This window comes from Mucilaginibacter ginsenosidivorax (assembly GCF_007971525.1).
Lineage (GTDB): Bacteria > Bacteroidota > Bacteroidia > Sphingobacteriales > Sphingobacteriaceae > Mucilaginibacter > Mucilaginibacter ginsenosidivorax.
The window spans coordinates 1,147,246-1,204,746 of the sequence record NZ_CP042437.1 but is presented as its reverse complement, the minus strand read 5'-3'; the positions used below and the strand labels follow the sequence as shown (position 1 = coordinate 1,204,746).

The 57,501-nt window shown below is 42.7% G+C and carries 59 protein-coding genes and 1 tRNA gene (2 of these 60 cut by a window edge); 29 read left to right on the top strand and 31 right to left on the bottom strand.

Features of this window, described 5'->3' with window-relative positions; all coding sequences use genetic code 11:
* A protein-coding gene (locus FSB76_RS04840; protein ID WP_147052452.1) for an arsenic transporter crosses the window boundary here: on the bottom strand, window positions 1–1,170 show its 5' portion. It extends 72 nt beyond the left edge of the window; the window shows 1,170 of its 1,242 coding nt (coding positions 1–1,170); it begins with the start codon at window positions 1,168–1,170; its stop codon lies beyond the left edge, outside the window.
* Between the two features lie 76 nt (window positions 1,171–1,246).
* Window positions 1,247–1,456, bottom strand: coding sequence for a DUF5808 domain-containing protein (locus FSB76_RS04835; protein WP_147052451.1), 210 nt, complete (start codon window positions 1,454–1,456; stop codon window positions 1,247–1,249).
* 278 nt (window positions 1,457–1,734) lie between these two features.
* Here FSB76_RS04835 and FSB76_RS04830 point away from each other — a divergent pair, with 278 nt between their 5' ends.
* From FSB76_RS04830 to FSB76_RS04810, 5 genes are all read left to right on the top strand, one after another.
* Window positions 1,735–4,563, top strand: a complete 2,829-nt coding sequence (locus FSB76_RS04830; protein WP_158642839.1) for a TonB-dependent receptor — start codon at window positions 1,735–1,737, stop codon at window positions 4,561–4,563.
* A 14-nt stretch (window positions 4,564–4,577) separates the two neighbouring features.
* Entirely contained in the window at window positions 4,578–6,008 is a 1,431-nt protein-coding gene (locus FSB76_RS04825) for a hypothetical protein (RefSeq protein WP_147052449.1), read from the top strand.
* A gap of 80 nt (window positions 6,009–6,088) precedes the next feature.
* A complete protein-coding gene (locus tag FSB76_RS04820; protein ID WP_147052448.1) occupies window positions 6,089–6,646 on the top strand; it encodes a histidine phosphatase family protein in 558 nt (185 codons plus the stop codon).
* 94 nt (window positions 6,647–6,740) lie between these two features.
* The gene (locus FSB76_RS04815) at window positions 6,741–7,133 is read left to right on the top strand and encodes a phosphatase PAP2 family protein (RefSeq protein WP_147052447.1); all 393 of its coding nucleotides are present in this window, start codon (window positions 6,741–6,743) and stop codon (window positions 7,131–7,133) included.
* A gap of 8 nt (window positions 7,134–7,141) precedes the next feature.
* On the top strand, window positions 7,142–7,339 hold the full coding sequence (locus FSB76_RS04810) for a phosphatase PAP2 family protein (protein ID WP_147052446.1): 198 nt from the start codon (window positions 7,142–7,144) through the stop codon (window positions 7,337–7,339).
* Window positions 7,340–7,360: 21 nt separating this feature from the next.
* Here the strand turns inward: FSB76_RS04810 and FSB76_RS04805 are convergent, their stop codons facing one another.
* From FSB76_RS04805 to FSB76_RS04795, 3 genes are all read right to left on the bottom strand, one after another.
* The gene (locus tag FSB76_RS04805) at window positions 7,361–7,993 is read right to left on the bottom strand and encodes an outer membrane beta-barrel protein (protein WP_147052445.1); all 633 of its coding nucleotides are present in this window, start codon (window positions 7,991–7,993) and stop codon (window positions 7,361–7,363) included.
* 27 nt (window positions 7,994–8,020) lie between these two features.
* Window positions 8,021–8,833, bottom strand: coding sequence for a sterol desaturase family protein (locus tag FSB76_RS04800; protein ID WP_147052444.1), 813 nt, complete (start codon window positions 8,831–8,833; stop codon window positions 8,021–8,023).
* A gap of 185 nt (window positions 8,834–9,018) precedes the next feature.
* The gene (locus tag FSB76_RS04795) at window positions 9,019–9,375 is read right to left on the bottom strand and encodes a hypothetical protein (protein ID WP_147052443.1); all 357 of its coding nucleotides are present in this window, start codon (window positions 9,373–9,375) and stop codon (window positions 9,019–9,021) included.
* Window positions 9,376–9,644: 269 nt separating this feature from the next.
* Between FSB76_RS04795 and FSB76_RS04790 the strand changes: the two genes are divergently transcribed.
* The 4 genes from FSB76_RS04790 to FSB76_RS04775 all read left to right on the top strand — a co-directional run bounded on the left by FSB76_RS04790 (window position 9,645) and on the right by FSB76_RS04775 (window position 12,400).
* On the top strand, window positions 9,645–9,962 hold the full coding sequence (locus FSB76_RS04790; protein ID WP_147052442.1) for a ferritin family protein: 318 nt from the start codon (window positions 9,645–9,647) through the stop codon (window positions 9,960–9,962).
* A gap of 11 nt (window positions 9,963–9,973) precedes the next feature.
* The gene (locus FSB76_RS04785) at window positions 9,974–10,492 is read left to right on the top strand and encodes an O-acetyl-ADP-ribose deacetylase (RefSeq protein ID WP_147052441.1); all 519 of its coding nucleotides are present in this window, start codon (window positions 9,974–9,976) and stop codon (window positions 10,490–10,492) included.
* Window positions 10,493–10,554: 62 nt separating this feature from the next.
* Entirely contained in the window at window positions 10,555–11,136 is a 582-nt protein-coding gene (locus FSB76_RS04780; protein WP_147052440.1) for a Crp/Fnr family transcriptional regulator, read from the top strand.
* 247 nt (window positions 11,137–11,383) lie between these two features.
* A complete protein-coding gene (locus FSB76_RS04775; protein WP_147052439.1) occupies window positions 11,384–12,400 on the top strand; it encodes an alpha/beta hydrolase family protein in 1,017 nt (338 codons plus the stop codon).
* 42 nt (window positions 12,401–12,442) lie between these two features.
* On the opposite strand, the gene FSB76_RS04770 is transcribed toward FSB76_RS04775, so the two are convergent.
* Window positions 12,443–13,042, bottom strand: a complete 600-nt coding sequence (locus FSB76_RS04770; RefSeq protein ID WP_147052438.1) for a hypothetical protein — start codon at window positions 13,040–13,042, stop codon at window positions 12,443–12,445.
* 183 nt (window positions 13,043–13,225) lie between these two features.
* Between FSB76_RS04770 and FSB76_RS04765 the strand changes: the two genes are divergently transcribed.
* From FSB76_RS04765 to FSB76_RS04720, 10 genes are all read left to right on the top strand, one after another.
* Window positions 13,226–15,643, top strand: a complete 2,418-nt coding sequence (locus FSB76_RS04765) for a glycoside hydrolase family 3 N-terminal domain-containing protein (protein ID WP_147052437.1) — start codon at window positions 13,226–13,228, stop codon at window positions 15,641–15,643.
* An 87-nt stretch (window positions 15,644–15,730) separates the two neighbouring features.
* Window positions 15,731–16,174, top strand: coding sequence for a DUF695 domain-containing protein (locus FSB76_RS04760; RefSeq protein ID WP_147052436.1), 444 nt, complete (start codon window positions 15,731–15,733; stop codon window positions 16,172–16,174).
* Window positions 16,175–16,192: 18 nt separating this feature from the next.
* Entirely contained in the window at window positions 16,193–16,915 is a 723-nt protein-coding gene (locus FSB76_RS04755; protein WP_147052435.1) for a DUF2071 domain-containing protein, read from the top strand.
* Window positions 16,916–16,917: 2 nt separating this feature from the next.
* On the top strand, window positions 16,918–17,292 hold the full coding sequence (locus FSB76_RS04750) for a hypothetical protein (protein WP_147052434.1): 375 nt from the start codon (window positions 16,918–16,920) through the stop codon (window positions 17,290–17,292).
* A gap of 10 nt (window positions 17,293–17,302) precedes the next feature.
* Window positions 17,303–17,734, top strand: coding sequence for a VOC family protein (locus FSB76_RS04745; RefSeq protein WP_147052433.1), 432 nt, complete (start codon window positions 17,303–17,305; stop codon window positions 17,732–17,734).
* Complete coding sequence (locus tag FSB76_RS04740) at window positions 17,731–18,423, top strand: DUF4288 domain-containing protein (RefSeq protein WP_147052432.1); 693 nt, start codon at window positions 17,731–17,733, stop codon at window positions 18,421–18,423. The genes FSB76_RS04745 and FSB76_RS04740 overlap by 4 nt, the downstream gene beginning before the upstream one ends.
* A 19-nt stretch (window positions 18,424–18,442) precedes the next feature.
* A complete protein-coding gene (locus FSB76_RS04735) occupies window positions 18,443–18,955 on the top strand; it encodes a hypothetical protein (RefSeq protein ID WP_147052431.1) in 513 nt (170 codons plus the stop codon).
* A gap of 97 nt (window positions 18,956–19,052) precedes the next feature.
* Window positions 19,053–19,583, top strand: coding sequence for a hypothetical protein (locus FSB76_RS04730; protein ID WP_147052430.1), 531 nt, complete (start codon window positions 19,053–19,055; stop codon window positions 19,581–19,583).
* Between the two features lie 51 nt (window positions 19,584–19,634).
* On the top strand, window positions 19,635–20,078 hold the full coding sequence (locus FSB76_RS04725; RefSeq protein ID WP_147052429.1) for a hypothetical protein: 444 nt from the start codon (window positions 19,635–19,637) through the stop codon (window positions 20,076–20,078).
* 152 nt (window positions 20,079–20,230) lie between these two features.
* Window positions 20,231–21,457 carry an ROK family protein gene (locus FSB76_RS04720; RefSeq protein ID WP_147052428.1) on the top strand — a complete coding sequence of 409 codons (1,227 nt, stop codon included), beginning with the start codon at window positions 20,231–20,233 and terminating at the stop codon, window positions 21,455–21,457.
* A 102-nt stretch (window positions 21,458–21,559) separates the two neighbouring features.
* Here the strand turns inward: FSB76_RS04720 and FSB76_RS04715 are convergent, their stop codons facing one another.
* The 7 genes from FSB76_RS04715 to FSB76_RS04685 form a co-directional block, all read right to left on the bottom strand.
* Entirely contained in the window at window positions 21,560–22,411 is an 852-nt protein-coding gene (locus tag FSB76_RS04715; RefSeq protein WP_147052427.1) for a hydroxymethylglutaryl-CoA lyase, read from the bottom strand.
* 198 nt (window positions 22,412–22,609) lie between these two features.
* Window positions 22,610–23,923 (bottom strand): NAD(P)/FAD-dependent oxidoreductase, encoded by a 1,314-nt coding sequence (locus FSB76_RS04710; RefSeq protein ID WP_147052426.1) that lies wholly within the window; start codon window positions 23,921–23,923, stop codon window positions 22,610–22,612.
* Window positions 23,924–24,186: 263 nt separating this feature from the next.
* Window positions 24,187–27,174, bottom strand: coding sequence for a protein translocase subunit SecDF (gene secDF / locus FSB76_RS04705; RefSeq protein WP_147052425.1), 2,988 nt, complete (start codon window positions 27,172–27,174; stop codon window positions 24,187–24,189).
* A gap of 116 nt (window positions 27,175–27,290) precedes the next feature.
* Window positions 27,291–27,773: a dihydrofolate reductase gene (locus FSB76_RS04700; RefSeq protein WP_147052424.1), complete on the bottom strand. Its 483-nt coding sequence runs from the start codon at window positions 27,771–27,773 to the stop codon at window positions 27,291–27,293.
* Window positions 27,770–28,153, bottom strand: a complete 384-nt coding sequence (locus FSB76_RS04695; RefSeq protein ID WP_147052423.1) for a type II toxin-antitoxin system death-on-curing family toxin — start codon at window positions 28,151–28,153, stop codon at window positions 27,770–27,772. Before FSB76_RS04695 ends, FSB76_RS04700 begins: the two co-directional genes overlap by 4 nt.
* Complete coding sequence (locus FSB76_RS04690) at window positions 28,150–28,338, bottom strand: hypothetical protein (protein ID WP_147052422.1); 189 nt, start codon at window positions 28,336–28,338, stop codon at window positions 28,150–28,152. Before FSB76_RS04690 ends, FSB76_RS04695 begins: the two co-directional genes overlap by 4 nt.
* A 125-nt stretch (window positions 28,339–28,463) precedes the next feature.
* Window positions 28,464–29,285, bottom strand: coding sequence for a thymidylate synthase (locus FSB76_RS04685; RefSeq protein WP_147052421.1), 822 nt, complete (start codon window positions 29,283–29,285; stop codon window positions 28,464–28,466).
* Window positions 29,286–29,720: 435 nt separating this feature from the next.
* Here FSB76_RS04685 and ispE point away from each other — a divergent pair, with 435 nt between their 5' ends.
* Window positions 29,721–30,521, top strand: coding sequence for a 4-(cytidine 5'-diphospho)-2-C-methyl-D-erythritol kinase (ispE, locus tag FSB76_RS04680; RefSeq protein WP_147052420.1), 801 nt, complete (start codon window positions 29,721–29,723; stop codon window positions 30,519–30,521).
* Between the two features lie 124 nt (window positions 30,522–30,645).
* Here ispE and FSB76_RS04675 read toward each other — a convergent pair whose 3' ends face one another.
* The 7 genes from FSB76_RS04675 to FSB76_RS04645 form a co-directional block, all read right to left on the bottom strand.
* Window positions 30,646–31,524, bottom strand: a complete 879-nt coding sequence (locus FSB76_RS04675; RefSeq protein WP_147052419.1) for a hypothetical protein — start codon at window positions 31,522–31,524, stop codon at window positions 30,646–30,648.
* A gap of 504 nt (window positions 31,525–32,028) precedes the next feature.
* Window positions 32,029–33,255, bottom strand: a complete 1,227-nt coding sequence (locus tag FSB76_RS04670; RefSeq protein ID WP_147052418.1) for a Gfo/Idh/MocA family protein — start codon at window positions 33,253–33,255, stop codon at window positions 32,029–32,031.
* A gap of 115 nt (window positions 33,256–33,370) precedes the next feature.
* On the bottom strand, window positions 33,371–34,393 hold the full coding sequence (ruvB, locus tag FSB76_RS04665; protein ID WP_147052417.1) for a Holliday junction branch migration DNA helicase RuvB: 1,023 nt from the start codon (window positions 34,391–34,393) through the stop codon (window positions 33,371–33,373).
* 274 nt (window positions 34,394–34,667) lie between these two features.
* Window positions 34,668–35,399, bottom strand: coding sequence for a polyprenol monophosphomannose synthase (locus FSB76_RS04660; protein WP_147052416.1), 732 nt, complete (start codon window positions 35,397–35,399; stop codon window positions 34,668–34,670).
* Between the two features lie 49 nt (window positions 35,400–35,448).
* Window positions 35,449–36,945 carry a POT-type proton-dependent oligopeptide transporter gene (locus FSB76_RS04655; RefSeq protein ID WP_147052415.1) on the bottom strand — a complete coding sequence of 499 codons (1,497 nt, stop codon included), beginning with the start codon at window positions 36,943–36,945 and terminating at the stop codon, window positions 35,449–35,451.
* A 129-nt stretch (window positions 36,946–37,074) separates the two neighbouring features.
* Window positions 37,075–38,001 carry a hypothetical protein gene (locus tag FSB76_RS04650; protein ID WP_147052414.1) on the bottom strand — a complete coding sequence of 309 codons (927 nt, stop codon included), beginning with the start codon at window positions 37,999–38,001 and terminating at the stop codon, window positions 37,075–37,077.
* 414 nt (window positions 38,002–38,415) lie between these two features.
* Window positions 38,416–39,594 (bottom strand): acetyl-CoA C-acyltransferase, encoded by a 1,179-nt coding sequence (locus FSB76_RS04645; protein WP_147052413.1) that lies wholly within the window; start codon window positions 39,592–39,594, stop codon window positions 38,416–38,418.
* A gap of 158 nt (window positions 39,595–39,752) precedes the next feature.
* On the opposite strand from FSB76_RS04645, the gene FSB76_RS04640 reads away from it, so the two are divergent.
* Together FSB76_RS04640 and FSB76_RS04635 are read left to right on the top strand one after the other, a co-directional pair.
* Complete coding sequence (locus FSB76_RS04640; RefSeq protein WP_147052412.1) at window positions 39,753–40,034, top strand: type II toxin-antitoxin system RelE/ParE family toxin; 282 nt, start codon at window positions 39,753–39,755, stop codon at window positions 40,032–40,034.
* 11 nt (window positions 40,035–40,045) lie between these two features.
* Window positions 40,046–40,354: a HigA family addiction module antitoxin gene (locus FSB76_RS04635; protein ID WP_147052411.1), complete on the top strand. Its 309-nt coding sequence runs from the start codon at window positions 40,046–40,048 to the stop codon at window positions 40,352–40,354.
* A 220-nt stretch (window positions 40,355–40,574) separates the two neighbouring features.
* Here FSB76_RS04635 and FSB76_RS04630 read toward each other — a convergent pair whose 3' ends face one another.
* Genes FSB76_RS04630 through FSB76_RS04615 form a run of 4 tightly spaced genes read right to left on the bottom strand, consistent with a single transcriptional unit; the run spans window position 40,575 to window position 42,657 of the window.
* Window positions 40,575–41,096, bottom strand: coding sequence for a hypothetical protein (locus FSB76_RS04630; RefSeq protein ID WP_147052410.1), 522 nt, complete (start codon window positions 41,094–41,096; stop codon window positions 40,575–40,577).
* Window positions 41,096–41,260 carry a ribbon-helix-helix domain-containing protein gene (locus FSB76_RS04625; protein ID WP_147052409.1) on the bottom strand — a complete coding sequence of 55 codons (165 nt, stop codon included), beginning with the start codon at window positions 41,258–41,260 and terminating at the stop codon, window positions 41,096–41,098. The genes FSB76_RS04630 and FSB76_RS04625 overlap by 1 nt, the downstream gene beginning before the upstream one ends.
* 1 nt (window position 41,261) lies before the next feature.
* On the bottom strand, window positions 41,262–41,795 hold the full coding sequence (locus FSB76_RS04620) for a hypothetical protein (RefSeq protein WP_147052408.1): 534 nt from the start codon (window positions 41,793–41,795) through the stop codon (window positions 41,262–41,264).
* A 4-nt stretch (window positions 41,796–41,799) separates the two neighbouring features.
* Window positions 41,800–42,657: an SPFH domain-containing protein gene (locus FSB76_RS04615; RefSeq protein ID WP_147052407.1), complete on the bottom strand. Its 858-nt coding sequence runs from the start codon at window positions 42,655–42,657 to the stop codon at window positions 41,800–41,802.
* Window positions 42,658–42,925: 268 nt separating this feature from the next.
* Here FSB76_RS04615 and FSB76_RS04610 point away from each other — a divergent pair, with 268 nt between their 5' ends.
* The 4 genes from FSB76_RS04610 (at window position 42,926) to FSB76_RS04595 (ending at window position 47,249) form a co-directional block, all read left to right on the top strand.
* On the top strand, window positions 42,926–44,995 hold the full coding sequence (locus FSB76_RS04610) for an HD family phosphohydrolase (protein ID WP_147052406.1): 2,070 nt from the start codon (window positions 42,926–42,928) through the stop codon (window positions 44,993–44,995).
* An 82-nt stretch (window positions 44,996–45,077) separates the two neighbouring features.
* Window positions 45,078–45,164 (top strand) — tRNA-Ser (locus FSB76_RS04605).
* A gap of 250 nt (window positions 45,165–45,414) precedes the next feature.
* On the top strand, window positions 45,415–46,668 hold the full coding sequence (locus FSB76_RS04600) for a site-specific integrase (RefSeq protein WP_147052405.1): 1,254 nt from the start codon (window positions 45,415–45,417) through the stop codon (window positions 46,666–46,668).
* A gap of 308 nt (window positions 46,669–46,976) precedes the next feature.
* Entirely contained in the window at window positions 46,977–47,249 is a 273-nt protein-coding gene (locus FSB76_RS04595) for a hypothetical protein (RefSeq protein WP_147052404.1), read from the top strand.
* 207 nt (window positions 47,250–47,456) lie between these two features.
* Here the strand turns inward: FSB76_RS04595 and FSB76_RS04590 are convergent, their stop codons facing one another.
* The 7 genes from FSB76_RS04590 to FSB76_RS04560 all read right to left on the bottom strand — a co-directional run bounded on the left by FSB76_RS04590 (window position 47,457) and on the right by FSB76_RS04560 (window position 54,535).
* Window positions 47,457–48,431, bottom strand: a complete 975-nt coding sequence (locus FSB76_RS04590) for a DUF5712 family protein (RefSeq protein WP_147052403.1) — start codon at window positions 48,429–48,431, stop codon at window positions 47,457–47,459.
* Window positions 48,432–48,473: 42 nt separating this feature from the next.
* Complete coding sequence (locus tag FSB76_RS04585) at window positions 48,474–49,025, bottom strand: BfmA/BtgA family mobilization protein (protein ID WP_147052402.1); 552 nt, start codon at window positions 49,023–49,025, stop codon at window positions 48,474–48,476.
* Between the two features lie 390 nt (window positions 49,026–49,415).
* Window positions 49,416–49,733 carry a P-loop NTPase family protein gene (locus FSB76_RS04580; RefSeq protein ID WP_147052401.1) on the bottom strand — a complete coding sequence of 106 codons (318 nt, stop codon included), beginning with the start codon at window positions 49,731–49,733 and terminating at the stop codon, window positions 49,416–49,418.
* The gene (locus tag FSB76_RS04575; protein ID WP_147052400.1) at window positions 49,733–49,996 is read right to left on the bottom strand and encodes a helix-turn-helix domain-containing protein; all 264 of its coding nucleotides are present in this window, start codon (window positions 49,994–49,996) and stop codon (window positions 49,733–49,735) included. Before FSB76_RS04575 ends, FSB76_RS04580 begins: the two co-directional genes overlap by 1 nt.
* Window positions 49,997–50,260: 264 nt before the next feature.
* Window positions 50,261–51,019, bottom strand: a complete 759-nt coding sequence (locus FSB76_RS04570) for a SlyX family protein (RefSeq protein ID WP_147052399.1) — start codon at window positions 51,017–51,019, stop codon at window positions 50,261–50,263.
* Window positions 51,020–51,730: 711 nt separating this feature from the next.
* Window positions 51,731–53,065, bottom strand: coding sequence for an IS5 family transposase (locus FSB76_RS04565; protein ID WP_394349422.1), 1,335 nt, complete (start codon window positions 53,063–53,065; stop codon window positions 51,731–51,733).
* A gap of 312 nt (window positions 53,066–53,377) precedes the next feature.
* Window positions 53,378–54,535 (bottom strand): hypothetical protein, encoded by a 1,158-nt coding sequence (locus FSB76_RS04560; protein WP_225976426.1) that lies wholly within the window; start codon window positions 54,533–54,535, stop codon window positions 53,378–53,380.
* 225 nt (window positions 54,536–54,760) lie between these two features.
* Here FSB76_RS04560 and FSB76_RS04555 point away from each other — a divergent pair, with 225 nt between their 5' ends.
* The 3 genes in view from FSB76_RS04555 to FSB76_RS04545 are tightly spaced (at most 12 nt apart) and all read left to right on the top strand, a layout consistent with a single transcriptional unit that may run on beyond the window.
* Entirely contained in the window at window positions 54,761–56,353 is a 1,593-nt protein-coding gene (locus FSB76_RS04555) for a carboxylesterase/lipase family protein (RefSeq protein ID WP_225976425.1), read from the top strand.
* Window positions 56,354–56,365: 12 nt separating this feature from the next.
* The gene (locus tag FSB76_RS04550; protein ID WP_147052397.1) at window positions 56,366–57,229 is read left to right on the top strand and encodes an alpha/beta hydrolase; all 864 of its coding nucleotides are present in this window, start codon (window positions 56,366–56,368) and stop codon (window positions 57,227–57,229) included.
* Window positions 57,230–57,232: 3 nt separating this feature from the next.
* On the top strand, window positions 57,233–57,501 hold the beginning of the coding sequence (locus FSB76_RS04545) for a CitMHS family transporter (RefSeq protein WP_147052396.1). Its footprint extends 1,030 nt past the window's final position; only the first 269 of its 1,299 coding nucleotides appear in the window; its start codon is at window positions 57,233–57,235; its stop codon lies off the right edge, out of view.

The following is a 57,501-nucleotide window of genomic DNA, read 5'->3' as shown; positions in this document are numbered from 1 at the left end:
CCAAAAGCTTACATCCAGTCCTTCGCGGCGTAGGGCAACCAGCCACAGGATAGTTGCCAACGAGCCCGTTACCGACAGGTTTGGCCCCAGGTCGATACCAATGAGTACCGAACTTTTAATGATTTCGGGCACATTACCTTGAACAACATTTCCGGCTATTAATCCGGCTGGCAGGTTATTCATCAGGTTGCAGGCAAAGGCGGTAATTATGCCGCTACCCCAGGCCGTTGCATTTACAGAATGTGCAGCATTTTCATGAAGCAGGGTTGTTAAACGTTCTATTATACCGGTTTTGCCCAATGCCTCCACAATTATAAATAACCCGGCAACAAGGGGCAGCACCGCCCATGAAACCCCTTTTACAACCATCCACGGATTTTTTTTAGCCCTGATCACTACAATGGCCGATGTTAAAATTCCTGTTATGGCAGTGGGCAAACCCAACTGAATATCAAGCGCCGATGCAATCAGTAAAATAATGGCTGTGGCGCCTACACCAATGATGGCTGTTTTGCCGCCCTGGGTCAAAACCGGGATAGTTATATCCGTTTCAATTTTTGCTTTTAAAGCCTCGCGCTGTGTAAAGCGCAACATAATATAGGTAACCGTTATGGCAAAAAAAGAGGGCAATAAATATTGCGGCAACCAATGTAACAGTGGCGGCATATGGCTGCCGTAAATTACCAGGTTGGCAGGGTTTGATATGGGCAACACAAACGAGGCGGCATTGGCTATAAACGCGCAAATTAAAAGGTAGGGCAAAGGTTTATCTACTTTAGCTGCCTTTACAGCGGCAGCCACTGCAGGGGTAAGCACAACCGCTGTGGCATCGTTTGATAGGAATACGGTAACTACAACGCCTACCAGGTATATGAGCAGGAAAAGCCTGTTTGCCGATCCTTTGGCCAATCGGGTGGCGTGGGCCGCCAGCCAGTCAAAAAGCTTTTCTTCGCGGGCCGTTTCTGCAAGCAGCATCATGCCTGTTAAAAACAGGTAAACATCCGTTCCTTTGGCTATGCCGGCTAAGCCATCCCTTAAGGTAATTAACCCCAGGGCAATCAACAATGCCGCGCCCATTGTTGCCCACCACGCTTCGGCTACTTTAAACGGCCGGGTAATAACCCCGGCAATGGCTAAAAATGAGATGATCCAGATGTAAATAGATGTCATATGATATCGTTCGAGGATGCGGCTGTAATAATCCGGCATTAACAAACCCAAATTCGCCCCCAATGTTTTGCCGCGGTTAAAACTTCAACAGGCCAGTGCTAACCAATCCAATAAATAACGGCGCTATCACCAGCAACACCATAATCAGGTACGATAAAGGATGAGCAAAATTTAACGTCCAGCCGAGGCCGGTGCGTTTGGATACCCAGATAGATGAGTCAGTAGGGTTGTTATAAAAAATGCCCCATTTCCAGTATTCATAGTTATTGCGGTCAAATTCGTTCATCACTAAATGTAAAGCTTTTACAGTAATAAAAATATGCAGCAAAAATATGGCATTAAACAACTAAAAAGGGAGTTTAGCACATTTATGTGTTCAGCATGTGTTAATTTATTAACTATTAATGTTCCCTTAATGTTAAGTAAAGATGTGTTTTTGATGAAGGCGTTACGCTTATGTTAAGTTTAAGAAACCATTGGGTTAATTAATGGAAAGTGGAACAAAAATTCAAAATTGCTACAGATTTGATGGGGTTTCTTTGCGAAAAATTAAACCCGTTCTTCATGAAATACAATTACTATGTTCATAGGCTTTTGTTGTTTTCGGCATTATGTCTGTTATTTTCAATTTCATCCATTGCACAAACCATTAAGGGTAAAGTAACCGACTCTAAAACCGGCGAACCGCTGGTTGGCGCTACCGTGAACTTAATCCAATCCGGCTTAAATAAAAGCACCGCGGTTGGCCTAAACGGTTCATACAGCTTTAAAAATGTAAAAACAGGATCATATCAACTACATATTAACTATGTAGGGTATAAAGCCGCTCAGAATTACGATGGTACAATTTCATCGGCCGATGAAATAAAAAATGTCAATATTAGCATGCAGGATGCAAGTCTGCAAATGGCCGAGGTTAAAGTATCCGGATTGGCAGGTAAAGAAAGTGACCGCGCCGTGCGTGGTATCGAAAAAAATGCCCCCATGGTATTAAATATACTTTCGGCCAATACCATCCAACTGCTTCCGGATGTAACAGTGGCCAATGCATTACAACGTGTTAGCGGTGTTACCATTCAACGTTCGGCATCGGGCGAGGGCCGTTATGCTATTATCCGTGGTATGGATCAGCGTTACAATTCAACCCTGGTGAATGGTATCAAAATCCCAAGCCCCGATCCACAATACCGCTTTGTGCCGATGGATATATTTCCATCAGAAATGTTGGAGCGCCTGGAAGTGATAAAGGCGTTAACCCCAAGCATGGAAGGCGATGCGATAGGTGGCGCCATGAACCTGGTAATGAAAAGCGCACCAAGCCATTTTGTGCTAAGTGCCAACGTTTCGGGAGGCTTTTCAACCTTGTTTTCGTCAAGCAGGCCATTTGTAGGATTTAGCGCATCGCCAAATAGTAAATCACCGGCTGCCTTAAATGGTAACAGCTATGCAGCCACCTACGCCGATTTTAATAACAAAGCGCTTACCAGCGATAAAAATATCTCGAGCCCCTTTAGCTCGACAGCGGGTATCACCATTGGCGACAGGTTTTTAAACAACAAACTGGGTATTATTGTAGCGGCCAGTTATCAAAACATTTACCGTGGCTCTGATTCAAAGCAACTTACGCCAAATGCACAGCCATCAGCTATCCCGCTGCCAAACTCGCCACAGTTTTCCGATGCTTATGACCGTACCTATTCAACTCAAACACAACGTGTAGGTATCCATAACAAAATTGACTATGTATTCAATGATAAGAATAGAATATCGCTATACAACTTGTACATCCACCAAAGTGAATTTGAATCAAGGATGACCTCAGATACGCTCGGTTTGGGTTTAAACTCAACCGGATTGAGTAAACAGATTACCATCTCAAACCGTAGCACTTTAACTCAGCAAAATATTTATAACTCTACACTGCATGGCGACCACTGGTTGAGCAACCAGGTGCGTTTTAACTGGGATGGAGTTTACTCGGTAGCTACCAGGCATATGCCGGACAGGACAGATTTTTCATACGATGCCAATAAAACGCTAAATAGCACAGGTGGCGTAACTGCCGAAGTTGATAACAACACCGCATTGACCCACCATTGGGAAAACAACCGTGACCGCGACCTGTCGGGTTTTGCTAACCTGATATATACACCAAAAATCGCCGGTAAAGACGTGGAGTTTTCTGCTGGTGGTTTATATCGTCATAAAGTAAGGGATGCAGATTATATCACTTATAATTTAACAGGAGGTAAATCAACCCTATATAATAATAACTTCAATACTATTCCATTTGCATTTAATTCGGCAGCCGATGGTATTGGAAGCAATAACCCCGATTTGCAAAACAATTACCATGTACTTGAAAACGATAATGCCGAATACGTACAGGTAAAATTTAACCTGTTTCCTAAACTACAGGTTTTGGGTGGCGTTAGGGTTGAAAATACCGACATGTCATATGCTACGCAATCGCCAGAAACTGTTACCCAACGCAACGGTAACATCAAATATACCAATGTATTGCCAAGCGTACATTTAAAGTACGAGCTTACAGATAACCAGAATATCCGCGCATCGTATTTCGCGTCTATCAGCCGCCCGGGTTTTGGCGAGTTGGTTCCTTACAAAGTAAGCGGCGAATATTATGACCAGGTTGGTAACCCTTTGTTAAAGCACATTACCGCCGATAACTATGATTTAAGGTATGAGTTTTTCCCGGGCGGTGCCGATCAGTTGTTGTTAGGTACATTTTATAAAAAGATCTATAACCCTATCGAGTATTTTGTGGTAAGGGACGGCGGCCCAAGTTCGCAGGTTATTAAACCACAAAACGACCCAAGCAATGCCACCAACTACGGCTTTGAGGCATTGGCTACCAAGTTTTTCGGTATTGTAGGTTTCTCATTAAACTATACTTATACCCACTCGCGCATTACAACCAACAAACTCCTTTACTCGCAGGATGCAACTTTGGGCCTGCAGCAAACAAACGTAAATGAAACGCGCCCTCTACAAGGCCAGGCAGATCATGTGGGCAATGCATCAATATTGTTAAAGAGCGCCAAACTGGGCCTTGATGTACAGCTATCATTCGTTTACACCGGCGAAAGGCTTGCACAGGTATCTCCTTACTATAACCTTGACTTTTACCAGCACGCTTACAACCAGTTAGATTTTTCGTTTGAGAAAACCCTGTTCAAAAAGCTGTCGTTTTATGGCAAAATCAACAACATTACTAATGCCGCAGCCAAAATTTACCTGAAATTTCCTCATGGCAGTCTTGATGCCAAGCAGCAGGAGTTTTTGGGTAAACAAGATATAGCCAGTCAAACCCTTGTGCAAAGTGATTATTACAAGACCCTGTTCCTGGGTGGTTTCAGGTATAAATTATAAATAAAAATACAACGATGAAAAAATATATAGTTCCTATCATTTGCATAATTGTTGCAGCATCTGTTTCTGGTTGCCAGAAATGGAAAGGCGAGCACACCGATATCTACAGCTACACACCACCTGCCGCCAGCCCGGTAAGCGATAAGGCCCCTCTTTCATGCTCGGCCAGCGGTACCTCGGTAGTTTCTGTAAAAGGCACCATGCTGTCGGGCAAAACCTATAGTGTAGAGGCTGGCTGCGACCTTGTTATCAATGCTACCGATACCCTGTTAATGCAATCGGGTGTTACGCTTAATATGGGTTTAGGCAGCAGTATTATTGCCCTTGGTACTTTTGTAAGTAATGGTTCAAAAAATGCCCCTAATTGGATTACAGTTGCGGGGATTACCAAAAATGATGCCCCAGGTGGTTTAGCCCCGGCAAATGACCCAGCTTATGCAGGTAAGTGGAAGGGTATTATTGGCGGGCCGACCTGTAATTTACTTGTTTTACGTTGGACACATGTTGAATATGGCGGTTTAACCGAAGGTAAAGCAACCTCAACAATTGCCGGCTCGGGTACAGGTAACCAGTACAGCATTTTGTTTGCCAATTATAAAGGGAACTTTATTATGGAAGATTCATGGCTTTATGGCGGTGTTGATGATCCTATCCGTATCTCGGCAGGTAAAATCGCTATCTTCCGTAACACCTTCGAAAAAAATGGTGTTAGTGGTGGCGATTGTTTAAATGCCAAAGGCGGTACTACCGGTACCATGGCTTATAACCTGTTTGTTGGTACTGCAACCAACGGCCAAAAAGCTTCAAATAAAGGGCAGGCAAGCGGAGCGCCGCAAACCAATATTGTAATGTACAACAATACATTTGTAAGTGGTGGTTACAGGCAGGTGCAAAGCGGCCGTGGCGGCTGTATCAATTTTGAAGAAGGCGCAGCCGGTAAGTATTACAATAATGTAGCCATAAACTGCCGTTTTGGGTTCCGTGTTGTTGGTAGTCCTATTGCCGATATTGCTCATCTTGCATACGGCAACAATTACCAATGGGCCGACTCGTTAAGCGTTGCCAACCAGTTTTATCCAACAGGCTATATTACCCAGCCACAAACTACTGATATCCCATCAATTACAACATCTGCTAACTATCTGCCATCCACCTACACAGTAGGGTCAATTTATGATGGCAGTGATGTTGTTCAAAAAAACAACCCGATGTTTCTTAATTTTCCATTACCTACCGTGGGAGGTCATGCTTTATCTCAGTATTCTGCAGTTGGTAATTACAATTTCCGCCTGTTGGCAAACTCTCCGCTTATTGGTAAAGGAAATACAACTATAGCGCCGCTAATCACGGTTCCGATTGACAAGATTTACGGTTTATCTGAAGCTACCTTACCTGGTTCCGATTTAGGTGCCTACCAATTAAACGGAACAGGAAATCAACATTAATACAAGATTGTAACCTTAATTTGTGATAACCGGGTTTTTATAAGCCCGGTTATCACGTTTTTTAACAGAATTTTATCATAATGAAAAAAATCATCAGCGCTTTTTTATTAGTCCTTACAGTTACGTGTTTTTCGTTACCTGGTGCGCATGCCCAGACTGCCAACCTTAAAATAGTTTTCATTCGCCATGCCGAGAAGCCGCTTAAAGGCGATAACTTAACCTGCGAGGGTTTAAACCGGTCATTAAAACTACCGGCTGTAATAACCGCAAAATTTGGTATCCCGGCGTTTGTATTTGTGCCCTCGCTTGGTTTAGGCGAGGCTACCAAACATGCACGTATGTTTCAAACTATTGTACCGCTTGCGGCCAAATACAATTTAACCATAAACAGCAGCCGAACCGAGAAAGACTCGTTGGGCATGGCCGCAGATCTTAAAAGCCGTAGCGGTGTTGTACTTGTTTCCTGGGAACACGGCGGGATTGCACCAATAGTAAGGGCGCTTGGTGTAAAAGAAAGTGATTTAAAATGGCCCGATGATGATTATGACAGCATTTGGTTAGTAACCTTTAAAAATGGTGAAGCTGTTTTAACTAAAGATAAAGAAGGTATTGTACCCGCAGTTGGTTGCGCTTTTTAATAAATACAGCAAAACATTATATTGCAAAGCTTTTTATTAAACCAAATACTTATTTAGTTTGAACGCGCGCCGAAAACAGATCCTTAACTATACCATGGCAGCCATCACCTTGGGTTTCGTGTTGCTTACCGTATTTGTTTATTTCGACCCCGCTTCGGTATTCGATCTTAATTTTTCAAAAGAGGTACAGGAACACCAGAACCCTCTTTTGGATAGTATCATGGTAGCTATAAGCTGGCCAGGGTATGTTCCGGCATCGCCCATCATCGTATTGTGTACTGCTCTTATATTTTTTGTATATAAATATAAAAAGGAAGCTTTGTTTGTGGTGTTAACCATGCTGTCGGGCCTCATTAGCACGGTTATTAAAGTGGCCGTAAACCGGCCCCGGCCAACGGAAGACCTGATTAGGGTTGCAGCAAAAAATCAGCAGCAAAGTTTCCCGAGCGGCCATGTGTTGTTTTATGTTATTTTTTCGGGTTCTTAATTATTCTCATGTTGCGGCTCGAAGCTATCCCGAAAGCTATAAAAATCGTCGTTTCGGCTATTTGCCTTTTTTTAATTTTTATGATACCTGTTTCAAGGGTGTATTTGGGTGCCCATTGGTTTACCGATGTATTAGGCGGATTTTTACTGGGCATCATCTGCCTGTATATACTAAGCTATCAATACCTTAAAACAGAGTCAAAATAAGCCGGGCCAATTTGCTTTTGCTTAAAATAAAACAGTAGTGAACCCAACGCTAAAATTTAAGCTTTGCGGGTTAAGTAAATGATAATTGCCGCGGGGAGACAGGTAAAAGTACGAAGGTTCAAATACCAGGGCAAAATGCTCGGCCAGGTAGTACTCGGCCCCAGCGCTAAGTTTAAAAGATAAATGGTGGCGACTTACCTGATCGACAGTGATGGTGCCTGTGTTAAAATGCACCCTGTCGTAACTGTTTATGCCAAGGCCAGGCTGAAATAGCCCAAATAACTTTAATGCGCCTGCTTTATGCCTGTACCCTACACCCAGCGAAAAAATGGACGAAGACAGTTTTCCGGTATTAACATTAGTAGGCGAGTTGGAGTATACCTCTTTATAATGGTTTGTTATTGCATCGTAATTAAACCTGTAAAACAACGCATTCCCTTCAACCGGCCTAAACTCAAGTGCGGTGGTAATCATAATCCCCGCCTGCATATCAAGATCTGTTTTGACATTGCCCAGCGGCTGACTTAAACCGATCTCACCCGGGAAATAGAATTTAGACATAATGCCATTACTTTGCCCATAGCCAATTTTACTACATCCAAAAGTTATCAGTAATAATAAAATACAGCCAGTTAATAATGGTGATAACTTCATAGTAGCGTTTAAATATAACTTATGGGATTATTTCCGTTCCAGCTTCTGAAACGGAATTTTCAGTATATTTAAAAATACACTGTTTTTTGAAGGTTCCAGGTGGGTGTCTACCCCAAATACAGTGTGCTCCTTTTCAAGCTCGGCAAAGGTGCCAAAAAGGCGGTCCCAGATGCTTAAAACATCACCATAGTTACAATCGGTATAAGGCAGCTGGTAATGGTGGTGCACATGGTGCAAATTAGGCGTAATAAAAACCAGGCCCACTATTTTGTTGATACGGTTGGGCAACCTGAGCGTGGTATGTGCAGCTATATTTGAAAACGTTTGCACCGTTTGTCTTAAAACAAGCACCATAGCCACAGGCCCCAGCAAGAAAACCCAAAGCATCTGGAAACTGGTGCGTACAAAAGTTTCGCCCGGATGCTCCCTTACAGTGGTTGAAACATCAACCTTTAAATCGCTGTGATGAACAAGGTGGAACTTCCATAGAAAATCGAACTTGTGCATAATAACATGATAAATATACTCGCAAAGGTCCATCAGTATAAATAAACTGGTATAGTATACCCATGGGTTTTTATGAAAAGGCAAATAATTAATAAGGCCCCAATGGTGTTGGTTTACCCAGGCAGATACAAGCAGTACAAGGCTTATCATACCCAACTGTACAGGAAGCGCCGTTAAAATAAAAAGCAGGTTTACACGCGTATGTTTAAACTTTTCAGTGGCAATACTATTTGTAAAAATCACTTCGCTGCACCATAACAACGTAATAATCACGGCAAAATAAGCCAGTTGTACTATATCCTGATTTTTGGCAATAAAGGACTGGGCCATCATTGAATATCGGTGTTGAATTATGAGTATTAAGAAAGTCAGTCAGCGCGCTGAAAATTAACGCTATGTAACAAACATATATACAAATTCTGAGTGAATGTTGAAGTATTGCCCCGGGTGTTAATAGAATTTTAAATTAATATTGATTTTTAGCCACGGTGAGTGGGGTACACTGAAATTACGTCTGGCTATTTATCTAATTTAAACCTTATGGAAACGGCATTTCGCCCCCTATAATATTTGCCGTTGATAAAGGCCGGTAGTTTATCATAAGAATCATGCATATTGGAGAGAACAAAATATTCAATTTTTTGGATATATCTTGATTGGAACATCAGATGATTACTTGCATCGGGGTGGCCACTGTTGGCGTAATAGGTCACGGAGCCCATTTGTATTTGGCTTGCCCCACTAAAACCGTTGGCAAGGTTAAGTTTAATTTGCTGGCCGCGAAAATTTGCGGTGTATGTGGCGGCACCCTGCTGGGCAGAACATAAAAAAGGCGATGCTATTAACAATAAAATAAGTAAAGTTTTAGACTGCATAAATTTGATTTTACAGGAGATAGTACGGGCAAGGCAAGGGGCGGGTTACAAATAAATTCAAAAGGCAAAATTCAAAAGTAAAAATAGACTGTCTTATTGGGGCCTTATTTAATACCCCAAAAAATCTATGCGTAAAATAGATAATAAATAAAACACATCGGCGAATAATAAGGTTTTTACTCACCACACTTTCTACCTTTCACCCCATATAAATAATTATCCATTCAAACAAAATTCGCATACAGTGTTTTATTGATAAAAAGAATATTATGTCATTTGATCAATACCACGAACCGGTAGATGAATTATCGGCCGAAACCCGCACATTTGCAAGGATGATTGTTTCGCTTACCGAGGAGGCCGAGGCCATTAACTGGTACGAGCAACGCATAGCTGTAGAAACAGACAAGGAGGCCAAAGCTATTATGCAAAATGCCCAACAAGAGGAGTTTAAACATTTTGGCATGGATTTGGAATTTTTGCTGCGTAAAAAGCCCGTTTGGCGCACCACCTTAAAAGCTATTTTATTTCAAAAGGGTGATATTGTTGAGTTGGGCAGCAAAGGTGAGGAGGCGGCCGAAGACTAAACTATTTTGTAATGAGTAATCAACGAATAAAACTGGTACAAGGCGACATCACCAAAATTAAAGCCGACGCTATTGTTAATGCTGCCAACACATCATTATTGGGCGGTGGCGGAGTTGATGGCGCCATCCACCGGGCAGGCGGTAAGGCTATACTTGAAGAATGTATCCAAATCCGTAACCGGCAAGGGGGCTGCAAAACCGGCGAAGCGGTAATTACCACCGGCGGTAATCTTCCCGCAAAATATGTGATACACACGGTTGGCCCGGTATATAATAACGGTGGTAAAGGCGAAAATGGATTACTGGCTTCCGCCTATTTAAACAGCCTTAAACTGGCTGCAGAAAACCATGTGGAAACCATTGCTTTTCCTAATATCAGTACGGGTATTTACCATTTTCCTAAAAAGAAAGCGGCAAGTATCGCTATAAAAATCGTACAGGATTTCCTGGCCGGGAACGAGAGTATTAAAGAGGTGGTTTTTGTTTGTTTTGATGACGAAAACTGCGGTATTTATAAGGGCTTACTGTAACCATGTACAATTTGCCTTGCTTATAATAAGGGCTTCTGCTTCAAATTTATTATGTTAGCTACATGCACCCGGTTTTAACACAATATTTTTCAGGCAAGATTAATCTTTCAGCCGGGCACGAGGCATTGATTGAGCGTTGTTTTAAGTTAAAATATGCCAGGCGTAACGAGATCCTGGTGCCAAAGGGCAGCGTAGCCAAAAATATATACTTTGTAATTAAAGGTTGCCTGAGGGTTTTCCTGGTTGACGACAATGGGAGCGAGTCGACCAGGTTTTTGATATTTGAAAACAATATGGGAACGGCTTTCCCGAGTTTTATAAATGGCACGCCGTCGTTGGCGGCTATTCAAAGTCTGGAGGCGTCAGAACTATTTGTACTTAGCCGGCACGACAGGGATCTCCTCCTAAAAGAGATTCCCGGCTGGGAAACCATGTACCGTATCGGGCTTGAGCAGGATTATATTGCATCCATTCAACGGATAGAGAGCCTGATTACCATGGATTCAAAAACCCGTTACCAGGTGCTGATGGATACCCGGCCTGATATCATCAGGCGATTGCCCAATAAAATAGTGGCCGATTACCTGGGCATCTCGCAGGAAACATTAAGCCGGTTGAAAGCCCCACGGCCTCCTAAAGCCTAAGCGCTAAGCTCCTGCGAGCCTTCAGCTCGTGGGCCACATGGTTTCAGCTTTCAGCTGAACTTAAGCCAGCGGCTTAAACCTGGTTAACCCACGGGTTGCGCTAAAGCTAACCCCGCGGGAGTTCACGCCTGGCCGCCAAACCAATGACTAATGACAACTGACTAATGACCGACCTGATTTATTGACAATTGTCAATTTTTTTGTTAATGATAAAGGCTTGCTTTGTAGCATTAAACCACAACAAATTATGTACAAGCAAATTATAACCTGCTTTATATTTTTACTATCAGGCAATATCGTTTTAGCACAGACCAATATTGGCCAGCGTACTTTTCAGTTTAAGGATCAAAAGCGTAACCGCCCGGTAACAACCGAGGTTTGGTACCCCACAACGGATTCCGTTAAACCTACCGATAAATACTTTTCGCCGTTTACCCGTGTACAAACTGTGCGCAATGGAAAACTGCCTGACGCTAAGTTGCCGGTTATTATGCTATCGCATGGTACCGGCGGTGGCCGTTTAACGCTGGAATGGCTGGCAGCTGCGTTGGCGCAAAATGGCTTTATTGTGGCCGCTGTAGATCATTGGGGCAACACTTACGACAACAAGATTAGGCTGGAGTTTTTAAAAGCCTGGGAGCGCCCGCAGGATATCAGTTTTGCATTAACCTCGCTGCTGAACGACCGGGATTTTAAGGCAATAATAGATCCCGACAGGATAGGGGCAGCAGGCTTTTCATTTGGCGGGTTTACAGTGATAGCCCTTGCAGGCGGCGAATTTGATTTTGATGTGCTGCGCAATTATTATAAAACAACAGGCCGCAAAGAAATCGAGATTCCCGAGTATCCGGGCCTGGTAAAATCACTGGATGATAGCACCCTGGTGGCCGAATCAAAACATTATCCTCCGCTGAAAGATAAACGTATCAAGGCATTTTTCTCTATTTCGCCGGCCCTGGGTCCCGGTTTTGTAAAAATGCAGCAGGTGAAAAATATCAGCAGCCCTGTTTATATAGTGGGGTCGCAAAGCGATAGTATAGCGCCCGTAAAAACTAATGCCATCCATTACCACCAATTGATAAAAGGATCGCAGCTATACATTAACCCCGGCAAAACCGGGCATTATGTGATGCTGTCAGAAGCTATAGAACCTGTAAAAAAAGAAGCCCCCATGTTATTTACCGATGATCCATCTGTTAACAGGCATGCCGTACACTTGAAAGTAGATAGTTTGGCTGTGGCGTTTTTTAGGAGAACACTGTAACGGCCTTAGATGGCGGATACGTAAGGCCAAATGATTGAAACTTTATTTAAGCAGAATTTCTGGCGTTGGGTAAACAGTGAGTTTACGTACCTGTTCATCTTTGTATTTTTTCAATGATCTTAAAAAAGGTGTAATATTGTCGCCATATGCCCTGTGACTGATACCAAGGAGCATTATGCCTTTGTGACCCGTTTTATCAGTATAAGGTTTATAATCGTAGGCACTCCATTCAACAAGGCTCAATGTATCGCTGTTACCTTCGCTCATAATAAAATTAAGGATGTATTCATTACCATCCTGGCTTTTAACAACCTCGAAATTACAAACTGCATCTGTTTTTTTTCGCTCGTAGATGGTGTTTATCTGGGCACGCACCGCATCCTTGGCCGGTAAATCGGTTATAATAAAATCTATCAGCAACATATCATTAAAGCCTTCAGCAGCATCACCTTTGGGTAAATATTCCTGCTTGTAATAAGTATTATTGGGATGCGAGCTCCATGATAATGTGAATTCTGTTTTGTCGAAAGAAATAACTGTGGGAATGCCATAATAATTTACAACTTCGTCGTGAACAGCACTTTTAAAGCCTGTAAGTATAACAAGTAAAGTAATTAAAGGAGTTGCATATTTTGGAGACATATGGTTGGTTTAGTTGTGCTAATTTACTAAATTTAATGGTAAGCACAACACATGGTCTTCTGCATGTATCGTTCCTTTTTGCCACTTAAGCCATTGTGCTCAGCCAATTGTAACAGCTTAGTGATTTGTTTCCGGCATTACTATATTCTCCTATATTTGAAGTACAAACCGCAATTCATCTACATGAGAAAAAAGTATTATCTGCCGCGTATTTGCATGGCAACGGCAGTGGTTGCCGGACTTTCCCTATCGGCATCGGCTCAACAAAAAAATATTTATCATAAAGGTTGGGTAGATTTTAATAAAAATGGTAAAATGGATGTGTTTGAAGACCCATCGCAGACTGTGGACAAACGCGTTGCCGATTTACTAAGCCAGATGACCGTTGATGAAAAAACGTGCCAGATGGCCACCTTGTACGGCTATAAACGGGTATTGAAAGATGAAATGCCTGTAGCCAACTGGAAAAACGAGATCTGGAAAGATGGCATAGCCAATATAGATGAGGAACTGAACAACCTTACGTCGCATACGGATGATGCGCCTACGCAGTATTCGTTCCCTTTTAGCAAACATGCATCGGCAATCAACACTATCCAAAAATGGTTTGTGGAAGAAACCCGCATGGGCATCCCGGTTGATTTTACCAACGAAGGCATCCACGGCCTGAACCATGACCGGGCCACACCTTTGCCGGCACCAATTGGCATTGGCAGTACTTTTGACAAACAACTCGTACGCCAGGCAGGCCAAACCGTAGGCCGCGAAGCCAAAGCTTTGGGCTATACCAACGTTTACGCCCCTATACTTGACCCGGCCCGCGACCAGCGCTGGGGCCGCGTGGTAGAATGCTACGGCGAAGACCCTTTTCATATTGCCGAAATGGGTAAGCAAATGGTTTTAGGTATGCAGGAGGAAGGGGTTGCATCAACCCTTAAACACTTCGCGGTATACAGCGTACCCAAAGGCGGCCGCGATGGCGCAGCGCGTACCGATCCGCATGTGGCACCACGGGAAATGCACCAGGTTTATTTATACCCTTTTCGCCGGGTTATCCAGGAAGCGCATCCTATGGGCGTAATGAGCAGTTATAACGATTGGGACGGTGTACCCGTTACAGGTAGTTATTACTTTTTAACACAATTGCTGCGGCAGCAATTTGGCTTTAATGGGTACGTAGTAAGCGATAGCGAAGCGGTTGAATACCTTTATTCCAAGCATCACGTAGCAGCCGATTATAAAGAAGCCGTAAGGCAGGCAGTTGAGGCTGGCCTTAATGTGCGCACCAATTTTACCATGCCGCAAACTTTTATTTTGCCGCTGCGCGAGTTGATTAAAGAAAATAAGATATCGATGAAGGTGATAGATTCGCGGGTTGGCGATGTATTGCGGGTAAAATTTCGCCTGGGTTTGTTTGATAGCCCGTATGTTAAAGATCCGAAGGCTGCTGATAAAGTTGTACATACGGCAGACGATGCCGCGATGTCGCTTAAAATGAACCGCGAATCGATGGTGTTGTTGAAAAACGAAGGCGGCTTACTGCCTTTGGATAAAAAGAAATATCCCAGGATATTGGTTACCGGCCCATTGGCTAAAGAAACCAATTATGCCATTAGCCGCTACGGCCCATCGCATAACCCGGTTACCAGTGTGTACGATGGCCTGGTGAATTATATGGGTAACGATGGCGTAATTGTTTATGCCAAAGGTTGCGATATGATAGATGCTACCTGGCCCGAGAGCGAGATTATTGAAACACCGCTAACCCACCAGGAACAAATAGAAATTGATAACGCCGTAAACCAGGCCAAAAATGTGGATGTGGTTATAGCCGTTGTGGGCGAGGATGTGGATAGGGTAGGCGAAAGCCTGTCGCGTACTGGCTTAAACCTCCCCGGCAGGCAATTAAAGCTGATCCAGGCATTGCAAGCCACCGGCAAGCCCGTGGTTATGGTAATGATAAACGGGCAGCCGCTTACCATCAACTGGGAAAATAAATATGTGCCTGCTATTTTAGAGGCCTGGTTCCCAAGTGTGCAAAGCGGGCAGGTAATAACCGAAACCTTATTTGGTGATAATAACCCGGGTGGTAAGCTACCTATCACTTTCCCAAAAACAACTGGGCAAATTGAGTTTAACTTTCCCTTTAAGCCCAATGCCCAGGCAGGGCAGGGCGGCCAAAACAGCTGGGGCAAAACCAGCGTAAATGGAGCTTTGTATCCTTTTGGCTATGGCTTAAGCTACACTAAATTTGAATACAGTAACCTGGTAGTATCGCCGGAGCAGGAGAACTCACAGGGCGATGTGCAGGTAAGCGTTGATGTAACCAACACTGGCGCCCGCGCAGGCGATGAGGTGGTGCAATTATACCTGAAGGACGAAGTAAGCAGTGTAACTACCTACGAGTATGACTTGCGCGGTTTTGAACGGGTAAACCTGAAGCCGGGCGAAAAGAAGACGGTACAGTTTACCCTTCATCCCGATGACCTGGCCCTGCTGGATAAAAATATGAACTGGACGGTTGAACCCGGTAAGTTTATGGTGATGATAGGCAGCTCATCGGAAGATATTAAGCTGAAAAAGGAGTTTGAGGTTCAATGATATAACACTAAAATAAACTGGCCAAAAAAATAAAATGAAAGGTTTGCGAAGTTTAATAATCGCAAACCTTTTTTGTAATATTGGTATATGATTGAAGAATTATACCTGGGCGACTCATGGATCTCCCTCGAGTTTTCGACAGACGGAGGATTGCCTGTTTTTGTGAAATTCAGGCCTTATATGCAAAATTTTATTGATACCGGTTTTTACAACCAACGGATGGATGTGATATGGTCATATAATTCGCCCAATGAAACTTTGCTGCCACATGAAACAGACCTTGATTTGATGGAACAGGTTGAGGAAGCGCTTATGGATGTTATGGAAGAGGATAACCAAACCATCCTGGCGTTTTCATTTACCGGCGAAAACGAACGATGGTGGGCATGGTATACTACCGATGTTGATATTGCAGGCGAACGCCTGAATGCCGCATTGGCAGGTTTTGAGGAATTGCCTATCAGTATTACCGCTAATACCGACCCGGATTGGGACGAGTATAACGGCGTGCTGGAAGATTTTGCCGAATAGTTTTTAATAACCTCTCACATGAAAATACCTACCATTACCGGCATTATAGACAGGCGTATATTGGTTAACTTTGCCGTTGATCCTGATATTGCCAAACTAATAGTTCCGGCTCCGTTTAGCCCTAAAATTGTTAATGGCAAAGCTATTGTGGGTATTTGTCTTATCAGGCTAAAAGATGTAAGGCCTAAAGGAATGCCGGCTTTTATTGGGATGGGTTCCGAAAACGGCGCACATCGCATTGCTGTTGAATGGCAGGAAGATGGTGAAATTAAAGAAGGTGTTTACATTCCCCGAAGGGATACTTCATCCCGTTTCAACACCATTGTTGGCGGCAGGATATTTCCGGGCAGGCATTACCACGCCAGGTTTGATGTTAATGAGCATAGCGGCAATTATCACGTAGCTTTTGAAAGCTCGGACGGTACTACCATTAGTATTGATGCTAAAATTACCGGTACTTTTAACAGGGATTCTGTTTTTAAGGATTTAGATACGGCTTCTGATTTTTTTAAGGCGGGGGCTACAGGCTATTCGCCGAATGGCGATAAATATGAAGGTTTGTTGCTGCATACAGAAAACTGGAAGGTAGAAGCCCTGGAAGTAAGCCAGGTTTCGTCGAGCTTTTTTGAGGACGAAGCTATTTTTCCAAAAGGAACTATCGTGTTTGATAATGCCCTATTGATGACTAATATACAGCACGATTGGTATTCAAAGCCCGATAAGGCGGTTGTAAATGACTAAGTATGCCTATAAGCATCTTCCGTAAGATAAAATTTGATGCGCTGGTTATTATCACATCATTGCTAATAAGTGGCACCTATATTTTAGATAGGGTAGTGCTGTTTTTTTTAAGGATCTATTTGCGTAACCACTATGATTCGCATTTCCTGACAAAAAACAAGGAGCAGGCAGATATAAAAGGAATTGCTTACTGGTCATTGTTTATAGAAAGTTACTACCTTATTGTGTTTCATTTATTGGTGTTAACAGCCGTATTGCTGGTCTTTTTTCATAAACAGTTACGATTATATAAACGCGAACTACTTTGGGCTTACCTTATCATTGTAGTTTGCGATATTGGGTATTTTGTCGTTGCAAGATTATTTGTTAAACATTAAACAGCACATTATGGGCACATCAAACCAACAAATTATACCTATGCTGGCCTATGAGGATGGCATAGCGGCAATGGAATGGCTTTGCAAGGTTTTTGGCTTTACCGAGGTAACCCGCATGACAGATGAGCAAGGCCGCTTGGGCCATGGTGAAATAGCCATGGGCGAAAGCCTGGTTATGCTGGCCGAACCCACGCCAGATTATCAAGGCCCAAAGCATCATGCGCAAAATTGTACTATAGCTGCCAAGGCTTATGAGGTGCCCTATGTTATCAACGGGGTTTTGGTTTATGTGGATGATGTAACCCTGCATTATGAACACGCTAAAAGCAACGGGGCTACCATATTATCAGTACTGGAAGAAGGCTACCCCGGCACCCGTTACCGCGCTGCCGATCTGGAAGGGCAGCGGTGGATGTTTATGCAGAAGGAAATTTTAAAATGAAAGAAATTTATGACCTGGAATATTGGCAATTAGACAAATCCGTTTCAAACACAAAACGTTTTGCAATAGTTAAAATCAATTTAGTTTATCCTAAAGTAAAGCAACTCACCGACCTTAAACCTAAAGAACGGGTTAAAAAAATTGACAGTATATATCGTGAGGATTTAACCCGTCTTATAGCACTAAATTTATTTGACACGTATGAAATTACGGGCAAAAAGAAACGCCCTACCGGGGTAACTGCAAAAGTGAAATTTAATGACCTGAAAAAGCTTAAAAAGGTAGATTTTGTTGCAAGTATTTGGGTAACATCGGTAGATCACGCGATATTTATAAAAGCGGAGGAGCCGCCAAAAGAGCAATATTACTGTGTTAAGATGACGGGGGTTATTGAAGTAGAAGGAGTGCGCTTAAAAAAACAAGACATCGAAAAAAGGTTTGTTTTGATAAAAGCCTGGTCATTTAACGATGCTTATGATAAAGTAAAAAAGCAGCAAGAGAATTATTGTGAACCTTACCTGAATCCCAACGGCCGTTTTGTGCGCTGGCGGATTGAAAGTTATGATGATTGTTTTGTAACTGATATAGGAAATCCTGCTGAATTAGATAATCCTGAAGGCGTTGAAGTTTTTTCGGCCCTTGGAAAAAGAAAGAATAAATTGAAAACTGTTTGGGACGGAAAGCCCTGATATAACTTTTACTAAACCTATGCCGGCTTTTACCAAAATTATAGCCATTTGCCTGCTAACCCTTTCTGCTTGTTCATCTTCACCGCGGAAAAATCCTGCAAAAAATCAACATAAAAAAGTGTTGGCTGCTCATGAATATATTAACACCAGGTTGTCCGGCACCGGCAAAATCCCGCGCGAAGTTTTCATAGTTGATTCTACCGCAGCCGTTTTCACAATTTTGGATACAACCGAAATTCAGAAACGCCACAAAGCATCAACCGACGAAGAGTTTTATGCCGGTGCCGACGACCAGGTGTTTTATACTTCCGAGGCAAGAACTTTTCTTAAAAAACAACCTGTCAAAATTATAGAGCTTGATCCTGCCTATAAATACCTTGAGTTTAAACAGGCCAACGGCGTAGTTCACAGGATTAAGTTAGATACTGTTGCTTTTATATCAAACCTTTACTTCTTCAATCCCCAAAAACAATCCCATAATGTAGATATGCTGGATGTGGAAGCGGAATACAAAAAATACTTTGGCAAATAAATAGAGTTCATGGGCAATTAGTTCAATAAAGTAAATTTTGTAATTTACTTTGTAATTAAAAGTACTTTTAATATTATTGTGTAAATATTCAAATGTTATGGCAGCAATGGGTCACTTTATTTTCGAGTTATTTAAAATAGCTATCCTGAGTTTTATTTACAGCGTTTTGCTGGGCATATTGCACTTAATATTTTTGACTGCAAAGGGAATAGAGCCGGTGTTTGATAAACGAACATTTAACCGGCTATTTAAGATTGTTTATGCGTCGCTGTTTGTGTTTTCATTTACCTATTATGGAAATCACGGCCTGGGCGATGAATATAATATTCCGCTCGGATATGGCGAAACTATGCAGGCAGGCGATTTACTGCCCTGTTTTTATCCGAAGGGAAAAAATCAGGTAGCCGTGAAAAATTACCTGGTGAGGGGCGATAAATTGTGCGCCACCATCGATAGCGGCGTAATGGTTTACAACCTTAACACCAAACGGTTAAAAGATTTTAATAGCGATGAGCAATACAACGCATATGCAGAAGATCATGACTTACCACCAACCAACCAATTTCTTGGATTTGAGCAACAATACCACGATTACTGGAGCGGATGGCGTTTTTGGGTATTGCCTTAAGCCTGGTATAAGGGTCACGATCTGATCAATTAATAAGTCAATAAATTCGGTATGCGTTTTAAACCACATTTTGAAAAAATACGATTCATTTTTGGGGCCATTGTAGTTGTAACCATATCAGGTTGTTTTCAGATTTTTGGATCGGGCCCGGCCACATTTATCAAAAAATCATTTAACCCTTCGAAAACTAAGCAGGCCATCTTGTTTTGGAAAGGTGGCAATGCCACATCTGGTAATTCGTTACAGGTATCAATCAAAGGTGCAGGGGATGATTTGGATAAGGCGGAAGTGGGCAATGTTTTTACTGTTGACGACGATCATGGTAAAGCCAGGCTTAATCCCAAAGCTATCAGGTTGATTTGGAAATCTGACAGACAGCTCAACATCGAATACGATGTAAACCTGCGAACTTTTATACAACTTAAACGTTTTAATGATGACACCATTGTTTACCGGACATTTAAGCCGGTAATCCCTGCAAATCACATGGATTAATTTATTTATTATCAATTCATTACTTTTACCCAATTAACAAGGCCGTTAAAAACCGTAATAAATACAGTTGTTATATTGTACTTTATTTATAATTTTATAAACTTTAATTACTTAGGCATAGCCTTTTAAAAACTTTAATTCTTAATTGTTGAATGGAACCCGAAAATAAAGGTGTGAAGGGCAGTCAGCTCAAAAATATGATTATCAAAAGGCTTTATTTTAATAAAGCGATGTCATGTGCGGGACTGAGCGACTTGTTTGATAAAAGCATTCCGTCAATAGCCAAGGCCATCAATGAACTAATGCATGAAGGCTTCGTGGTTGAGCACGGGTACGCCCCTTCAAGCGGTGGCCGCCGCCCGCTTATGTATTCTGTTAAGGCCAACGCCATGTATATACTGGCCGTGGCGCTCGATCAGCTTACCGCGCGCATTCAGTTGTTCGATTTGCAAAACAGCCCAGTGGCCGATATGCTTACGTTTGAGCTTAAATTGCTCAATAACCCCAATGCGCTAACTATACTTACTAACCAGATTAATAGCTACATCAAAACATCGGGTGTAGCCAAGGGTAAAATTGCCGGTATCGGTATCGGCATGCCAGGGTTTATCAATGTAACCCAGGGCATTAATTATACCTATCTTGACGCCAACGGCAGCCTTACTGCTTACCTCACCGAACATACCGGTATTACCACTTATATTGATAACGATTCGAGCCTGATAGCCCTTGCCGAGCAAAAGTTTGGTATTGCCAAGGCGCAAACCGAGGTAATGGTAATTAACCTGGGCTGGGGTATTGGTTTAGGGATGATTGTAAATGGGAAATTATTCCGCGGGCATAACGGTTTTGCCGGTGAGCTAAGCCATATCCCCTTATCAGAAGATGGTTCACTGTGCGAGTGTGGTAAAAGGGGTTGCCTGGAGGCTGAAGCATCAATGCTGGTAGTAGCCCGTAAAGCCATAGAGGGTATTCAGCAAGGCCGTATAACCAGTTTAAAACACAATACCAACGATCACTCCAAACTTATGGGTGATGCCCTGCTGGATGCCGCAAACAACGGCGACCAGTTTGCTATTGAATTACTATCAGATGCCGGCTACAAAATAGGCAAGGCGCTGGCCATCCTTATTCATATCATGAACCCGGCTATTATTGTGTTGAGCGGCCGTGGAGCAAAAGTTGCCAAAATATTGATGGCGCCCATACAACAGGCCCTGCACAAATACTGTATCCCGCGTTTATCTGCAGGTACCGAATTGTTAGTTTCTGAATTGGGTTTTGATGCCGAACTTGTTGGCGCCGCAGTGTTGGTAATGGAGAATTTTGATAAAACGGTGAAGGCAAAGGTGGCGAAAGCTGCGAAGACTATCGTTTGACCCAACCGTCATTGAGGTACGAAGCAATCCCGAACTATGTGGGACTTAGCATGTCGAGGATTGCTTCGTACCTCGCAATGACGGGAAACAGAAAAAATAATTCTACAAAAATACCCTCCCCGAATATTCCATCGCTTCCCGGAATTTGTCCATATAAAGCCCAGTGGGCTCTTTTTGACTTTCGAGGTATACAATTAGGTTTTCGGTGGCGATGTTGCCTGTAAGGTCATCTGCGGCCATGGGGCATCCGCCGTAGCCTTTAATGGCTGTATCAAATCTTTTGCAGCCGCTTTGGTAAGCAGCTTCTATTTTGGGTTGCCAGGTATCAGGTGTGCTGTGCAGGTGGATACCGAATTCGGTTTTTGGAAATGCCAGGCAGAGTTCTGGATATATGCTGCTGATCTGGTCCGGCTCCGAAATGCCGATAGTATCGGCAAGGGCTATGTTATCAATTCCTTGTTTTACCAGTTTGCCTGTCCAGTCATGAATAACGCCGGTGTTCCATTCATCGCCATACGGATTACCAAAGCCCATTGATAAGTAAACGAGTAGTTTTTTGTTATTGGCAATCGCTAATTCCTGCATCCGTTTTACATTCTCAAAAGCCTGGGATAGGGTAGTATTGGTATTGCGCAGCTGAAATGTTTCGGAAATTGAAAACGGATACCCCAGGTAGGTTATTTCGGGATGCTTCACGGCTTCTTCGGCGCCACGGTAATTGGCAATAATGGCCAATAGTTTTGACTGTGTATTGCTTAAATCTAATTTACTCAATACCTCTGCCGTATCCTGTAATTGTGGAATAGCCTTGGCCGATACAAAACTCCCGAAGTCAATCGTATCAAAACCCACCTGCAAAAGCAGGTTGATATAAGCGGCCTTTATATCCGTAGGAATAAAATGCACAATGCCCTGCATGGCATCGCGGGGGCACTCGGTTATTTTTATAGGCATCTGTTGTCTGTTTTGGGAGGTGTGAGGTCTGATACTTAAATACAAGGTTAAATATTAAATTAAAAATAACAAAGATCCACGATGTTGTCTGTTTTGGGAGGTGTGAGATATGGTACTTAAATAGAAGGATTAAATACTTCAAATGCTAATCTTCAACTTCCGGCCACTGATCTCAGTCCACCGACCTCAGATAACACCTCAATCCACCGTCTTCGGTAAATGCTCGTCCTCGGTTAGTCCTTCACGTTCAAACTTGCGGATAATGAGCCGGGTGCCGCCATTGTAGTTGATATAGCTGGATACCCAGTTGATGAAAACAATTACTTTGTTGCGGCCACCTAAAAGCGATATTAAGTGTACAAACATCCATACCAGCCACGCAAAAAATCCCTGGAACCTAATCTTACCTAAATCGGCGACGGCTTTGTTGCGGCCAATGGTAGCTAACGATCCTTTGTCGAAATATTTAAACGGAGTGGTAGGCTCGTGGTTAATTAGTTGCATAATCGTTTTACCTACGTGCGCGCCCATTTGTATTGCTACCTGAGCTACGCCCGGGTGTCCTTTAGGTGTTTCGTCAGTTATCATCGCTGCCACATCGCCAATGGCGAAGATGTTTTCGGTACCCACCATGCGGCAAATGTTATCAACCTTTATCCTGTTACCGCGTTCAATATTGCCTTTTTCAATACCTTCGGGTACTACGCCCATAACGCCGGCGCTCCATATCACGTTTTTGGTGCGGATGGTTTTGCCACCCTCAAATTTTATTTCTTTTCCATCATAGCTTTCTACCTTAACACCTAACAATACTTCCACACCCATTTTTGTAAGGAAATCTTTGGCGGCGTTTGATGCCTGGTCAGAGAAAGGCCCCAGTACCTTTGGTAAAAAATCTACCAGGTAAACCTTCATGTCCTCTTTTTTAAGTTCGGGATAATCTTTGGTCAGCACGTGATTGCGCAATTCGGCTAATGAGCCCGAAAGCTCAACGCCTGTTGGGCCGGCACCTACCAGCACAAACGTGAGCAGTGCTTCGCGCTCATCTTTAGATGTTTTAAGCAGGGCTTCTTCAATGTTCTGGAGTACAGAGTATCGTAAGTTTAATGCCTCCGGGATTGACTTCATCGGCATCGAAAACTTTTCGATATCGTGATTGCCAAAAAAGTTGGTGGTTGATCCGGTGGCAATTACCAGGTAATCATAAGCTATTGGGCCAATGGTGGTATCAATGGTATTATTAGCGGCGTCAACCTTTAATACCTCGGCTATTCTGAAGCGGAAATTTTTTTGACCCGAAAAATTTTTACGCAGGGAGAACGCGATCGATTCGGATTCGAGGCCTCCCATGGCCACCTGGTACAACAAAGGTTGAAAGGTGTGGTAATTATGCTTATCAAGCATCAGTACATCAACAGGCTTATCGGCCAGTTTTTTTGCTACCTGCAAGCCGCCAAAGCCACCACCAACTATTACTACTAAAGGGAATTTTGAACTATCTGATGTGTTCATGTGAAGGGTTATTTGTGTTCCTGTTTTAAAGTGCAAGTTTTACACTTCTGTCTGTTTTGGCAGACGCAAAGGGGCGTCTGTCTATTTCATAGCCAACAGCACAATACCCATGCCGATGGCAATGCTTGTTATTGTTTTATGATGCAATTATACTTCATTGTAACCAATCTGCAACCCCATCCGTCGGTCATTTTTGGTTGAGGTTGGGCTAAAAAAAAGGCCCCAAATGTTCTTTGGAGCCTTTTAAATAATATCAGATTATTTTATTTTAGGTCTTTTTTTCCAAAGTCAACTATCACCGGTGTTGCCACGCAGATAGACGAGTATGTTCCGAAAATAACCCCGATTAATAATGCGAACGAGAAGCCTTTGATAACATCGCCACCAAATATGAATAACACAATCAGTACGAAGATTACTGTTAACGCGGTAATAATGGTACGGCTTAATGTACTGTTGATAGCGCGGTTAATAACATCTTCCGTTTGTTCATCTTTTGATTTATGATCAAGAAACTCGCGGATCCTATCGAACACCACCACGGTATCGTTAATAGAGTAACCAATTACCGTTAAGATAGCGGCGATGAACGCCTGGTCGATATCCAGCGAGAATGGTAATATGCCGTTGAATAACGAGAAAAAGGACAATACCAGCAAGGCATCATGCGCGGTTGCAACCATCGCACCCAAGCTAAATTGCCATTTACGGAAACGGATAAAGATGTATGCCGAGATTACCAATATGGCGATTAATACCGTATAAACAGCCGATGTTTTTAATTCTTCGGCTATGGTAGCGCTTACCTTCGATTGGCCCTGGATATCGCTATCACTTATTTTAGTTTCTGGTTTGGTTGCCAGCGCTTCAATTAACGTTTTTCTTACCTGTACATCAACCGCAGGGGTGTTTTGCTGGATAAGGTAATTTGTAGTGATGCTGATTTTATCGGCATTTACAGTTTTAACCTCGGTACCGCGGCCTAACAAAGATGGGTCAACAACACTGTGAATTTGCTCTGTTGTTATGTTTTTGTTAGGGAACGTAATTATAAAGTTACGGCCACCCTCAAAATCAACACCGTAGCTAAAGCCACGCACAAATATCGAAATAATACCGGCAATGATAAACGTACCCGAGAAAATGTAAAACTTGAAACGGTTTTTAACAAACGCGTAGTTAGCATTTTTGAAGGTATGTGAACTCCATGGGTTGCTGAATTTAATATCCCAACCTTTTTCAAGCATCCACTCAAATATAACCCTTGAGATTAACAGCGAACAGAATAATGAGGTGATAATACCGATCATTAAGGTAGTTGCAAAACCCTGGATAGGGCCCGAACCGAAGATGAACAGGATTAAACCGGTAAGGAACGTACTGATCTGTGAATCGAGAATAGATGGCAGCGCGTGTTTGAAACCATCGGCTACAGCTATTTTTAATGATTTACCCAAAGCAAGCTCTTCACGTACCCGCTCATACACCAACACGTTGGCATCTACCGCTATACCTAAGGTAAGTACTATACCCGCTACACCCGGTACGGTTAACACAGCACCTAAGCTGGTTAATACACCCATCAGGAAAAATATGTTGATAATAACCGCAACCACCGCAACAGTACCTGCACGGTTATAGTACGCAATCATGAAAACAAGTACTACTACCAATCCCAGTACGCATGATAGCAAACTGGCGGCTATAGCTTGTTTACCTAACGACGGACCTACAACGTCCTCAGATACGATGTGCGCAGGAGCAGGTAAACGACCAGCTTTTAACACGTTGGCCAAATCCCGTGTATCTTCTTGTGTAAAGCTTCCTTCAATTGATGATACACCACCCGAAATTTCGTTTTGAACATTTGGGGCAGAGTATACGTTATCATCCAACACAATGGCAATAGCGCGCTTGTTGGTTGCAGCAGCAGCCTCGGCAGTAACGGCACGCCATTTTTGGGCACCTTCCGAGTTCATGATCATTACAACCTCAGGGCTGCCTTTTTGGTTAACATCGGCCCTTGCATCGGTAATTACAGAACCAGAAAGTACCGGGCCGTTTTCGGCGCCGCTTAACTTAATGGCGTATAAAGCAAATGCTTTTTGTTTGGCATCCTTCATGGGTTTTACATCCCAAAGGAATTTCATATTGCGTGGGATAGCCGATTGTGCAAGTTTGCTATGCAGGTAGCTATTAACCTTGGCGGTATCTTTTAACAAAGCATAACCAACAACAGGACCTGAACCTAATTGCTGCTGACCGTTTTGACCTGGATATAGGTTTAACGACATTACAGACAATAACGGATGTTGCGCAGCCAATTGCGATTTGCCTGCCAAAGCGCTTGCCGAAGTGTCTTTTTCGGCACTTTTTTGCACCTTGCTTAACAACGATCCTGCTTTTTTAGCGGTATCGGTTTTAGCGGCCGCGGTTGCAGTTGTCTTGGTAGTATCAGTTTTAGCAATGGTTTTGTTTTTTGCACCAAGCAGGTTGTCAATAGCTATAATGGTCTGGTAGGCTTCGCTGTTATCAAATGTTTGATAAAACTCCAGCTTTGCAGTTCCTGATAACAGTTTACGAACGCGGTCTGGTTCTTTAACACCAGGCAGCTCAATCAGGATGCGGTTTGAACTGGCCTCTAACTGAATGTTAGGCTGGGTTACGCCAAACTGGTTGATACGGGTATTTAAAACCGTGAACGATTGTTTTACAGCGGTGCTGGCCAAATCTCGCAGATAAGCTTCAACTTCGCTGTTGGTGGCGTTGAACTTTAAGTGATCCTGGTTATCTTTTGTTGAAAAGATAGCGGCCAGCTTGCCATCCGGATTCAATTTCTCATACTCGCTTACAAACAGCGCGATATAATCTTTCTGGCTGGTTTTAGCGTTAGCCTGCAGTTTATCGGCGTTTGCCAAAGCCTGGTTGAATGTTGCATCGGGGTTGTCGTTCGCAATTTTGCGTACCAGCTCATCAAGCTGTATCTGCATAGTAACGTTCATACCACCTTTAAGGTCCAAACCTAATGCAAGTTCCCTTTGCAATACGAAAGCGTAAGTGTGTTTGAATATCGGATATACCGGTTGTGTAGACATTGAGTCCAGGTAAGCCTTCTCTTTTTCAGCATTCCCCTTTGCGTATGCCTTGGCATCACTCTCAACTTTTTGGGCCACCCATGTAAAAGACAGCTGGTAGATACACACAACTGCCAACAGAATGGCGAAAAATTTAATAACCCCTTTACCTTGCATCGAATTTGTAATATGTAATTAATTAGTTTATAAGCTATTTTTTATTAAGACGGCAAATCTAATAAAATTTCGCAAGCAGAAAATTTTAAATTAAAACAAATTGATGACAAAAAATGTTAGCGACGCTCCAGTGTGATAAACGAATAGCTATACTTGTTTTTGTCATCGGGCTCAAAATTTTCCCTTTGCGTTTCTTGCCAATCCCCTGTGTTTAACTCAGGGAAAAAGGTGTCACCTTCAAATTCCTGGTCAATTATGGTGAGATATATGCGGTTCGTGAGCGGGATGGCCTGCCTGTAAATTTCGGCACCACCTACAATAAATATTTCATCCTCAGCGGCGCAAAGTACCAATGCCGCTTCAATTGATTTTACAACTTCGCAACCTTCAATGCTGATATCCTGGCGGGTAATCACAATATTCCTGCGCCTTGGCAATGGTTTACCTACTGAATCAAATGTTTTGCGTCCCATGATAACCGTATGCCCGCTGGTAACATCTTTAAAATGCTTTAAGTCATTGGGCAGGTACCAAAGTAATTTATTGTCTTTGCCGATAGCGTGGTTTTTGGCTATCGCTACTATTATACTTACGATCATTTGTTTTTTGTGATGGTTTTTTCTGAAAGCCACAATTTTATCTCGTCGAACTTTAACTTTCCGGTACTTGCGGCAATTGTCATGTCGTATTTTTCGTCCTCCGATGCTTCGATGTCCCAACCAAAACCTAATAACATTAGTCTCAATAGGGTGTAGGCAGTTCTTTTATTGCCGTCGATAAAAGGATGGTTAATAATTAGGCTCTCGAAAATGGCGGCAGCTTTGTCAATGGGTTCGGGGTACAAGTCAATGCCGTCAAAAGTAGCATATGGCCGGGCGATGGCGGCTTCCAGGCCACCCTGATCTCTCACACCTTCGCCACCTCCAAAATTTTTAATTAATTGGGAATGAATATATAAAACAGATTGTATAGAGATCATTTGGCTAAGCGCTCCAATAAACCTTTATCCTCGCTCATGATCTTTTTTAAATTATTATCGAGGGTTGATTGATCAAACGGATGTGTTTGAAATTGTTTTACAAAATTCAAAACATCTGCCAATGCCGTTTCGGGCATATCATTCAATGCTTTTTGTATTTCTTCTTTTATCTGAACCGCAGTCATAGTCAAATCTACAAATTTTTAATTTCCCAATCTATCCTAACAATCCCACACCTAAAAAATTCTCACCAATGACCAATGACCAATGACCAATGACCAATGACGCGCAGCAAATGACATAATGACTATTATACAGCCACCACACCCTTAATATGCGGATGCGGGTCATAATTCTCCAAAGTAAAATCTTCAAACTTAAAGCCGAAAATATCCTTCACCTCCGGGTTTATCTTCATGGTTGGCAGCGGCCTTGGCTCGCGGCTTAATTGGAGGTTAACCTGTTCCAGGTGATTGTTATATAGGTGGGCATCGCCCAGCGTATGGATGAAATCGCCATAATCCAGGTCGCAAACCTGTGCCATCATCATGGTGAGCAGGGCGTATGATGCGATGTTGAAGGGCACACCCAAAAATATATCGGCGCTTCGTTGATACAACTGGCACGACAACTTGCCCTTTGATTCTCCCTTCAAGGGATTAGCGGGCTCCACGTAAAACTGGAACAGGCTATGGCAAGGTGGTAACGCCATCTGGTTTACTTCTGCCACGTTCCAGGCAGACACGATCATGCGGCGCGAATCGGGGTTGTTTTTAATCTGGTTTACTACCTGGGCTATCTGGTCAATATGGCCGCCATCAGGCGTAGGCCAGCTGCGCCATTGCACACCATATACGGGGCCAAGGTTTCCGTCGGCATCGGCCCACTCGTCCCAAATGCGTACGCCATTTTCTTTCAGGTAACGAATATTGCTATCACCACTTAAAAACCAGATTAATTCATGGATAATTGATTTTAAGTGCAGCTTTTTGGTGGTCACCATCGGGAAACCATCTTTAAGGTTGAAACGCATCTGGTAGCCAAACACACTTACTGTACCGGTACCCGTCCTGTCGTGCTTTTGCGCGCCGGTTTCCAATACATGTTTCATCAAATCGAGATACTGTTTCATTTTTTAGTTCATTAGTTCAGTGGTTCATTAGTTCATTGGTCTTGTCTGTTGGTTTAATATTCGCTGGGATATTGCTTTTGCCTGGCCAATTTTTAGAGACGACCATGCAATTAAACGATATGCAACCAATGAACTAATGAACCAGTAAACCAATGAACCAACTACAAAGAAAAATAATCTGTGTTAACTATCCTAAATATGTGCAAAAATACAAGTTTGTTAATGATTCCTAATCAATCGGAAGATGATAACTTTGCTGCGGATGGTTAATTAAGTTGATTGGGTGAGTGGTTGATTAGGTTAGAATTGGGGTGAAAAAAACTTTGAAAACTACAAAACGAGACAGGGGTTAATTGTCTTGCCAACTTAATCAACTTAATCAACTTAATCAACTTAATCAACTTAATCAACCCAATCAACCACTCAACAAAACGCATGATCCTTTTTCCCAACGCAAAAATTAACATAGGCCTGAATATTACAGAACGCCGCCCGGATGGTTATCATAACCTGGAAACCATTTTTTATCCCGTTAACATTAAAGATGCGCTGGAAGTGGTTGAGAGTGATGAGCTTACTTTTACTTCGTCGGGGCTTGATATTCCCGGCAGGGCCGAGGATAACCTTTGCGTAAAAGGTTACCACATGCTTAAAAAAGATTTTGACATACCGCCCGTAAGCATACATCTGCATAAAAACATTCCGATAGGAGCGGGGTTGGGTGGAGGATCGGCCGATGCTGCTTTTTTTATCAGGCTGATGAACGAGCAATTTAACCTTTGCATTTCGGTAGATGAAATGACCGGCTATGCCCGCCGCCTGGGTGCCGATTGTGCTTTTTTTATTGAAAATAAACCCGTGTTCGCGTTTGAGCGGGGCGATGAATTTGAAACCATAAAACTCGACTTATCAGCTTACAAAATTGTACTGGTAATGCCCGATATTCATATTTCTACTTCTGAGGCCTTCAGCGGTATAAAACCAACCCCGGTTAAAGATTCCCTGCTGGAACTTATTACCGAACCTATAACCGAATGGAAAAAGCATATCAAAAATGATTTTGAAACTTCCATTTTTAAAAATCATATCGAGATTCGCGGCGTTAAAGCGGCCCTTTATGAGGCCGGTGCAATTTATGCCAGCATGAGTGGGAGCGGGGCTTCTGTATTCGGAATATTTGACCACACGCCCGATCTGGGGTTTTTAGAAACGGATAACGAAGTGTTTTACCTGTAGCGTTAAGTCAACAACACTACGTCGTAAGTCTAAAGTTGAATTTTGGCTTAGAATTTAAGACTTTGGGCTAAAAACTATCCGTCAATTTATCATTGATAGAAAGCCTTTACAGATTGCCTGTTTATTATTTGGCCCTGCTAATGATTTGTTTTAAGCCGGGTTCGCAGGTTAACAAATGCCATCCGCCAAAAACAACAAATACTTTGTTGTGTGTTTTTAATAACGAATCGATAGTGGCCAATAAGCTCTGGTCCCTGATCTCTTTAGAAGCCCTGCCAATTTCCTGGAACTTCCCTTTGGGATCAAAAGGATTGGTTGGCTCCAGTTCGTTAAAAATAAAAGGCCTTTTTAATAGTTTCTGATAGTTTGTTTTATAAAAAGCAAGTGTTTGCTGCTGTGGGGTAAGCTTTACAGCCCCGGTTTTCATGATGTAATTTTGGATAAATCCGGCATAGCTTTTTTTTAGATTGACCGTGTCATTAGCTTGTTGCTCATTTAATCCCCACATAAATCGCTCGGTAACAATGTAGGCTAAAAATTCGCCCGGGGTATATTTTTTGAGTAACTCTTTAAATTCCAGGCTATCAGTCATATCGCCGTTAACGGTTTTAATTTTCAGGCTGTCGGCCAGTATTTTTACCAGGCCTATTTCGCCATCTTTCCTTAACGCAGCCTGTTTTGACGCGAAAACCTTCTTTGAAACATCGCCGCCCTCGTTCACGCATACATCGGGCTTGAATGCAAAAAATGCTTTTTCAATTCCTGCGTACATCGGGTCGTTTATTTTATTTTTATCTACATGGTTTACTCCACAAAAAACAATGTGCTTTTCCGCGTTGTCGAAGGTAAGTATGTATGGGTTACTCGGCAGGTGGCCGACAGCATCCAGCTTAATATTAAGGTAGCTGATGGTTGGATAAACAGTTGCCGCTACTTTTTTCTTTTTGCTGCCGCATCCCAATAATGCTAATGCAGCTAAAAATAATAATACCGAACGTTTCATTTTTTGTGGATATGCAAGGTGTAGGATAAGGGGCAAAATTGACAGTTGTTTTTTTTAATAAATTAAGGCAGGTTCCTCAAATTCGATGTCTGAAATAGCATGGAAATCGTTTCTATTTGTAGTAAACTGTACAAAGTTACACGCTTCCTGTTGTATTTCAAAACCGCCTTTTATTCATGCATAAATACGTAAAAACAAGTAATAAATTCCAACTTTTTAGCAACAAATGCGTTATTTATTAATACAAATAGTGCATTTATTTACACAAAATTAAAACGAAAATTTTTGCGCAAAAACTCGGGTAAAGCAACCTGAAAAAACCGATGCCTTTATTTTTAAAACTACCCGGTTCGCCACCGCTCCATCTTTATTTCTGAGGGGTAAATTAAACCAACCAGTAAAATAATTGAAAATGTTTAATTATACAATTCGCGATAAAACATTTTGTCTTACCTCCTGATTCTAACTTCTTGACTCTATTTTAAATAACTTCTTGACTCTATTTTAAAGCACTATCCGTTTACCTTCTTTTATCGACCTTTTGGCTGCATCCAAAATCTGCATCACTATCATATTATATCTTAATGACGACCGGTCGTTATGCGATTTAATGGGGTTTTTAAGCGCTGCCGTAAAATAGGGTACTGGTGCATCGGCCGGCGCGGGTAAAGCCGGTGCCTTAAAGCTGTGCACGCTGTTGTTAACTCTTACTTCAACGCTGTCTTTATCAAAGGTGTGGATATAACCCTTGGCGCCAAATATCTCCATGTCTTTGATGCCGTATGGCCAGTTCCATGATGCTTCTATCATGCCGGTGGCGTTGGGGTACTCAACAATAATGGTGGCATCGTCTTCAACCTTGGGGTATACCGATGGTTTGTAATGCCGGGCCACCGCTGTAACCGCTATTGGCCGCTGCCCCTGCATTAGCCAGGTCATCATATTGGCGCCATAGCAGCCAAAATCATTTAGCGCGCCCGCGCCGTTAAGTATGGGATCTGTTAGCCAGCTCAAAAAATCTTCGCTGCAACCAATCTCGCGCGGGCCCTGGTGGCCATCGTGAAAAACCATTTTGCGGATGATGCCTACGCTATCTGTTTTAACGGTATTATAAGCGCTTTGTACCGATGGGTACCAGGTAGTTTCATAATTGGTAAGCAGGCTGATATAATATTTAAGCGCCAGGAACTCCATGCGCCGGGCTTGTTCAAGCGTGGCGGCCAAAGGTTTCTCAACCATTACCGAAATGTGCAGCGGCGCGCAGGTTTCTACCACATCTATATGTTTGCCAACCGCATTGTAACCTAAAACAATTACAGGTTTGCGGGCCAGGCACATGGTTTTTAAATCTTCAAAAAACAAGGAATCGGGTACGCCGTACATTTTGCCATATTTGGCCCACAGTTTTTTATCGGGTTCGGCAATGCCAACAATATTAACGTTGCCGTTGCGGTATTCGTTTAGTATCAGGTGTATATGGTCGTGGTTTAGGCCGGCTATGCCTACTTTTGGCCCGGTGGGTATTTTTTTCACCGGGATGGTATCCTTTTTTGTTAAAGCGGTATCCTTTCCCAGCTTTTTTGCTGTATCTGCAGGCAAGGCTTCGGGCTTATTGGGCACCATCGGGGTGGTAGGCGCAGGGATGGTTGTTTGCGCCATGGTTATAGCTGCGCAACTAACAAAAAGCATGGTGAAAAAGAATTTAACCCCATGGTTGAACATTGTTTTCATAGTAGTATAGGTAGATAATTGTTCACAAACTTAATAAAAAGCCCCTCAAAATCTCCCCCGGAAGGGGAGACTTTAACTTCACCTCCATTTAAACCACGAAGGTGAGCATCTGAAATTAAAATAACGATGGGTTGCCCCCAAGTTTTATTTTACCCAAATGTTTATATGCACTCTCGGTGCACTCGCGGCCGCGGGCTGTGCGCATTAAAAATCCCTCCTGTATTAAAAATGGCTCGTAAACCTCTTCAATGGTACCCTCATCTTCGCCAACGGCAGTCGCTATGGTTTTTAACCCAACGGGGCCGCCTTTAAATTTATCAATAATGGTGCTCAATATTTTGTTATCCATTTCATCCAGGCCATGCTCATCAACATTAAGGGCGTTTAGGGCATATTTGGCTATGGCGGTATCAATGTTGCCGTCGCCTTTTATCTGGGCAAAATCGCGGGTGCGGCGTAATAGCGCATTGGCTATACGGGGCGTACCACGGCTGCGGCGGGCAATTTCATAAGCCCCCTCATCGGTAATAGGTGTTTTAAGGATAGATGATGAGCGCAGCACAATGGTGGTAAGCAGTTTGGCGTCATAATACTCCAGCCGGGCATTAATGCCAAACCTGGCCCGTAAAGGCGCGGTAAGCAGGCCCGAGCGGGTGGTAGCACCAACCAGGGTGAATGGGTTAAGTGATATTTGCACCGAGCGGGCGTTGGGGCCGCTCTCCAGCATAATGTCTATTTTAAAGTCCTCCATTGCAGAGTATAAATACTCTTCAACCAGGGGGCTTAAACGGTGTATCTCGTCAATAAAAAGAATATCGCCTGTTTCCAGGTTGGTAAGCAGGCCTGCCAGGTCGCCGGGTTTATCCAGTACCGGGCCTGATGTTATCTTGATGCCTACACTCATTTCATTGGCGATGATATGCGATAGCGTGGTTTTGCCCAGCCCCGGAGGGCCGTGCAGCAGTACGTGATCAAGCGCCTCGCCGCGTTGGCGGGCCGCCTGTACAAATATTTTTAAGTTGGCTAATATTTTATGCTGACCGGTAAAATCCTCAAACTGCTGCGGACGTAAAACTTTTTCGATATCACGCTCGGTATTGCTGAGGCGTTCCGGTGCCGGATCAAGGTGCTCGTTCATTACCAACGAAATTAGCTTTTTTTAGATGAAAGCGAAAGATTTTTTAGGTGAAAGGCTAAAGGAGAAAGGTCAAAGGTTTCTTTTATAGCTGAAAGAATTTTTAGGTGAAGGGCAAAAGGCGAAAAGTCAAAGGTTTCTTTTATAGCTGAAAGATAAAGCCCAAAGGCGGGCAACTCCCTTTAATAAGGTAAAACTTAAAAACGAAGCATTGGGTTTTGCCTTGGTTGATCACCTTTCACCTTTCACCTTTCACCTTTCACCTTTCACCTCAAGATCATCCCTCCGGGTATTTCCTGAAAATGCTGTTGAGTTTCATTTTTATTACGCCAAAAATAGCTTCGCCAAATATGCCCGACGACATTTTGGATGTGCCAAGGGTGCGGTTGATGAATATAATGGGTACTTCTACCAGTTTAAAGCCATGTTTAACCGTGGTGTATTTCATTTCGATCTGGAAGGCGTAGCCCACGAATTTTATCTTATCAAGCTCGATGGTTTCCAGTACCTTGCGTTTGTAGCACATGAATCCGGCTGTCGAATCGGCAACATCTATCCCGGTAATAAAACGCACGTATACCGATGCAAAATAACTCATGAGTACCCGGCTCATGGGCCAGTTTACCACGTTTACCCCTGTACTATAGCGCGAACCGATAGCTGCATCGGCCCCATCAATACAGGCTTGCCGCAGTTTTAGCAAATCATCCGGGTTGTGCGAGAAATCGGCATCCATTTCAAAAATATAGTCGTAATGGCGCGCAATAGCCCATTTAAAACCATGAATGTACGCAGTGCCTAAGCCCTGTTTCCCCGCCCGCTCTACTATAAAAAGCTGCTCGGGGTATACGTTCATTAAATTTTTAACGATGACGTTGGTGCCGTCCGGCGATCCGTCATCGATGATGAGCAAATGAAAATCATGCGGGAGGTAAAATATTTTACGGATCATCCGCTCAATATTCTCCTTCTCGTTATAAGTTGGTATAATTATAATACTATCTGGCACGCGCTATTTCTGATGTTTGATGAAATAAAACACAAAACAACGGATTTTATTATACAATTGGGTTATCAGGATGAATTGGAGTTACTTTATCGTCATGAATATCCAATCCTTTGGCTAATACATCATCTACCAGGTAAGCTTTCTCCCTTAATCTCGGGCTTACAAAAAGAAACACTACAAAAAAGCCAAGGCAGATGCCTGTGAATAACCAAAAGAAAGATGCACCTGTAAAGCGGGCAAAATAGCCATGGTTTGCAATACTGTTATTAACAATGGTATTGAAGAACGAGCCTACCGAGTAAGTAAAATACCAGATAGCGGTCATGGTGCTCTTCATTGATACTGGCGATTGGGTATATGCGTATTCCAGCCCTACTAATGAAACCAATACTTCGCCTGCTGATAATATGGCATAAGCAAAAATTTGCCACCAAACAGAAGGATGCAAGCCTTTATCAACCTTTTCCTGTAGTAAGGCGATGATTAAAAAGCTACCCGCGGTAACCAATAAACCAAAGCCTATTTTACGAAGCGGGGTTAGCTTTAAGCCCAGTTTTGTTGCTAACGGATACAAAAAGAAATTGAAGAGCGGTATCATTGCCAACAGGAAAACTGCGTTTACTGTTTGTATTTGAGATGGCAGAATTTTCCAGCCAAAAATACCCAGGTTTAAATCGAGCTGGGTAGATTGCAGTACCCACTCGGCACTATTCATATCCCATAACGACCAAAAAACCGGGATAAAAGCAAATACAGCCATAATGCGCCAAACAGCTTTAATGCCATCAACTTTATCATACCCGTATTTGGCTTCGGCTTGTTCCCAGGCTGTTCCCGGTGCTTTTGGGCTTAGCTTACACATTAACGTGTAAAAGCTTACTGATACAAAATTATCTTTGTTAATGCCCTTGGCCGGAAGCTTTACATAGCTTTTGCTGCCCGAGAAAAATATTAAAGTGGCCAATGCCATTAATATACCCGGTACGCCAAATGCCCAGGCGGCGCCAAATTTATCGTAAATTAAAGGGATCAGGAATAAGCTTACCATCGAGCCTGCATTGATGCTGAAGTAAAACCAGCTGTAAATGGTGCTCATGAGGTGTTGATTGCTATGGTCAAACTGATCGCCAACGTTGGCCGATACGCACGATTTGATGGCGCCTGCAGAAAATGCTATAATAATTAAGCCGGTTTGGAAGCCGGCCAGGTTGGTATCAAACATTGATAAAAGGAAGTGCCCGATGGTATAAATAAGCGACCCGATGAGGATAACGCGGTATTTGCCAAAAAACCAGTCGGCAAGGATGGCTCCAAGCAGGGGTGTAGCATAAACCAGGGTAGAAAACATATGGTTGATACTATTGGAGTGGGCATTGGCTTCAACCGAATTTTCATGGCTGAAAAACTGGTGAACTAAAAAAACAGCCAGGATACTCCGCATTCCGTAAAAACTGAAACGCTCTGCAAATTCATTGCCTATAATGAATGGTACTGCCCTTGGAATTTTACCTATCGATCGTGATTGTGCTGCTGTTTTTTCCTGCATTTATTTGTCAACTTAAAGTTTTGCTAAAGTAGTATAAATCTTTTAAATCAAAATTTTATACCGAAAGTGTTACAAGCTATCTGTGGATTGTTTTGATTATTAGTTGGTAACGTGGCTATAATTCTAAAATTAATGTGATGTTGGAACAAGCTTTTTATCGCGTGCTGCCTGTTTTTTGGGGTCGACATACTGCGGATCGATGGCATTACTTGAGTTATCGGGCACGTTGCGCATATCCAACTGTTCAACGTATACCCAGCGACCATTCTTTAATTTATAGCCATCATAAGTAAGGTCGGGCCCAAAGGTTTCGGGCTTGTTTTTCTCTTTGGCATCGGGTGGTGCAAGGTGGTCAAACACAATGAGGTTTTGCTCGGGCTCGTATCTTAGCAGCATGGAGGCCTGGCGGGCATATTCAAATACCACGCGGTGACGTGTTTTACCGTTGCCATCAAATACCGGCATGCCAAATACCGGCCCTGCATCATTAAACGAAAGTACATCAATTACTTTCTTGGTCGATTTTACCGTGTTACCCTTCCAGCCTAACAAAATGTAGTAGGTTTTGGCGCCATAAACAGGCACTATTTTATAATACTGCGCGCCCAGCCACTTGCGGTTATTTACAACTGAATCTTCGGCGTTTTTTAAAAAAGGCGAGTAATCTTCCAAAGGGTACATTTTTAAAAAGCCGCCGGTATTCATTTGTATGGTGCCGTAAAAACGGTAGCTGCCATCCTCGTTCATGATAGGCCAGGTAAAAATACGGAAGCGGTTATCGGGCGAATTGATAATACTGACGGTTTTTACAGAATCAAAATGATACAGGAACGAGTTGGGTACTTTTAATGCGCTAACCATCGTTTTAATAAACTTATAGTTGGCGTTTTTGCGTACCAGGTCGGTTTCGTCGTTAATAAATGTTTTACCTAAAGTTTTTAGGGTGTCTTCGTAAAGTTTTAACTGTTTAATATGCGCGTTCTCGTCAGAGTGCTGCGCATAGGTATGGATACTCAATAAAAGCGCGGGGAGAAATAAGAGAAGCTTTTTGATCACGGTGTTAATATGATTTTTGTACTAATATAACTATATATTGATAAATGTGTTGTTACAGGTATCGGGAAGTTCATCCTTTGTACCTACCCATGATATGTTGAGATTTACAGCTGCCACATAAACGCTGGCCACGACTCACCCCGGCTACGCTGCGCTGGCCGACCCTCTCTCCGACTGCGCCGCAAAGAGGGTTAAGCTCGTTTTTTTTCTTTTAGCCCCTCTATGCGACGCAGTCGGAGAGAGGGGCAGACGGGCGTAGCCTCGTCGGGGTGAGTCGACTCGCTGTCATGCGATAAACGTCATTCCCCCTTCGGAATTTCGCAAAATTTCACCACTCATCATAACAGTCCTTTTGTCCTATTAATTATTCTCATTCGGTATTTCGCGAAATTTTTTTACCTGCTACTCAACCTACTAACGTAAATTTTCGATAACCATTGCGCTGGCGCCGCCGCCGCCGTTACAAATTCCGGCCGCACCAAATTTGCCCTGGTTTTGTTGTAATACGTTAATTAAGGTAACAATGATTCGTGCACCCGATGCGCCCAGTGGGTGGCCTAATGAAACGGCACCGCCATTTACGTTAACTTTTGCAGGATCGAGCTTTAACAATTGGTTATTGGCGATAGCTACAACAGAAAACGCCTCGTTTATCTCGAAAAAGTCGATTTCATCTGATGACAAACTGGCTTTGTGTAATGCTAATGGGATGGCTTTTGACGGGGCGGTAGTAAACCACTCGGGCGCCTGCTGCGCATCGGCATAGGATACAATACGGGCAAGCGGTTTAATGCCCAGCTCATCAGCCTTTTCGCGGCTCATTAATACTAAAGCTGCAGCACCATCATTTAAGGTTGATGCATTGGCCGCGGTTACCGTGCCATCTTTTTTAAATACGGGTTTTAATGAAGGGATTTTGTCAAACTTAACGGCTTTAGGTTCCTCGTCATCGGCAAACAGGGTAACATCGCCTTTTTTATCTTTTAGTTCAACAGGGCTTATTTCATCCTTGAACCTGCCCGCTGCCTGGGCTTTTTGTGCACGGTTGTATGATTCAATGGCAAATGCATCCTGGTCTTCACGGCTGATGTTACAATCAACGGCGCAAAGCTCGGCTGCCGAGCCCATGTGGTAATCGTTATATACATCCCAAAGGCCATCTTTTACCAGGCCATCAATAATTTGCCCGTTGCCTAAGCGATAGCCGTTGCGGGCTTTATCTAAATAATAGGGTACGTTGCTCATGCTCTCCATACCCCCGGCAACCGCAATGTCGTTTTGCCCAAGGGCTATGCTTTGTGCAGCAAGCATAATAGCTTTCATGCCCGAAGCGCAAACTTTATTGATTGTAGTGGCGGGTAAATAGGGTAGGCCGGCAAATATAGCTGCCTGGGTAGCCGGTGCCTGCCCCAAATTGGCCGACATTACATTCCCCATATAAACTTCCTGAACCTGATCTGGCTTTAACCCGGCCTTTTCAACTGCCGATTTGATTACCAGCGCCCCAAGTTGTGTGGCGCCTATAGCGGCTAAGCTGCCACCGAAACTACCAATAGGCGTACGGGTGGCGGCTACTATTACTACTTCTCTCATGTGTCCCTCATTAAAATTGGTAGGGCAAATTTAGTTATTTTGATGAGAGTAAAAAGCTATGCATGCATAATAAATAGTAGCGAAGGGGGTTTTAATGCCGGCTGAAATTATTTTATGCTTAGTTTGTAACCTTTAAGGTTACAGTGTATATTTGAGTGATGATTGAAAGCATTGCACATAAAGGTTTAAGGCTACTTTGGGAAAAGAATGATGCTTCAAAACTTCCAAGTGAACAGGTTGAAAAAATCAGGCGTATACTTTCAATATTAAATACAGCCAAGACTTTAGATCCACTGCGGATGATTCCCGGTTATAAGCTACATTCTTTGAGTGGTGACCTAAAAGGGTTTTGGTCTGTTTGGGTTACCGGTAACTACCGGATTTATTTTAGATTTGAAGAGGGTAGTGTTTTTGATATTAATTATTCGGATTACCATTAAAAGGAAACAAAATGGAAAGTATGATGCCACCTGTCCATCCCGGTGCAATTTTAAGGGAGGATATTTTAAAGGAAATGAAGTTGTCGATTACAAAAGCTGCTGAAAATTTGCATATAAGTCGTAAGCAACTGTCTGAAGTTGTTAATGAGGGCGCAGGAATCTCGGCAGAGATGGCGGTGCGCCTGGAAGATGCCTTTGGTGTCGCAGCTGAATTTTGGCTTGACATGCAAAAGACATATGATATTTGGAAGGTTAAGCATAGCGGGCGTGTACATGGCATCCGCCGGATTGGACACGAGCCCATCGGGCATGCTTCTTAATATCAGCACCGAAGTACTGTATTACCCTTTAGGTGATTGCCAATCGCTTTAGAAGTTGATCCCAAAGAAAGGTAGCTCCCAGGGAGCAAAAAAGGTTGAACTATCCGTTTTCTACAAACAGGTAGCCTCTACGAGGCAGCTTAAAAGGGTATTATTTTGTAAAGGTCAAACGTTTGTTGCTGAAAAAGTTTAAAAGCAATCTCCCTGGCATAGTAATAGTTTAGTAAGAACTCTGCTTTCTTCTGCCTTTAAGAATCAAAAGATGCTGCGCAAGAAAACTAAGTAAGGTAATTTTCTCTTCGGTAATATCATCATCAATAACAGTAATGGTGTTCGTCATGGAAAACAGGGCGTTTTTAATGTGAATCAAACTGCCTGAAATATTTGATTTCCATTGGTAAGTGTTCGACAATAAATCAGTTTTCGAAAAAATGCCAGTAAATCCATCTGCCATAGCCAACGAGGGTGGTTGATGCAGGTAGTTATAACCAACAATTATTTCCCCCAAAAACAAATCGGTGTTATCATAAATTATTATTTGAGCGTTACCGAATGGCTCAAAATCATAACCTAATTTCCAGTCACCATAATATGAACCTATTTCTGCTGTTTCACGCGCCAGGCCGTCGTATGTCAATTTGCCAAAATTATTCTGGTGATCTGTTAAAACATATTCGCCATTAAACAAATCCTGTCTGATTAAATATAAAGTCTTACGATCTTTTATTTTTTGAAATTCCATTACTCTTTTTTCTTCTTCGCTCCTTTTTTACGCGCAAGCAGCGCCTGCTGCATCAGGTATTCTATTTGCCCGTTGGTGCTTCTGAATTCTTCGGCAGCCCAGGCTTCCAGTTCCTTTAATACATCAGGATTAATGCGTAACACAAATGCCTTTTTTTCAGCCATATCAACTCCCTGCCGCGGCAGCGGCCTGCGCTTGTTTTATTAAAATTAAGTTTACCCCCAATAGCACCAGCAATGGCATATCTGGAATGGTTTTCAGCTTATCCAGGTCTACCGATACCTCAAATGGTTTTTTGAAACCCCACATAGCCGTTTTTACACTTAAAATGTCGCCATATTGATCGCTTGTTAGGCTAAAGGTGCGTGTAAAAAGCTTCTTGTATGCATATATGGCATCAAAACCATTATTCATGCTCAGTTTCACCTTGCGTGTTAATATTTCCGGCGTTACTTCCCCCAGTTCAATATCATAGGTATCCTTTATCAATAAAGTGCGGCTGAAAAAGGCTTTGCGTTTTATCACCCACGTTTTTTGTGCCGACTCCAATATCATCGTGGTTTTCCAGATGTTGCCGTAGCTTAGTTTGCCATAGCTAAACTGACCGTCGCTCAATTCAAAGGATGGCCTGAAAAAGCCATTCCTAATGATGATAAGCTGGTTGGTGCGTAGCTGGTCAAAACTCCTAAATTGCTCCATGGTATTAATGATATAAGGTGCCTGTGTTTACAACCGGGTTAACGCTCCTGTCGCCACATAATACAACCAGCAGGTTACTAACCATAGCTGCTTTCCGTTCTTCGTCAAGCTCCACTATGTTTTTTTCTGATAGCTTATTTAGCGCCATCTCCACCATACCTACAGCTCCCTCAACAATAAGCCTGCGGGCGGCAATAATAGCCGAAGCCTGTTGTACCTGTAACATAGAGTGTGCAATTTCGGGCGCGTAGGCCAGGTGCGATATCCGTGCTTCCAGTACTTCAATACCGGCGCGGTCGAGCCTTTCGTTTAGTTCTTTTTCCAGCAAAAGACTTACCTGCTCGGCACCGCCGCGTAAGGTAATGGTGGCTGTTTCATCTTCCAGGTTATCATACGGGAACGAATTGGCCAGGTGCCTTACGGCAGCTTCGCTTTGTATGTTTACGTACTGGATATAATTTTCCACGGCGAACACAGCGCTGGCGGTATCCTTTATCTGCCATACAATTACCGCGGCAATTTCAATTGGGTTACCAATGCTATCGTTAACTTTTAATTGCTGCCCGTTAAGGTTAAATGCCCTTAATGAAACTTTTCTTTTTACGGTAAAAGGGTTTACCCAAAAAAAGCCGTCTTTTTTTACGGTGCCCACATATTTACCAAAAAGGGTAAGCACTTTTGATTCGTTGGGGTTTACTATAACCAGGCCGGGTAGTATAAAGATAAAACCCAGTACGCCTAAAATGGCGCCTACAGGTTCTTCGCCAATAAATAAGCAAACAGCAGCTACAGCCAATACAACAAGCAGTAAGGCAAAAGCCGCAAAGCCAGAAGGAGGGTTGATGGTTTTTTCAGAGTCCATGGTGATTTAGTTTGATTTTAAAATGATATCACAAAGATATCATTTTTTAATTTGTAAAAACAAATTAAAAAGAGAGTCAAGAGTTAAGAATCAAGAGTCAAGATGAAAAGGCGTAATTTGAGAAATCAGGCATAATGTAAATAAGGCTTGCAGGATGCCCGGCTTATAAGTTCCTGTCTTGATTCTTGACTCTTGATTCTTGACTCTGATTGACTCTCATTCTTAACTCTCACACAAAAAACTTATTTTTGTGCGGTTAATTACATACATGGCAAAACTATCTACCTCGCGGCAAAAAGCCTTAATGCGCAAATATGCCCGCAACGTTAAGTTTTTGATGATGCTGGTGAGCATCTGCCTTATCGTTTTCTTTTTACCCAAGCAGGCTAAATTTAGTTATGAGTACGAAAAAGGACGCATCTGGAACCAAAAGGACCTGGTATCGCCCTATAATTTTGCTATCCTGAAAACCCCACAGGAAATTGATAACGAAAAGAAGACTGCTTACGAAAGCATTACCCCGGTATACCAGCTTGACGCTGCCGCGGGAGGCCAGCAGATAGACGGTTTTAAAACTGATTTGGAAATCAAGTGGCATAACGCGGGGATTAATGATAAACTTAAATCGAAATATATTGATGCCGGAATAGCCTTGTTAACAAATTTGTATGAAACAGGCATTTTAAAACTCAATGATAAATACCTGCAACATACCAACAACTATCCCATTACTATTTTAAATAAAAACGTAGCAACCGATAAAAACACCAATACCCTTTTCACTAAAGAAAGCGCCCTGGCTTATTGCGATAAGGTATTGAGTAAGCGAACAGATATTGACAGGGCTTTTATGCTCGATTTGTTGCAAAACCGCATCCAGAATAATTTAAGCTATGATGATAACCTTACCGTAAGGCTGGAAAAAGAAGTGTACGACGGCCTGTCTATCACCCGCGGAATGGTACAAAAGGGTGAGGTAATAGTTTATAAAGGCTCTATTATTAATGATGATGTTTATCAAAAACTTGAATCGTATAAAAAGGCTTTTGAAAATAATGCCCGCGTAAACGGTAACCACGTATTGGTGCTGCTTGGGCAGTTTTTGCTGGTATCTATAGCCATATCGTTACTCATGATATTCCTTTACCTTTTTCGTAAGGATATTTATGCCGATAACCGCCTGGTAAGTTTAATATTGCTGGTAATTACGGCCATGCTGGCCACGCTGTCGGCCGCTATTAAATTCCAGTTCCCGGTAAACCTTTATTACATACCGTATTGTATAGTGCCAATCATCATCCGCATTTTGTTTGATACCCGTTTGGCGCTTAATATTCATTTGCTGGTGGTTTTAATTGCGGGCTTTTTTGTGCCCAATAGCTTTGAATTTGCTTACTATGAAATAACCGCCGGAATGGTGTCTATTTATAGTATCAAAAATCTTATCCGCCGCGAGCAGTTCCTTATTTCGGCCGGCATTATCGTGTTCACCTATTCTGTGGCTTTCCTGGGCATTTCGTTTATCAGGGAAGGTACCTTCCTGGAGATTGACTGGATGGATTTTTTGCCTTTTGTAGTGAGCGTGCTGCTTACCCTGCTGGCCTACCCAATGATTTATATTTTTGAGAAGATATTTTCGCTTACCTCGGATATTACGCTTATCGAGCTTACAAACACCAACGCGCCTTTACTGCGCGAACTGGCGTTTACGGCACCTGGCACCTTTCAGCATTCGTTACAGGTAGCTAATTTGGCCGAGAATGCCATTTATAGTATAGGAGGCAACGCGTTACTGGTTAGGGCCGGTGCCTTGTACCACGATATTGGTAAAATGGAAAACCCGCTGTTTTTTATTGAAAACCAAACCTCGGGTTTTAACCCTCATGATAAGTTGCCTTATGAAGAGAGTGCGCAGGTAATTATTCGTCACGTAAGCAAAGGGATTGAGATGGCGCGTAAAGCAAACCTGCCCGAAGTTATTATCGATTTTATCCGTACCCACCATGGTAATACCCGGGTTGACTATTTTTACCAGTCGTCATTGAAGAATTTTCCCGAAAAATTCATCAACGAGAACATTTTTAGGTACCCCGGGCCTATCCCTTTCACCAAAGAGGCCGGCGTTTTGATGCTTGCCGACTCGGTTGAGGCCGCTTCGCGCTCATTAAAGGAGCCTGATGAAGAATCGATAAGTGTTTTGGTAGATAGGATTGTAAAATATAAGCTGGATCAGAACCAGTTGAAAGACAGTAATATAACCTTGAAAGATATAGAAACCATTAAAGAAATATTTAAGCGAATGCTGATGAGCATTTACCACGTGCGGATAGATTATTAAAAATCCGAACTTTTTTTTTGACGGGAAACATGAATTACTATATTTGCAATCCCGAAAACGGGGGACAAGTTTAAAAAATACTGGTGAGGTGCCTGAGAGGCCGAAAGGATCAGTTTGCTAAACTGACGTACGGGAAACTGTACCGAGGGTTCGAATCCCTCCCTCACCGCTGATTGAATAGTCAAAAAACACCAAAAGCCTGTAAATCATAGATTTACAGGCTTTTTTGTTGCCGTGAGTTAACCAAAACATACACGAATTCGCAAAGAAAATGAGCGACATCCATGGCGTCTTTTTTTCATCAAAAAAAGACGCCATGTAAATGATGTAATAATCTGATTTACAACATGTTCGATCATTAAACATCTTGACTTTTTGCCGCTGCATTTCGATATTTATTCACTTAAAAATCTTTCGTTATGTTAGAAAAAAGTTTAGGCTTAATGTTTTTTTTAAAACAGCCAAGAAATTATGATGGGGGTGAAATGTATATCTACCTCAAGATTACTGTAGACGGTGTTTCCAAAGACGTTTCTATTAAACGTTCCTGGCTTCCTTCCAGATGGAATTCAAAAGGGAACCGTGCCATCGGCAATAAAGAAGATGCAAAAGCACTTAACGAGTTCCTTGATGTTATGCAAAATAAAGCGTACGATGCGAGGAAGCATTTGATCGACCGGGGTAAAGTGGTAACATCTTTAGCAATAGTAGAATTGTTATCCGGGATTAATGAGCGGAAGTGGATGTTGCTTTTGTTGTTCGAAGTGCATAACAAAGACTTAAAGAAAATGATTGGTAAAGGTGTCGCTAAAGGGACTTATACTAATTTTAACACATCCTATAAACATACCTGCAAATTTATTAAGGTCATCTATAAAGTTGACGATATCAATATCCGCTCACTGGACTTGGAATTCATTAAGAAGCTATATAACTGGTATCGTACAGATTTAGAACTTAACCATAATTCAGCATTGAAAAACATTGCCAATATGAAAAAGATTGTATTGGATTGCGTGGATAACGGATGGCTGGTAGGGGATCCATTCGCCAAGTTTGAGATGACAAGAGAAGATGTGGATACTGTCTACCTGGATAAAGAAGAAATTCAGCGAATAGCATCTAAAAACATCCAGAATGAACGATTGTCCCGAGTAAGAGATCTGTTCGTCTTTTGTTGTTTTACCGGTCTTTCCTTCATTGATGTCAAGCAATTGAAACGTTCCGAAGTAACCTTGGCCCATAACAGTGAACTAAGAATTTATAAGAACAGGCAAAAGACAGGGACACCGGCAGCGATACCACTATTGCCAATTGCACTTCTGATTTTAAAAAAATACCAGGATGATGCGACGTGTTTAGCAAAAGATATGCTATTACCAGTGTTGAGTAACCAAAAGTATAATTCATATCTAAAAGAAATTGCTGATACCTGTAAGGTAAATAAGGAACTTACTTCCAAAATGGCCAGAAATTCATTCGCTACAACGGTGACTTTAGCAAATAATGTTCCAATGGAAACCATCAGTAAAATGATGGGACACAAGAGTCTAAAGCAAACACAGCATTATGCCAAGGTACTGGCTATCAAGGTAACCGAAGACATGGTCACGCTGAAGAAAACGTTGGCTAAAAAGAAATTTATTCCTGACCAAAAGATTATGTTAGGTTAGTTAATATGGTCCCATCAACTATTGATTAAAGTTTGAATTATCGAAAATGATGGTTCCTGATGAATTCAATTTCAACAAAATCTGTTGTATCAAAAGTCAAAGAAATATGTTTGGCGAAGATATCATATGGCTCAGCAATATTACCATAATGACTTTAGAGAAAGCGTTCGTAAGTAACATTGAACGGTTCCTGACGATTTTAAATTGCGCCTTAGGTATGACGAATTTAAAAACTTGCTATTCCATTTTGGAAGAGCAAGTTGGGACGTGCATCTTGCTAATAATACAAAAGAACTCATATCAATCCTATGGAAAAATGGTTTGGAGACTTAGAAGAGATAAAGCAGGCTCACAAAGAAACCAATAAATTTTACTTTGCGAGTGCCCTTTCATCGAAAGGGCATTCGCTGTTTTATAGGTCAATAGTCCCAATCGAATTTGCGCACACCCAGTCATTGCACCGCTTAAACAACCGGAGCTTAAAGCAGGAAAACGGTCAAGGGCGGGGCAAGCCAAAAAACAAACAACCCTGCCCCGTTTATATACCCTTTACCGTTTTCCTGCGTGAGCTAATTTTGTGACCGCGGTGCTGTGACTAACCGATAACCCGCGCGCGGGGGAGGCAGGTGTGTATGAGGAACGAATGCACTCCTGTGCGACGGCGAGGCTGGCGGCGTAATGGAACCCGGAGCGAAGCGCGTGGTGTAATGAAGCCACCTGCCGCAGCTGCAAGGCCACTTTCCTCTGTCAAAAAAAATATCTATTTGTTATAGCATCAGTGCCCTTGTTCAACGCGACACCTGTTGGCCCTGGTATTTTTTCTTTCGTTTTTTCTTTTTCTGCATCTCGCTTTCCGGGACAATATTAGCACCACCTGTATATATTGGTTCCAGCATCACTTCCAGGAAACTTATCGTTGTTTTACCAACTGCCGAAAGCATACTGGCCGACGTTGCAAAAAGACCATCTGCTACACCCCGGGCAAGTTCATTAGCAACCGACCTGCTTTGATAATTACGCGAAGCTCCTTCGGCCAACACACCTAATTGTTCCCGCTGTGATAACTCGCCATTCTTCTGAACATTGGCATATGCCATCGTATCTTTAAGCTGCCTGTCAAATCCAAACAGGCTGTCAAAAAGAGATTCACCGCTCTGTTTAAATGCCACCCGGTCAAACTGCCCCATCTTTTTAGAATGCTCTGCATTTTTACCTCTTGAGGTATTCATCGGGCTAAGCTTGATCTTATTGGTTATATCCTTACGGCTTACGATAACCTGAACATGCATTTGCTCACCCTCTTTACGTTCGCCCCGCTGTTTCAAACCTTGTTTTACCTCCGGGTCGGTATAGCTGTAGTAACGGTAGTTTTCCAGCTTAGCGAACCATAACAAGTCTTCGTTATTATTCACACCATCCCGGTTAAAGTTTTTTGCGTAGGCATCCATCACCCTGACTGCAAAGCCTTTCATTTGTTCTTTAGCACCCTCCTCGCCATACTGTTCTTTCAGAAACCTGATCTCTTTCTGGCTCGGGCTGATATTGACCAGGAAGAACTTAGCATCGTCTTTGCCCAGCTTGGCAACATTATTATCGATACTGCGCATGACCTCATAAGGCTCGATCCTGATCTTCTGTCCGTTAAACCAGTATTCTGGTTCCTGCTTATGACCAATCCTGTTTTCTTTTTCCAGATAATTTACCAGTCCCGCACTGCTTCCTTTATTCGCCGCTTCTTTGCTGTCTGTAATATTGATAAACATATTGCCCCCTAACCCCCTACAAGGGAGCGTTAAAATACATGATTAAAGTAAACTGACCTGTGACCTGGTAACAGTTATCAGCTCATCTTTTTCCCTGGCCGATGTCATCATCCCGAAAGCCTCCCTGGATTTGATATAACCGTCAAGGATAAACAGGAACTGTTTTTTTAGGTGTTCCTTGCTCTTTTGGTTTTTCGAAATCGTTTCCATTAATGCATCTACTCCTGTTAACTTTTGCGCCAGGGCATGCTGATTATTTAACAAGTCTGTATTCGCCTTAAGAATTTGCGTATTAAAACGTTCGATGATTTTGGTTTGTGATACCGATACCCTGTCCATTTCCGTTTTGATTGGAATGAGCAGCATATTCTCCTGGTTTCGGATAAAACCGATATACTGCTGGTGGTTCTTCATCAGTGCATTTTTTAATAATTCATCATTCAGGTCCAGGGGATCTTTCTTGCTTTTATAAAAGTAATCGACCATCTGGATAAACACTTGCCGCTTTGTCCTGCCCAGTTTGAGGGCAATCTTTTCAAACTTCTGATCTACCGTAACCGGGTATCTCACTGATCTCACATTGATATCTTCCATGTTCATATTTTCAAACCAACCAAATAGCTGTCTATGCAGCTATGCCTTTATTCCTATATACAGGATACCGCCGAGTATCCTGTTTTCTTTTATTTCACAGGCGCAAACGCCCTAAAGTATCCCCGGAGGATACGTAAAACCCCCGTAGCGAAGCGTAGGGCAAGCAAAGTAGGGCTCTGCCCAACTTCCGCTTGCTCCCTCCGCTTTCGCGAAGCGACCACCGCTTTTCTTCCTGATTTGCGAAGCAAATCATTACCGGTGCAGCCAGGGGCTGCACCGGATTTTGTATATCCGGATAGCTGTCTATCCATATATCGGAATAACCAGTTATCCCGATATACAGTTATTGAGATAGCCCGATATTCAGCTATACCGATACAAAGTATCGGGCTAAACTTCCCAACCTGCAGGCCAGTAAACCTGGCTGCCGAGTTTGGGATGGTAAGACGGCTCATAGCGGATGTAACCATATTCATCGAGTTCTTTGATACACTTGTGATACGTTGCGATGGATGCGACCTTGGAAAACGCCATAAGCGCTTTCCGGGTCACATCAAACGGACTTACAAAACCATTCCGCTGCCAGCAAACAAACAAACCCGTGAACAAACTAAGATGAGTTGGCAGCAGCCGGTGGTCTTTTTCCATGCGCCTGACCATGCTTGCATAGCCAGCCAGCTCTTTAACAATATCCTTCTGCAATTTCATTAGCCTTCACCCTCCAGGATCTTGTTGATGTCTTCCAGTTTGTAATACATGATACTGCCTACTTTGGTAAAACGTAGTGTACCGTTAATCCTTAAGTTTTGAAGTGTGCCGGGTGAGATGCCCAATAGCTTTCTTACCTCCGCACTCTTCAGCCATTTCTTAGATTGCCCCTGTCCCGGCTGCACCAGTTGTTTGATCTCCTTCAATAACTCCCCTTTAAACTCCCTTAAATCCTCCTTAGTGATCAATTCAATTGCTGTCATAGTTGATATTTTTTTCGTGAATAATTCTTGCCCAAATTTGGGTAAGCCCTATTTTATTAATTGGGGACTTTAATAGGGTGACCCCAAATGTTTGTTTATTAAATCTCCTTTAGTTTCGCACGGTGATGCCCTCCTTTCTTATTAAACCTGTTCAGCGGAACAATAGAATGCCAGCCACTGAATACAATGATTCAAAAGTGAGGGCTAAAACAGCAAAATGAATGACCATTGGAGGCGTTTGGTCACGGATGAAAAGACAAAAGCCTATTTCTTAGGCTTTTGTATAATTTTGAAGAGTTTGTCTTTTTCGGCGATGATCGTGTATTTCGGAGGCGGGTTATCCTTATCGGCCGGGAAATAATTCTGGGCGGTGCCTATAGCAATAGGTTTATCTCCGTTTAAAAAATTCTTGGCGATCAATTTATACCAGGGACTTGCCGTTTGGCTGTTTACCAATTTATTATCGTTCGGCAACTTCAAATCCCTTATTTGATCGATCAGGTCAATGAACACCGGCAGACCATCCTTGCTGATGACGATCTTTTCACCGGCTTCATATTTAACGTAATCTCTAATCTGGTTCTCCAGTTCTTTGATTTTTGCTTCTAACTGGTCAATCTGTTTATTTTTATCAGCGATGACTGATTCCAAGGGCTGTGTTTTGTGCCACTGATCGATGCTTTTAAGGAATGTCAGAAATACTTCCAGCTTAGCTGTAAGAATCAATCCTTTGGCATAGGGGCTACCAGACGGCTTTAAGCCTTTATAGAATTTGATCCTGGTGGTTATGATGTCATAAACATGATCGAAAAAAGCTTCTTCCTGGCCAGCGTTCCCTTTCAGGTAATGATTTAATTGGTGATTGTAAAACGAAGGACATTCATCTTCCCCAATTTTATAGATCTTATCCACAAAGAAATTTAAACCAAAAATCCGGTCTGTAAATATTGGCCAGCCGATATCATAACGATGAGGAAATAGCTCAAATCGGCCACGGAATTTGAAGTAGGTGTCTGAAGTCATAAAACTACAATACGTTTTTAATAAACGAAATATTATAGACTTAGTTTATATGTCTGAAAAATTCAGACGTTACCTTCATAAATAAATGGTTCGAGCCCCGTCTCGGCCCCCTTCTAAAAAGCCTTTTTACAGCAGTAAAAGGGCTTTTTTTATGTCCTCAGGGCAGATTTTCGATAAAAAATAATGTTCGTCTTTTGAAAGCTGATGCGTTGTGTTTAAGACGAAAAACTGCCCAAATTGACGAAAATGTTTTACAAATGTTTTACAATGGATTTCGTCAGTATGGCTACAATTAACGAACTCATCCAACATTTAGTCTACCTACTAATACTGCATTTTTAAAGGGTTTTTAGCACATTTACCCATGATTATTACACGATGTATATGGATAAATATCTGTTAAGACAACTAAATAAATGTCGGTATATATATACCTTATCGTTTTAGGTATCCATTAACGGCCTCTTCTTCTTGTTTCAGTGTTTCCTAAATCTTCATCTTTCAGGTTATTGTTAAAAGCAATGATAATCCTTTCAACAATATCAGATACCAATGGCGCAACCAAATCTGCATGAGGCGCGGAATAGCCTGGTCACACCTTCCGGAATATCCAATCTATTTGCTATTCCGCAATTTAATAAACAATAATTCTAAATTTTTAGTTCGAGTCCTATTCGGCTAAATCCTTATAGTTAGTCGAACCTTAAAAAGTCAATAATTACCTATCATAGTTATTTGAGTTGCTTTGAGCATTTGTGAAATCATCTGATTTAAGCACGTAAATAAGGCGGCAAGATTATCTTTCCAGATATTCATCATCCTTTTGAAGTTCATTGCGGCGGCGGCCAGCATCACATTGATGTTATCTCCTTTGATTCCTTTGTAAAAGTTACGGCTTAGTCGGTGATCTGCTTTCAGGTGACCGATTTTAGGCTCAATGGCCGCTCTTTTGGTAAATCCTTTCTTCAATTTGGCTTTCCGGTAGTTCGATAGTTTGCTGCTGAAGGTTTTGGGTGTATGGATAGTGGTTCCAAGTACCTCTTTTCTTCCCCTGTAGCCGCGGTCAACAAAAGCTTCTTTGAGTTTATGGCAGGTAAGTCTTTGCTGTTGCTCCAGGGCGGCATCCAGCGTATGGCCATCGTAATCATTCCCGACTATGTTCAGCGCCCCTATGATCACACCGCTGTTTTGGGTAACGGTGATAGATACCTTACTGCCGAACTCATATTTTTTATGTTCTTTCCCTTTGCTGATGCATAGTACTTCCGGCTCATGAAGGCTATAAACCTTGTTCTTATCCTGTCGTTTTTGACGGAGTACCCGATCAAAGAGGTCCAGCTCTGTTTTGTAGCTTTCGGCCGGTAATTTTCTTTGTAACTCTCTTACCAGCGTGCCGGCTATCGTTTTTACTTTTTTATCAGCCTTGCGTGCCTTTGCACCATTTTTCGGATGGTTCCTGAACCGTTGATCAACACCCAGTTTCTTCAAGGTACGGGTATAGCTTTGGCGAAGTACTATACCTTCTTTTTCGGCTATACCTACACACTTTTTAATGATCCTCCGGTGCAGCTTGCTATCGGTAGGATAGGTAATATTCTTCTCCTGTACCGTGGTATCGATGCTGCCCTTATCTTCTTTACCTCCTTTGCCATTGACGCGGATGCTTTCCTTCAGGATCAGTTCCACGCCTTCGGCACCGATCCGGTTACGAAAATGCACCAATTCGGACGCTTCACAGGGATCTTTTGCTGTAAAGATTACCTCCCCGCTAAAGTATTGATAATAACCATTTTCAGCCCACTGCTCCACTACGCTTTCATCGCTCAGGTTGCGGATGTGCTTCAGCATCAGCAGCCCCACCATCAGCCGTATCGGCTTGGCCGGCCGGCCAAAGTCTTCCCGATAGTGTTTCCTAAATGCTTCTTCAAATAGCTTCCAATTTATCTGGTCAGCTAAAATGTATAGCGGATGTTTATTTGATAACTGTTCCTTTAAACCTGGTTGTAAAAAACTCAATTGACTAATGTTTATCGGCTTATTAAGCATAATTATTTGCAAGCTTTTGATAGCAATATCGGAAAAACCTGCAAATTATTATATCGTATTTTATCAACAATGTATTGAAAGTCAATTAGTTAAATTCTTTTTAAGGACTGACTAGTTAGGTTAAACCAGCCCTAATCGGACTAAAATCGAACCGCTTGGTAAAAGATTTACAAGTTTTCTCTCATATTTAACAACGGTTCGAGCCTAGGTTTGGGGAAGCTTTCAACCTAGCGTTGAGAAAAAATTAACTGACTCGAGATTGCCTCGTTATTACAGATCAGCAGCCAAGACATTCATAATTCGAATAATGCCTCAATGCGTATTAGTAAAATGTTTAGGCAGCAATAAGGATGTATCACCGGGCCGAGAAAGTAAAATACTTTTCTCATCGAGTGTTTGTTTCAATCTTTTATCTCCAATCGTATCCAGCAGTTCATTTTTCAAATAAAAAAAACGAACTGCATTGCCGGGTGATTGCCATTTAATTATTTTACAACTACAAGCTGCGTTTTGCGGCGTATTTATAATCTCCTCTATCCGTCCCCTTTTGCCTTGTTTGATGAAAAGTTCCCGTATACCGATGATCCTGTTTTTTTTTCCCTGATCAAAGTTCCAGGAAGCAGATATGACATCCACATAAGGCCTGCCTTCATCCAAACGCATCAATGATAGTTTAGGCGACTCGATGCTATCCCGGGCGTTAACGACGTGCGAATGAATGGAAACGAGCCAAGGTGCCTCAAACTGCATATAGCCTGCATGTTCGAAATTAGACCCGTAACGGATGAATTTGAAGTAACCATCCTGGTATTTCACATCCATGATATTAGAAACAATTTTATGGAATCGTCCGGCATCATACGTCCGGGCCTGCGGCGAGCCGGTATAGCACAGCCAAATTCCCTCCAGGCTGTCGATCTCGGCGCTTGAGGGCTGGTAGGGCAAAATGCTTAAATCACGGAAGAGCTTTTTTTCCTTTGAATTTTCTTCAGCCCAAAAAATCCCTCCAGCTAATAAAATAAAACAAAGCAGGATTACAATTGCCCGATATGTTTTAATCTTTTTGGACAGCAATAATATACTGCTCTTTATAGGAAGCACATCAACGATTGGCACTTCAACAGCTGCCGGCTCATCCACTAACCCTGCATCAACTGGTTTTTGTGCAAAACCCTTTCTACCCTGTCCATATAAATAAATGTAACAAGCATCAACCAAAAATGGGCGCGGGTTCGACACGATCCCATTAATAGCATCTTTTAGCTGACCGCCGGTTATGTCATATTTGCGGAATGGGTAAACGGCAGACGCATTGTTTTCACCCGGCGGATAATAATTATGGAAAAGCGTTTCACTGGTATTGGGAAGGCCGTTACTGATCTCGCTTAACATGCGCGCCAGGTCTTCATAATTCTTTCTGTTCGTATTTCGTTTAATACCCTGGCCGGTTGCTGCCTCGTATTTCAGCACTACCTTTGTCAGCAGGTATACAATTTCGTCCTTTCCCGTTTTGAGCTTCATATGATTTTTAGGCATTTCAGGTTTGCTCCCGGTTTCGGAAACGTTTCGGAAATCAAGCGATAAATTTATATACAATTCAGCAATCTAAAAAAAGATGGAATTGAAGATGTAAATATAGATTTGTCATTCCTGATAAAACCAATTATGATGAAAAGAAAAACAACATTTCTACTTATGTTGGCAATTTGCTTTTATAACATTTCTGCATTTTGCCAAAGTAACGATCCTATAAAAGCCGGTGAAGGTATTGCGGTCACTTCGACTGATAACGGAAAAGTCAGGGGCTATGTTCATAATGGAATTTTCACCTTTAAAGGAATCCCCTATGCGGAAGCTGACCGTTTTACGGCTCCACGCAAACCCAAAGCCTGGAATGACGAGCGGAGCTCAATGACCTACGGCCCGGTTTGCCCGACTGATCCGACAACGACTGTAAACGATGCATTTGAATTTGCTTTTAACCACGATCTGGGATATGCCAACGAGCATTGCCAGACATTGAATGTATGGACGCAAAAATTAAACGATGGTAGAAAACGCCCTGTGATGGTGTGGCTGCATGGCGGCGGCTTTACGGCCGGCTCGTCTATTGAATTGCCATCCTATGACGGGGAGAACCTGGCTAAGAAAGGGGACGTTGTACTTGTTTCAATAAATCACCGGTTGAATGTCCTGGGTTTCCTGGACCTCTCTGCTTATGGAGATAAATATAAAAACTCTGGAAATGCCGGTCTGGCTGATATCGTTGCGGCTTTGCAATGGGTGAAAGACAACATCGCGCAATTTGGCGGCGACCCGGATAACGTCACGATATTCGGGCAGTCGGGCGGCGGCGGAAAGGTGACCTGTATGATGAATACGCCGAAGGCAAAAGGGCTATTTAACAAAGCCATCGTAGAAAGCGGCAGTTATATCACTTCCTTTACGGATAAATCCATTTCGCAACGGGTTGCGGCAGCTTTGCTGGATGAATTACATTTACAGGCATCCCAGGTTGACTCTTTGCAAAAAATACCCTATTATCAATTGAATGCTGCCGGCAACAGGGCGCTAAGAAAAGTAGGAGGAGCGTTGAGAAAAGAAGGAAAACCGGCAAACGTGGGCTGGAACGCGGTACTGGATAGCGATATGTTCCCTAATCAGCCGACCGATCAGGCCGCCATGGACCTTTCAAAAAATATACCGCTACTGGTGGGTACCACTAAAAATGAGTTTGCAGCTTTCGCGCCGACCCCAAAGGGCCAGACCATAGAAGATGTGAAAGTTATTTTACAGAAAAAATATGGCGACCAGACCGACGCTTATATGGCTGCGGTGAAGCAAGCTTACCCAAATACCAGCAAACCGTTTGAATACAATGATATCGAATTCGGTTTTCGCTCATTAGCCATCAAACAAGCCGATCAAAAATCCGGGTTAAGTGGTGCGGCACCGGTTTACATGTACCTGTTTACCTGGCAGTCTCCGGTAAACGATGGCAGGTACAAAGCGATGCATTGCATGGATATCGCTTTTCAGTTTGATAATATACGCCGCTGCGAGGAAATGACAGGCGGTGGCAAGGATGCCTTTGCACTTGCCTCGAAAATAAGCAGTGCCTGGATCAGTTTTGCCCGGAGTGGTAATCCCAATACGCCAGGTTTGCCAAAATGGCCCGCCTATACGTCTGCAAATGGCGCGACGATGATCCTGGATAACAAATGTGAAATGCGTGATCACCCGGATGCCGAACTGCTTAAAATAGTCAACGCTCCAAAAAAACAATAAAAAGTATTAACGATGAGAAGACTCTGCTATGTTTTTGCGCTCGCCATGCTTTGCAGCCCCTTATGCTATGCTTCAAAGGTGGATACCGTTGAGATACCGAGCGCGGCCATGAATAAAACCTACAAGGCTGCTATCGCGTTCCCGGATAGTTATTACAAAGCAAAAAAGAATTTCCCGGTACTTTACTTGTTGCACGGCGGCTTTGGGCATTTCAACGACTGGCTGAACAAAACGCCTGATAAAATGCTGGTGCGTAACCTGGCCGACCAATACAATATGATTATTGTAATGCCAGAAGGAGAAATATTCAGTTATTATATCGATAGCCCGGTTGATCCAAACAGCAAATTTGAAACCTATATTATAAAAGAGGTCATACCGTTTATCGATAGCAAGTACCGCACTATGAAAGATAAAAAAGGCCGGGTGATCACGGGCCTGTCGATGGGCGGCTATGGTTCGCTTTACCTTTCTACAAGCCATCCCGATTTGTTCGCGGCTGCCGGCAGCATGAGCGGGGCGCTCGACCCGAATATGACCACCTGGAACCTGACCCCGGAACGGTTTAATGGTCTTACAAAGTTTCTGGATAAAATAATGGGGCCGATGACGCCGGATAGTTACCTGCCTTATTCTGTGGTAAATATGGCTGATCAAATCAGAAAAAACGGATTGCCCATCGTAATGGATATCGGGGTAGAGGATTTTCTGCTTGAACCCAACCGCGAATTGCACCGGCGCCTGGTATATAACCATACCCTGCATGACTATACAGAACGACCGGGCGGCCATACCTGGGAATTCTGGCAGGATGCCTTGCCTTACCAGGTTTTGTATTTTAGTAAACGCTTAAAGGCCAATGGCGTAATGCTCTAATCCATGTTATCACTGTTCGGCTTTTTGACTATCTGCGTCTTTTTGGGATTGATCCTGACGAAGCGATTATCTGTGTTGCTTTCTTTAATCCTGGTACCGGTTTTATTTGCATTGATCGGTGGCTTTGGGGCGAAAGAGACAGGTGAAATGGTACTGGGCGGGATCAAACAGGTAGCACCAACAGGCATCCTGTTGGTTTTTGCCGTATTATACTTTAGCCTGATGATCGATGCTGGGTTATTTGACCCGGTGATCAGGGGCATTATTAACCT

Coding starts and splice junctions, on each gene's coding strand:
- FSB76_RS04730 (WP_147052430.1), top strand. CDS start 19,053: ATGGCAGCAATGGGTCACTTTATTTTCGAGTTATTTAAAATAGCTATC.
- FSB76_RS04695 (WP_147052423.1), bottom strand. CDS start 28,153: ATGATCTCTATACAATCTGTTTTATATATTCATTCCCAATTAATTAAA.
- FSB76_RS04570 (WP_147052399.1), bottom strand. CDS start 51,019: ATGACTTCAGACACCTACTTCAAATTCCGTGGCCGATTTGAGCTATTT.
- FSB76_RS04780 (WP_147052440.1), top strand. CDS start 10,555: ATGCACCCGGTTTTAACACAATATTTTTCAGGCAAGATTAATCTTTCA.
- FSB76_RS04620 (WP_147052408.1), bottom strand. CDS start 41,795: ATGGAGCAATTTAGGAGTTTTGACCAGCTACGCACCAACCAGCTTATC.
- FSB76_RS04635 (WP_147052411.1), top strand. CDS start 40,046: ATGGAAAGTATGATGCCACCTGTCCATCCCGGTGCAATTTTAAGGGAG.
- FSB76_RS04785 (WP_147052441.1), top strand. CDS start 9,974: ATGAGTAATCAACGAATAAAACTGGTACAAGGCGACATCACCAAAATT.
- FSB76_RS04600 (WP_147052405.1), top strand. CDS start 45,415: ATGTTAGAAAAAAGTTTAGGCTTAATGTTTTTTTTAAAACAGCCAAGA.
- FSB76_RS04715 (WP_147052427.1), bottom strand. CDS start 22,411: ATGCCTATAAAAATAACCGAGTGCCCCCGCGATGCCATGCAGGGCATT.
- FSB76_RS04700 (WP_147052424.1), bottom strand. CDS start 27,773: ATGATCGTAAGTATAATAGTAGCGATAGCCAAAAACCACGCTATCGGC.
- FSB76_RS04645 (WP_147052413.1), bottom strand. CDS start 39,594: ATGAGAGAAGTAGTAATAGTAGCCGCCACCCGTACGCCTATTGGTAGT.
- FSB76_RS04555 (WP_225976425.1), top strand. CDS start 54,761: ATGTTGGCAATTTGCTTTTATAACATTTCTGCATTTTGCCAAAGTAAC.
- FSB76_RS04835 (WP_147052451.1), bottom strand. CDS start 1,456: ATGAACGAATTTGACCGCAATAACTATGAATACTGGAAATGGGGCATT.
- FSB76_RS04720 (WP_147052428.1), top strand. CDS start 20,231: ATGGAACCCGAAAATAAAGGTGTGAAGGGCAGTCAGCTCAAAAATATG.
- FSB76_RS04655 (WP_147052415.1), bottom strand. CDS start 36,945: ATGCAGGAAAAAACAGCAGCACAATCACGATCGATAGGTAAAATTCCA.
- FSB76_RS04725 (WP_147052429.1), top strand. CDS start 19,635: ATGCGTTTTAAACCACATTTTGAAAAAATACGATTCATTTTTGGGGCC.
- secDF (WP_147052425.1), bottom strand. CDS start 27,174: ATGCAAGGTAAAGGGGTTATTAAATTTTTCGCCATTCTGTTGGCAGTT.
- FSB76_RS04820 (WP_147052448.1), top strand. CDS start 6,089: ATGAAAAAAATCATCAGCGCTTTTTTATTAGTCCTTACAGTTACGTGT.
- FSB76_RS04800 (WP_147052444.1), bottom strand. CDS start 8,833: ATGATGGCCCAGTCCTTTATTGCCAAAAATCAGGATATAGTACAACTG.
- FSB76_RS04615 (WP_147052407.1), bottom strand. CDS start 42,657: ATGGACTCTGAAAAAACCATCAACCCTCCTTCTGGCTTTGCGGCTTTT.
- FSB76_RS04590 (WP_147052403.1), bottom strand. CDS start 48,431: ATGTTTATCAATATTACAGACAGCAAAGAAGCGGCGAATAAAGGAAGC.
- FSB76_RS04565 (WP_394349422.1), bottom strand. CDS start 53,065: ATGCTTAATAAGCCGATAAACATTAGTCAATTGAGTTTTTTACAACCA.
- FSB76_RS04580 (WP_147052401.1), bottom strand. CDS start 49,733: ATGAAATTGCAGAAGGATATTGTTAAAGAGCTGGCTGGCTATGCAAGC.
- FSB76_RS04790 (WP_147052442.1), top strand. CDS start 9,645: ATGTCATTTGATCAATACCACGAACCGGTAGATGAATTATCGGCCGAA.
- FSB76_RS04750 (WP_147052434.1), top strand. CDS start 16,918: ATGCCTATAAGCATCTTCCGTAAGATAAAATTTGATGCGCTGGTTATT.
- ispE (WP_147052420.1), top strand. CDS start 29,721: ATGATCCTTTTTCCCAACGCAAAAATTAACATAGGCCTGAATATTACA.
- FSB76_RS04770 (WP_147052438.1), bottom strand. CDS start 13,042: ATGTCTCCAAAATATGCAACTCCTTTAATTACTTTACTTGTTATACTT.
- FSB76_RS04610 (WP_147052406.1), top strand. CDS start 42,926: ATGGCAAAACTATCTACCTCGCGGCAAAAAGCCTTAATGCGCAAATAT.
- FSB76_RS04640 (WP_147052412.1), top strand. CDS start 39,753: ATGATTGAAAGCATTGCACATAAAGGTTTAAGGCTACTTTGGGAAAAG.
- FSB76_RS04595 (WP_147052404.1), top strand. CDS start 46,977: ATGGAAAAATGGTTTGGAGACTTAGAAGAGATAAAGCAGGCTCACAAA.
- FSB76_RS04765 (WP_147052437.1), top strand. CDS start 13,226: ATGAGAAAAAAGTATTATCTGCCGCGTATTTGCATGGCAACGGCAGTG.
- ruvB (WP_147052417.1), bottom strand. CDS start 34,393: ATGAACGAGCACCTTGATCCGGCACCGGAACGCCTCAGCAATACCGAG.
- FSB76_RS04740 (WP_147052432.1), top strand. CDS start 17,731: ATGAAAGAAATTTATGACCTGGAATATTGGCAATTAGACAAATCCGTT.
- FSB76_RS04685 (WP_147052421.1), bottom strand. CDS start 29,285: ATGAAACAGTATCTCGATTTGATGAAACATGTATTGGAAACCGGCGCG.
- FSB76_RS04805 (WP_147052445.1), bottom strand. CDS start 7,993: ATGAAGTTATCACCATTATTAACTGGCTGTATTTTATTATTACTGATA.
- FSB76_RS04825 (WP_147052449.1), top strand. CDS start 4,578: ATGAAAAAATATATAGTTCCTATCATTTGCATAATTGTTGCAGCATCT.
- FSB76_RS04550 (WP_147052397.1), top strand. CDS start 56,366: ATGAGAAGACTCTGCTATGTTTTTGCGCTCGCCATGCTTTGCAGCCCC.
- FSB76_RS04755 (WP_147052435.1), top strand. CDS start 16,193: ATGAAAATACCTACCATTACCGGCATTATAGACAGGCGTATATTGGTT.
- FSB76_RS04710 (WP_147052426.1), bottom strand. CDS start 23,923: ATGAACACATCAGATAGTTCAAAATTCCCTTTAGTAGTAATAGTTGGT.
- FSB76_RS04625 (WP_147052409.1), bottom strand. CDS start 41,260: ATGGCTGAAAAAAAGGCATTTGTGTTACGCATTAATCCTGATGTATTA.
- FSB76_RS04815 (WP_147052447.1), top strand. CDS start 6,741: ATGGCAGCCATCACCTTGGGTTTCGTGTTGCTTACCGTATTTGTTTAT.
- FSB76_RS04810 (WP_147052446.1), top strand. CDS start 7,142: ATGTTGCGGCTCGAAGCTATCCCGAAAGCTATAAAAATCGTCGTTTCG.
- FSB76_RS04675 (WP_147052419.1), bottom strand. CDS start 31,524: ATGAAACGTTCGGTATTATTATTTTTAGCTGCATTAGCATTATTGGGA.
- FSB76_RS04830 (WP_158642839.1), top strand. CDS start 1,735: ATGAAATACAATTACTATGTTCATAGGCTTTTGTTGTTTTCGGCATTA.
- FSB76_RS04585 (WP_147052402.1), bottom strand. CDS start 49,025: ATGGAAGATATCAATGTGAGATCAGTGAGATACCCGGTTACGGTAGAT.
- FSB76_RS04735 (WP_147052431.1), top strand. CDS start 18,443: ATGCCGGCTTTTACCAAAATTATAGCCATTTGCCTGCTAACCCTTTCT.
- FSB76_RS04795 (WP_147052443.1), bottom strand. CDS start 9,375: ATGCAGTCTAAAACTTTACTTATTTTATTGTTAATAGCATCGCCTTTT.
- FSB76_RS04745 (WP_147052433.1), top strand. CDS start 17,303: ATGGGCACATCAAACCAACAAATTATACCTATGCTGGCCTATGAGGAT.
- FSB76_RS04630 (WP_147052410.1), bottom strand. CDS start 41,096: ATGGAATTTCAAAAAATAAAAGATCGTAAGACTTTATATTTAATCAGA.
- FSB76_RS04690 (WP_147052422.1), bottom strand. CDS start 28,338: ATGACTGCGGTTCAGATAAAAGAAGAAATACAAAAAGCATTGAATGAT.
- FSB76_RS04760 (WP_147052436.1), top strand. CDS start 15,731: ATGATTGAAGAATTATACCTGGGCGACTCATGGATCTCCCTCGAGTTT.
- FSB76_RS04775 (WP_147052439.1), top strand. CDS start 11,384: ATGTACAAGCAAATTATAACCTGCTTTATATTTTTACTATCAGGCAAT.
- FSB76_RS04670 (WP_147052418.1), bottom strand. CDS start 33,255: ATGAAAACAATGTTCAACCATGGGGTTAAATTCTTTTTCACCATGCTT.
- FSB76_RS04575 (WP_147052400.1), bottom strand. CDS start 49,996: ATGACAGCAATTGAATTGATCACTAAGGAGGATTTAAGGGAGTTTAAA.